Annotated in this window: 55 protein-coding genes (2 of these 55 running past the window's edge); 32 read left to right on the top strand and 23 right to left on the bottom strand. The window is 61.3% G+C overall.

From position 1 onward, the window contains the following. The 4 genes from AACZ26_RS01920 to AACZ26_RS01935 form a co-directional block, all read right to left on the bottom strand. Positions 1 to 561, bottom strand: the 5' portion of a protein-coding gene (locus AACZ26_RS01920; RefSeq protein WP_339618684.1) for an ABC transporter permease. The gene continues 252 nt to the left of window position 1, outside the view; 561 of the gene's 813 nt are visible here — the first part of the coding sequence; it begins with the start codon at positions 559 to 561; its stop codon lies beyond the left edge, outside the window. Between the two features lie 7 nt (positions 562 to 568). Beyond that, entirely contained in the window at positions 569 to 1,396 is an 828-nt protein-coding gene (locus AACZ26_RS01925; RefSeq protein ID WP_339618686.1) for an ABC transporter permease, read from the bottom strand. 100 nt (positions 1,397 to 1,496) lie between these two features. Continuing rightward, positions 1,497 to 2,675 (bottom strand): extracellular solute-binding protein, encoded by a 1,179-nt coding sequence (locus AACZ26_RS01930; RefSeq protein ID WP_339618688.1) that lies wholly within the window; start codon positions 2,673 to 2,675, stop codon positions 1,497 to 1,499. Between the two features lie 86 nt (positions 2,676 to 2,761). Then, positions 2,762 to 3,820 carry an ABC transporter ATP-binding protein gene (locus AACZ26_RS01935; RefSeq protein WP_339618690.1) on the bottom strand — a complete coding sequence of 353 codons (1,059 nt, stop codon included), beginning with the start codon at positions 3,818 to 3,820 and terminating at the stop codon, positions 2,762 to 2,764. Between the two features lie 131 nt (positions 3,821 to 3,951). Here AACZ26_RS01935 and AACZ26_RS01940 point away from each other — a divergent pair, with 131 nt between their 5' ends. Both AACZ26_RS01940 and AACZ26_RS01945 read left to right on the top strand, forming a co-directional pair. Next, positions 3,952 to 4,755 (top strand): GntR family transcriptional regulator, encoded by an 804-nt coding sequence (locus AACZ26_RS01940; RefSeq protein ID WP_339618691.1) that lies wholly within the window; start codon positions 3,952 to 3,954, stop codon positions 4,753 to 4,755. A 98-nt stretch (positions 4,756 to 4,853) separates the two neighbouring features. Then, positions 4,854 to 5,558 carry a cache domain-containing protein gene (locus AACZ26_RS01945; RefSeq protein WP_339618692.1) on the top strand — a complete coding sequence of 235 codons (705 nt, stop codon included), beginning with the start codon at positions 4,854 to 4,856 and terminating at the stop codon, positions 5,556 to 5,558. Between the two features lie 180 nt (positions 5,559 to 5,738). Here AACZ26_RS01945 and AACZ26_RS01950 read toward each other — a convergent pair whose 3' ends face one another. Beyond that, complete coding sequence (locus tag AACZ26_RS01950) at positions 5,739 to 6,320, bottom strand: NADPH-dependent FMN reductase (RefSeq protein ID WP_339618693.1); 582 nt, start codon at positions 6,318 to 6,320, stop codon at positions 5,739 to 5,741. A gap of 105 nt (positions 6,321 to 6,425) precedes the next feature. Between AACZ26_RS01950 and AACZ26_RS01955 the strand changes: the two genes are divergently transcribed. Beyond that, positions 6,426 to 6,917 (top strand): MarR family winged helix-turn-helix transcriptional regulator, encoded by a 492-nt coding sequence (locus tag AACZ26_RS01955; protein WP_339618694.1) that lies wholly within the window; start codon positions 6,426 to 6,428, stop codon positions 6,915 to 6,917. A gap of 27 nt (positions 6,918 to 6,944) precedes the next feature. On the opposite strand, the gene AACZ26_RS01960 is transcribed toward AACZ26_RS01955, so the two are convergent. Continuing rightward, positions 6,945 to 7,472, bottom strand: coding sequence for a GNAT family N-acetyltransferase (locus AACZ26_RS01960; protein WP_339618695.1), 528 nt, complete (start codon positions 7,470 to 7,472; stop codon positions 6,945 to 6,947). 43 nt (positions 7,473 to 7,515) lie between these two features. Then, positions 7,516 to 7,788 (bottom strand): hypothetical protein, encoded by a 273-nt coding sequence (locus AACZ26_RS01965; RefSeq protein ID WP_339618696.1) that lies wholly within the window; start codon positions 7,786 to 7,788, stop codon positions 7,516 to 7,518. Between the two features lie 156 nt (positions 7,789 to 7,944). Here AACZ26_RS01965 and AACZ26_RS01970 point away from each other — a divergent pair, with 156 nt between their 5' ends. From AACZ26_RS01970 to AACZ26_RS01995, 6 genes are all read left to right on the top strand, one after another. Then, the gene (locus AACZ26_RS01970; RefSeq protein ID WP_339618697.1) at positions 7,945 to 8,550 is read left to right on the top strand and encodes a dihydrofolate reductase family protein; all 606 of its coding nucleotides are present in this window, start codon (positions 7,945 to 7,947) and stop codon (positions 8,548 to 8,550) included. A 90-nt stretch (positions 8,551 to 8,640) separates the two neighbouring features. Beyond that, positions 8,641 to 8,970 carry a PadR family transcriptional regulator gene (locus AACZ26_RS01975; RefSeq protein WP_339618699.1) on the top strand — a complete coding sequence of 110 codons (330 nt, stop codon included), beginning with the start codon at positions 8,641 to 8,643 and terminating at the stop codon, positions 8,968 to 8,970. After that, on the top strand, positions 8,967 to 10,109 hold the full coding sequence (locus tag AACZ26_RS01980) for a hypothetical protein (protein WP_339618701.1): 1,143 nt from the start codon (positions 8,967 to 8,969) through the stop codon (positions 10,107 to 10,109). The genes AACZ26_RS01975 and AACZ26_RS01980 overlap by 4 nt, the downstream gene beginning before the upstream one ends. Positions 10,110 to 10,116: 7 nt before the next feature. Beyond that, on the top strand, positions 10,117 to 10,929 hold the full coding sequence (locus AACZ26_RS01985; RefSeq protein WP_339618704.1) for a shikimate 5-dehydrogenase: 813 nt from the start codon (positions 10,117 to 10,119) through the stop codon (positions 10,927 to 10,929). Positions 10,930 to 11,000: 71 nt separating this feature from the next. Beyond that, positions 11,001 to 11,264, top strand: a complete 264-nt coding sequence (locus tag AACZ26_RS01990) for a ribbon-helix-helix protein, CopG family (RefSeq protein ID WP_339618706.1) — start codon at positions 11,001 to 11,003, stop codon at positions 11,262 to 11,264. Then, positions 11,261 to 11,500 carry a toxin gene (locus tag AACZ26_RS01995; RefSeq protein WP_339618708.1) on the top strand — a complete coding sequence of 80 codons (240 nt, stop codon included), beginning with the start codon at positions 11,261 to 11,263 and terminating at the stop codon, positions 11,498 to 11,500. The genes AACZ26_RS01990 and AACZ26_RS01995 overlap by 4 nt, the downstream gene beginning before the upstream one ends. Before the next feature lie 18 nt (positions 11,501 to 11,518). On the opposite strand, the gene AACZ26_RS02000 is transcribed toward AACZ26_RS01995, so the two are convergent. The 3 genes from AACZ26_RS02000 to gabT all read right to left on the bottom strand — a co-directional run bounded on the left by AACZ26_RS02000 (position 11,519) and on the right by gabT (position 15,822). Next, positions 11,519 to 12,655 carry a methyltransferase gene (locus tag AACZ26_RS02000; protein WP_339618709.1) on the bottom strand — a complete coding sequence of 379 codons (1,137 nt, stop codon included), beginning with the start codon at positions 12,653 to 12,655 and terminating at the stop codon, positions 11,519 to 11,521. Positions 12,656 to 12,874: 219 nt separating this feature from the next. Beyond that, positions 12,875 to 14,341 carry an NAD-dependent succinate-semialdehyde dehydrogenase gene (locus AACZ26_RS02005; RefSeq protein ID WP_339618711.1) on the bottom strand — a complete coding sequence of 489 codons (1,467 nt, stop codon included), beginning with the start codon at positions 14,339 to 14,341 and terminating at the stop codon, positions 12,875 to 12,877. 119 nt (positions 14,342 to 14,460) lie between these two features. Continuing rightward, positions 14,461 to 15,822, bottom strand: a complete 1,362-nt coding sequence (gene gabT, locus AACZ26_RS02010) for a 4-aminobutyrate--2-oxoglutarate transaminase (RefSeq protein ID WP_339618713.1) — start codon at positions 15,820 to 15,822, stop codon at positions 14,461 to 14,463. A gap of 164 nt (positions 15,823 to 15,986) precedes the next feature. Between gabT and AACZ26_RS02015 the strand changes: the two genes are divergently transcribed. Beyond that, positions 15,987 to 17,519 (top strand): PucR family transcriptional regulator, encoded by a 1,533-nt coding sequence (locus AACZ26_RS02015; protein ID WP_339618715.1) that lies wholly within the window; start codon positions 15,987 to 15,989, stop codon positions 17,517 to 17,519. Positions 17,520 to 17,604: 85 nt separating this feature from the next. Further along, the gene (locus tag AACZ26_RS02020) at positions 17,605 to 18,969 is read left to right on the top strand and encodes an NAD-dependent succinate-semialdehyde dehydrogenase (RefSeq protein ID WP_339618716.1); all 1,365 of its coding nucleotides are present in this window, start codon (positions 17,605 to 17,607) and stop codon (positions 18,967 to 18,969) included. 25 nt (positions 18,970 to 18,994) lie between these two features. Here the strand turns inward: AACZ26_RS02020 and AACZ26_RS02025 are convergent, their stop codons facing one another. Next, entirely contained in the window at positions 18,995 to 20,662 is a 1,668-nt protein-coding gene (locus AACZ26_RS02025; protein ID WP_339618717.1) for a hypothetical protein, read from the bottom strand. 190 nt (positions 20,663 to 20,852) lie between these two features. Between AACZ26_RS02025 and AACZ26_RS02030 the strand changes: the two genes are divergently transcribed. Beyond that, on the top strand, positions 20,853 to 23,018 hold the full coding sequence (locus AACZ26_RS02030) for an AAA family ATPase (RefSeq protein WP_339618721.1): 2,166 nt from the start codon (positions 20,853 to 20,855) through the stop codon (positions 23,016 to 23,018). 3 nt (positions 23,019 to 23,021) lie between these two features. On the opposite strand, the gene AACZ26_RS02035 is transcribed toward AACZ26_RS02030, so the two are convergent. Further along, positions 23,022 to 23,858 (bottom strand): exodeoxyribonuclease III, encoded by an 837-nt coding sequence (locus AACZ26_RS02035; protein ID WP_339618722.1) that lies wholly within the window; start codon positions 23,856 to 23,858, stop codon positions 23,022 to 23,024. 71 nt (positions 23,859 to 23,929) lie between these two features. On the opposite strand from AACZ26_RS02035, the gene AACZ26_RS02040 reads away from it, so the two are divergent. The 3 genes from AACZ26_RS02040 to AACZ26_RS02050 are packed head-to-tail and all read left to right on the top strand — an operon-like array spanning position 23,930 to position 25,785. Continuing rightward, positions 23,930 to 24,094: a hypothetical protein gene (locus tag AACZ26_RS02040; protein ID WP_339618723.1), complete on the top strand. Its 165-nt coding sequence runs from the start codon at positions 23,930 to 23,932 to the stop codon at positions 24,092 to 24,094. A 30-nt stretch (positions 24,095 to 24,124) separates the two neighbouring features. Beyond that, entirely contained in the window at positions 24,125 to 24,676 is a 552-nt protein-coding gene (gene pyrE / locus AACZ26_RS02045) for an orotate phosphoribosyltransferase (protein ID WP_339618724.1), read from the top strand. Continuing rightward, entirely contained in the window at positions 24,673 to 25,785 is a 1,113-nt protein-coding gene (locus AACZ26_RS02050) for a septum formation family protein (protein WP_339618725.1), read from the top strand. Before pyrE ends, AACZ26_RS02050 begins: the two co-directional genes overlap by 4 nt. Here the strand turns inward: AACZ26_RS02050 and AACZ26_RS02055 are convergent. Then, the gene (locus AACZ26_RS02055; protein ID WP_339618726.1) at positions 25,782 to 26,555 is read right to left on the bottom strand and encodes an HAD-IIA family hydrolase; all 774 of its coding nucleotides are present in this window, start codon (positions 26,553 to 26,555) and stop codon (positions 25,782 to 25,784) included. The genes AACZ26_RS02050 and AACZ26_RS02055 overlap by 4 nt on opposite strands. Beyond that, entirely contained in the window at positions 26,552 to 27,412 is an 861-nt protein-coding gene (locus AACZ26_RS02060) for a site-specific DNA-methyltransferase (protein ID WP_339618728.1), read from the bottom strand. The genes AACZ26_RS02055 and AACZ26_RS02060 overlap by 4 nt, the downstream gene beginning before the upstream one ends. Before the next feature lie 84 nt (positions 27,413 to 27,496). Here AACZ26_RS02060 and AACZ26_RS02065 point away from each other — a divergent pair, with 84 nt between their 5' ends. From AACZ26_RS02065 to AACZ26_RS02075, 3 genes are all read left to right on the top strand, one after another. Further along, entirely contained in the window at positions 27,497 to 28,135 is a 639-nt protein-coding gene (locus AACZ26_RS02065) for a TrmH family RNA methyltransferase (RefSeq protein WP_339618729.1), read from the top strand. A 6-nt stretch (positions 28,136 to 28,141) separates the two neighbouring features. After that, entirely contained in the window at positions 28,142 to 29,389 is a 1,248-nt protein-coding gene (locus tag AACZ26_RS02070) for an FAD-dependent oxidoreductase (RefSeq protein ID WP_339618730.1), read from the top strand. Between the two features lie 93 nt (positions 29,390 to 29,482). Further along, the gene (locus tag AACZ26_RS02075) at positions 29,483 to 30,886 is read left to right on the top strand and encodes an SIR2 family protein (protein WP_339618731.1); all 1,404 of its coding nucleotides are present in this window, start codon (positions 29,483 to 29,485) and stop codon (positions 30,884 to 30,886) included. 301 nt (positions 30,887 to 31,187) lie between these two features. Here the strand turns inward: AACZ26_RS02075 and AACZ26_RS02080 are convergent, their stop codons facing one another. From AACZ26_RS02080 to AACZ26_RS02090, 3 genes are all read right to left on the bottom strand, one after another. Beyond that, the gene (locus AACZ26_RS02080; protein ID WP_339618732.1) at positions 31,188 to 33,482 is read right to left on the bottom strand and encodes a S8 family peptidase; all 2,295 of its coding nucleotides are present in this window, start codon (positions 33,480 to 33,482) and stop codon (positions 31,188 to 31,190) included. A gap of 205 nt (positions 33,483 to 33,687) precedes the next feature. After that, a complete protein-coding gene (locus AACZ26_RS02085) occupies positions 33,688 to 34,890 on the bottom strand; it encodes an ATP-binding protein (RefSeq protein ID WP_339618733.1) in 1,203 nt (400 codons plus the stop codon). A gap of 142 nt (positions 34,891 to 35,032) precedes the next feature. Continuing rightward, a complete protein-coding gene (locus AACZ26_RS02090; protein ID WP_339618734.1) occupies positions 35,033 to 35,395 on the bottom strand; it encodes a protealysin inhibitor emfourin in 363 nt (120 codons plus the stop codon). Positions 35,396 to 35,453: 58 nt separating this feature from the next. Between AACZ26_RS02090 and AACZ26_RS02095 the strand changes: the two genes are divergently transcribed. Next, entirely contained in the window at positions 35,454 to 36,221 is a 768-nt protein-coding gene (locus AACZ26_RS02095; protein ID WP_339618735.1) for an SDR family oxidoreductase, read from the top strand. Positions 36,222 to 36,257: 36 nt separating this feature from the next. On the opposite strand, the gene AACZ26_RS02100 is transcribed toward AACZ26_RS02095, so the two are convergent. Beyond that, on the bottom strand, positions 36,258 to 37,370 hold the full coding sequence (locus AACZ26_RS02100; RefSeq protein WP_339618737.1) for a M4 family metallopeptidase: 1,113 nt from the start codon (positions 37,368 to 37,370) through the stop codon (positions 36,258 to 36,260). Between the two features lie 152 nt (positions 37,371 to 37,522). On the opposite strand from AACZ26_RS02100, the gene AACZ26_RS02105 reads away from it, so the two are divergent. The 4 genes from AACZ26_RS02105 (at position 37,523) to AACZ26_RS02120 (ending at position 41,589) form a co-directional block, all read left to right on the top strand. Next, positions 37,523 to 38,809: an adenylosuccinate synthase gene (locus AACZ26_RS02105; protein WP_339618739.1), complete on the top strand. Its 1,287-nt coding sequence runs from the start codon at positions 37,523 to 37,525 to the stop codon at positions 38,807 to 38,809. 171 nt (positions 38,810 to 38,980) lie between these two features. Then, complete coding sequence (locus tag AACZ26_RS02110; RefSeq protein WP_339618741.1) at positions 38,981 to 39,643, top strand: GNAT family protein; 663 nt, start codon at positions 38,981 to 38,983, stop codon at positions 39,641 to 39,643. Further along, positions 39,640 to 40,602, top strand: a complete 963-nt coding sequence (locus tag AACZ26_RS02115; protein WP_339618742.1) for a DMT family transporter — start codon at positions 39,640 to 39,642, stop codon at positions 40,600 to 40,602. The genes AACZ26_RS02110 and AACZ26_RS02115 overlap by 4 nt, the downstream gene beginning before the upstream one ends. Before the next feature lie 114 nt (positions 40,603 to 40,716). Next, a complete protein-coding gene (locus AACZ26_RS02120; protein WP_339618744.1) occupies positions 40,717 to 41,589 on the top strand; it encodes an amidase domain-containing protein in 873 nt (290 codons plus the stop codon). A 25-nt stretch (positions 41,590 to 41,614) separates the two neighbouring features. On the opposite strand, the gene pgm is transcribed toward AACZ26_RS02120, so the two are convergent. After that, positions 41,615 to 43,249, bottom strand: a complete 1,635-nt coding sequence (gene pgm, locus AACZ26_RS02125; protein WP_339618745.1) for a phosphoglucomutase (alpha-D-glucose-1,6-bisphosphate-dependent) — start codon at positions 43,247 to 43,249, stop codon at positions 41,615 to 41,617. An 80-nt stretch (positions 43,250 to 43,329) separates the two neighbouring features. Between pgm and AACZ26_RS02130 the strand changes: the two genes are divergently transcribed. Continuing rightward, positions 43,330 to 43,674: a chorismate mutase gene (locus AACZ26_RS02130; RefSeq protein ID WP_339618746.1), complete on the top strand. Its 345-nt coding sequence runs from the start codon at positions 43,330 to 43,332 to the stop codon at positions 43,672 to 43,674. Between the two features lie 38 nt (positions 43,675 to 43,712). Here the strand turns inward: AACZ26_RS02130 and nagB are convergent, their stop codons facing one another. The 3 genes from nagB to AACZ26_RS02145 form a co-directional block, all read right to left on the bottom strand. Further along, on the bottom strand, positions 43,713 to 44,498 hold the full coding sequence (nagB, locus tag AACZ26_RS02135; protein ID WP_339618749.1) for a glucosamine-6-phosphate deaminase: 786 nt from the start codon (positions 44,496 to 44,498) through the stop codon (positions 43,713 to 43,715). Positions 44,499 to 44,582: 84 nt separating this feature from the next. Continuing rightward, on the bottom strand, positions 44,583 to 45,353 hold the full coding sequence (locus AACZ26_RS02140; protein ID WP_339618750.1) for an SDR family oxidoreductase: 771 nt from the start codon (positions 45,351 to 45,353) through the stop codon (positions 44,583 to 44,585). After that, positions 45,350 to 46,537 carry an ROK family transcriptional regulator gene (locus tag AACZ26_RS02145; RefSeq protein WP_339618751.1) on the bottom strand — a complete coding sequence of 396 codons (1,188 nt, stop codon included), beginning with the start codon at positions 46,535 to 46,537 and terminating at the stop codon, positions 45,350 to 45,352. The genes AACZ26_RS02140 and AACZ26_RS02145 overlap by 4 nt, the downstream gene beginning before the upstream one ends. Positions 46,538 to 46,713: 176 nt before the next feature. Between AACZ26_RS02145 and AACZ26_RS02150 the strand changes: the two genes are divergently transcribed. The 8 genes from AACZ26_RS02150 (at position 46,714) to AACZ26_RS02185 (ending at position 53,738) form a co-directional block, all read left to right on the top strand. Then, positions 46,714 to 47,487: an amino acid ABC transporter ATP-binding protein gene (locus AACZ26_RS02150; protein WP_339618753.1), complete on the top strand. Its 774-nt coding sequence runs from the start codon at positions 46,714 to 46,716 to the stop codon at positions 47,485 to 47,487. Between the two features lie 66 nt (positions 47,488 to 47,553). Beyond that, entirely contained in the window at positions 47,554 to 48,507 is a 954-nt protein-coding gene (locus AACZ26_RS02155) for a glutamate ABC transporter substrate-binding protein (protein ID WP_339618754.1), read from the top strand. Positions 48,508 to 48,537: 30 nt separating this feature from the next. Continuing rightward, positions 48,538 to 49,182 carry an amino acid ABC transporter permease gene (locus AACZ26_RS02160; RefSeq protein WP_339618755.1) on the top strand — a complete coding sequence of 215 codons (645 nt, stop codon included), beginning with the start codon at positions 48,538 to 48,540 and terminating at the stop codon, positions 49,180 to 49,182. Next, positions 49,179 to 50,075 (top strand): amino acid ABC transporter permease, encoded by an 897-nt coding sequence (locus AACZ26_RS02165; RefSeq protein WP_339618756.1) that lies wholly within the window; start codon positions 49,179 to 49,181, stop codon positions 50,073 to 50,075. The genes AACZ26_RS02160 and AACZ26_RS02165 overlap by 4 nt, the downstream gene beginning before the upstream one ends. Continuing rightward, positions 50,068 to 51,060: an asparaginase gene (locus AACZ26_RS02170; RefSeq protein WP_339618757.1), complete on the top strand. Its 993-nt coding sequence runs from the start codon at positions 50,068 to 50,070 to the stop codon at positions 51,058 to 51,060. Before AACZ26_RS02165 ends, AACZ26_RS02170 begins: the two co-directional genes overlap by 8 nt. Before the next feature lie 2 nt (positions 51,061 to 51,062). After that, complete coding sequence (locus tag AACZ26_RS02175; protein ID WP_339618758.1) at positions 51,063 to 51,806, top strand: copper homeostasis protein CutC; 744 nt, start codon at positions 51,063 to 51,065, stop codon at positions 51,804 to 51,806. Further along, a complete protein-coding gene (locus AACZ26_RS02180; RefSeq protein WP_339618759.1) occupies positions 51,803 to 52,768 on the top strand; it encodes an ROK family protein in 966 nt (321 codons plus the stop codon). Before AACZ26_RS02175 ends, AACZ26_RS02180 begins: the two co-directional genes overlap by 4 nt. 13 nt (positions 52,769 to 52,781) lie before the next feature. Then, the gene (locus tag AACZ26_RS02185; RefSeq protein ID WP_339618761.1) at positions 52,782 to 53,738 is read left to right on the top strand and encodes a Gfo/Idh/MocA family oxidoreductase; all 957 of its coding nucleotides are present in this window, start codon (positions 52,782 to 52,784) and stop codon (positions 53,736 to 53,738) included. A 27-nt stretch (positions 53,739 to 53,765) separates the two neighbouring features. Here AACZ26_RS02185 and purL read toward each other — a convergent pair whose 3' ends face one another. Then, a protein-coding gene (purL, locus tag AACZ26_RS02190) for a phosphoribosylformylglycinamidine synthase subunit PurL (RefSeq protein WP_339620615.1) crosses the window boundary here: on the bottom strand, positions 53,766 to 55,956 show its 3' portion. The gene runs 62 nt beyond the window's last position; 2,191 of the gene's 2,253 nt are visible here — the last part of the coding sequence; the start codon falls outside the window, past its right edge; its stop codon occupies positions 53,766 to 53,768.

Consider the following 55,956-nt stretch of genomic DNA (forward strand, 5'->3'; position numbering starts at 1 on the left):
GGTCACGAGGCGGAAGGTCTGCAGCGGAGTTGCGCCGAGGTCTCGGGAGGCTTCTTCGATGCTCGGGTTGATGCGGCGCAAGCGGGCGAGCACGTTGTTGAACACCATGACGATGCAGAAGGTGCCGTGGGCAATGATCATGCCGAAGTATCCGACCTCGATGCCGATCGGCTCGAGCACCTGGTTGTAGGTGTTGTTGAGGGCGACACCGGTCACGATGCCGGGCAGAGCAATCGGGAGCACGACGAGCAGGTTCACGGTCTGCTTGCCGAAGAACGTGTAGCGCTGCAGGGCAAAGGCCACGAGCGTGCCGAGGATGAGCGCAATAGCCGTGGCGCCGAGGCCCACGATGACCGAGTTGAGCAGGGCAGCCCGGATGGGTTCGCTCACGAACGCCTTCTCCCACCAGATGGTGGAGAACTCCGCGATCGGCCAGCTCGACAGGCGTGCGGCACTGAACGAGTTGATGACCACCAAAAACAGTGGGATGTACATGAACGCGACGGCAATCGCGACGATAGTGCCGAGGGTGAACTTGGCGCCGAGGGAGAGTCTCAACATGGCGGCATCACATCCGTTCCAGTGCGCCGGTGCGCTGCACGCTGACGAGGTAGATGACAACAAAGGCGATCGGCACGAGCGAGAACGCGGCGGCGATCGGAGGGTTCAGGTTGATGTTCGAGGCGATGATGCTGCCGATCATCTGGGTCGAGCCACCCACGAACTTGGCGGCGATGTAGTCGCCGAGGCTGAGGGAGAACGTGAAGATGGAGCCGGCAATGATCGCCGGTTTAATGAGGGGGAGAACAACCGTGCGGATGGTGAACCCGGCGCCAGCACCCAAGTCAGACGACGCGTCGAACAGGTTCGGTGGCAACTGGCGGATCGCGGTGTAGACCGGCACCGCCATGTAGGGCAACCACAGATAGGTGAGCGTCAGCACCACGGTGACGATGCTGAAGCCCGGGCCGCTGATGCCGAGCGGGCCGAGCATCGAGTTGAAGAAACCCTCTTCGGTGAAGGTGATGCGCATGGCCAGAATCTTCACGAGGTAGCCGGCCCAGAGCGGCAGGGTGATCGCCACGGCCAGAATTGCCCGCAGTTTCGGCGAGGCAACTTTCGCCATGAAGATGCCGAGTGGGACCGAGATCAGGATGCTCAACACAGTGACTGCGAGGGCGATGCCGAGAGTGCGCAGCGAAGTTGACGCATACGCGGGGTTCGCGATGATCTGCTCAAAGTTGCGGAGGGTGAAGCCCGGTTTCACCTTTGAAGTAAAGGGGTCGGTCACCCAGAACGCCGTCACGAGAAGCATGATGAGCGAGAAAATGTAGATGCCGATGAGCCACAGCATGGGCAGCGCCAGCAGTGCCGAGAGTTGCGCGCGGCGATTCATGGGAGTCCGATCGATTGGTGCGTGTGGGGAGTGCAGCTCGTGAGTTGCGGGTCGAGCGAGGGATGAGGGGTGGGTTGGTGAGGCCCACCCCTCGGGCTAGCTAGCTCTTGACGGAGAGCCAGGCATCCGTCCACTGCTGGAAGTTCGTGCAGGTGACGTCAGTGCGACCATCGATGCACTGCTCGATGGGGGTGGTCCAGAACCAGACGTTGCTGAAGTACTCTTCGTCGGTGGCGTTGAAGTACTCGCAGTGTGCTGCGGCTTCGTCGCTCGTCTCGCAGAAGGCAGCGTTGGCGGGAGCCATACCGAAGTTGGTGGCGATAGCACCGTTCACGTCAGCAGCGCTCGTGTAGTCGACCCAGGCGTACGCGCAGTTGGGCGACTGCGACTCGGCAGCGATCATCCAAGCGTCCGACCAACCGGTCGAACCCTCTTCGGGAAGCACGCTCTTGAACTTGTCGTCGTCAGTGAGCTTGCGCAGGATCTCCCACGAGGTACCGAGCGAGGTGGTTCCGCCGGCGAACGAGGTGATCTGAGCGGCAGGGTCAGCCCAGTACTCGGAGACGATCTTGTTCTGCTGCTTGAGCAGGTCGATCGCAGCGTCGAGCTGGTCCTGATCGAGTGCGTACGGGTTGGTGATACCGAGGTCGGGCTCGTGAGCCATCAGGTACACGGCTGCGTCAGCAATGTAGATCGGTGCGTCGTAGGCGATGATTTCGCCGGCATAGGGGCTGTCTGCTTCCCACGCAACATCCCAGCTGGTGGGTGCTTCGGTGACGACTTCGCTGTTGTACTGGAGGATGTTCGCACCGCGGCCAATGGGCACGCCGTATGACTTGCCGTTGATGGTGTCGTAGATCTGGCCCTTCATGCCCTCAACAATGTCGTCACCGAAGTTCGGCACGAGGTCAAGGTTGATTGGCTGGACGTCGCCACCGGCGATGAGGCGAAGGCTTGCGTCACCCGAAGCAGACACGAGGTCGTAGTCGCCCGTACGCATGAGCTGAACCATTTCGTCACTCGTGCCGGCAACGCGGCGGTTGACGGTGCAACCGGTTTCCGCAGTGAAGTCGTCGGACCAGGCAGGCTCAACGAAGCCGCTCCACGCGACAATATTGACTTCGCTTTCCATCTCGCCGAGCTCTTCGAGCATGGGAATATCAGGAACATCGATGCTGAGGCCGCCGGCAGCGGTGCCGTCGGTGTCAGCGGAACAGCCCGTGAGGGCGAGCGCGGCGACAGCAATGAACGCTGCGCCGGTCATGATCTTGGATCTCATGGTGACTCCTTTATGTGATTGGTGAGTGCTGGTGTGTTGCGGCTGGTCCGGTTGTGCCGGAAGCGCCGGTGCTGCGGGGTGGTCTGTTAGCCGATGCGTGAGGCATGATCGGTGGTCCATTCGACGCGCACCCGGTCGCCGCGCGCAAAAGCGGATTCGGCGGAAGGGTGGTGGTCATTGGCGCGTTCGGCAATCACGCGCACACCCGATTCGGTATCGACGAGAAAACGCGTGGTCGGTCCCGTGTACACCGTTTCGGAAACGGTGCCGACGAGAGACACGGCTCCGGCGCTCGCGGCGGTCTCGGCGGTGAGTAGGCGGACACGTTCGGGGCGAACGCTCGACTGCACGCCATCCGGTGAGAGCTCGGCAGGGATCAAATTCGAAAGGCCGAGGAACTTGGCCACGAACTCGGTCGCCGGGAATTCGTAGACCTCGCGAGCCGTGCCGACCTGTTCGACATGGCCGTTGTTGAAGACCGCAACGCGGTCGCTGAGGGTGAGGGCCTCTTCTTGGTCGTGGGTGACGAAGATGAAGGTGATGCCGACTTCGCGCTGAATCTGCTTCAGCTCGATCTGCATCTCTTCGCGCAGTTGCTTGTCGAGGGCGCCGAGCGGCTCATCGAGCAGCAACACTTGGGGCCGCAGGATGAGCGCGCGAGCCAGGGCGATGCGCTGGCGTTGGCCACCCGAGAGCTGGTGGGGCAGGCGGTCGGCCACGGCCGAAAGGCGAACCTGCTCAAGGGCGACGCCTACTTGAGCTGCCCGTTCGGCGCGGCTGACGCCGGCAACGCGCAGGCCGTAGCCCACGTTCTCGGCGATCGTGAAGTGCGGGAACAGCGCGTAATCCTGAAAGACGGTGTTGACCTGGCGGGCGTGGGGCGGAACCTGAGTGACGTCAACACCGCTGAGGTGGATGCTGCCGCTCGTGACGTTCTCGAAGCCTGCGATCATCCGCAGCACAGTCGTCTTGCCCGAGCCGGAGGGGCCGAGCATCGAGAGAAACTCGCCGGGCTTCACGTCGAGGTCGAGTGCCTCGACGGCGGTGAAGTCGCCGAATGTCTTGGAAACACCGGCGAGGCTGACGGCGCCGGGCGCGGGAGCGGAGTCCGTTGCGGACGAGGCTTGGTGAGCGGACGCGTGCACGAGTGACTCCTTGGAACGACGGTGATCTCTGAGTGAGAGTAAACCTATAGAACCAGAGTTCATATTTCAAGCGTGTGTCCAAATCGTCACAAAAGGGCAACGGCTCAGGTGATCGGTGCGAGAATTGAGCAATGCACTCGACTGACTCGGCAGATGCGCCGCGAAAAGGTGCGGTGATTGCTGATGACACCGCGCGCTCTCGCGATGCCGCGCGGCCCGGCAGACTGCAGGGTGCGCTCTTTCAGTCCATCGGTGACGCGGGCCGTGCCGAGCTCGTTGAGCGTCGACTCGCCAGCGCAATTACGGGCGGACACTTGCGTGCAGGAGAACGTCTCCCCTCTGAGAATGACCTCGCCCGAAGCTTCGGCGTAGCGCCGACAACCGTGCGCGAGTCTCTGCTTGCGTTGCGCAGTCAGGGTCTCGTGGTCACTCGTCGTGGTCGCAACGGCGGCAGTTTTGTGGCGGACTCAGCCGACCCGGTTGCCCATGCGCGCACCGCTTTGGCGGCGACATCCCGCGTCGCTCTTCGTGATTTGGGCGCCCACTACGCGGCTATCACGGCAGCATGCGTTCGTCTGGCCGCGCGGCGAGCAGTGCCCTCCGAAGTGCAGCAAGTGCGTTCTCGACTTGATCGTCTCGACGAGTCAGATCTTGAGCAGTGGCGCAGCACCCTCGATGATGCGCAGATCGAACTTGTCGCGCTCAGTCAGTCAGCCAGGCTCACTCGCGAGCAGATGCGATTGCAGGCCGAAATGTCGCCAATGCTTCGCCTGATTGACGTGGATGAGACATCCCGTCGGGCTCAACCAGTGCTGCTGGCCAGTGTCGTGGATGCTGTGGAAGCAAGTGATGACCACGAAGCTGTTGCCGCCACCGAACGCATGGTCGATGCCGTGATCAACTCCCTCATTCATCTGCAGTCGTCCTGGCGCTGAAGTAGCGGTGCGGGCCGTCTGGTGCATAGGATGCCACGAACAACACGAGTCAGAGTAGGCGGCACCCCGATGACCACGAGCGATAGCGCGGCGCAGCGATGACGACAGCAACGGGCACGAGCACCGCAGCTCGCGCGGCGGCCATCGTCTCGCAATATTTCCATGCTCCAATTGCCAGTCTTGAAGCCACCGCAGCGCTGCTCGGTACTGAGCTCGCGGTAGCCGGTGACCTCGGCCCCCTCTCGTCACAGCAGCTCGACTCTCTGGTTGAGCCTCATGCTCTCGCGACGGTCGCGCTGCCGGATGTTCACGTCTACGGTGCCGGTTTTATTGCTGCGGTTGGGCTGCTGACGGATGAGCGAAACCATCTGTCGTGGTGGCAGGGCGATGACCCCAAACGCCTACTCTTGGCTGCTCAATCGGTGAACAAAGAGCACATCGATTACAGCGAACTTGAGTGGTTCCGGGTACCGATGGAGACGGGTCGCGGCCATGTCGCTGGGCCCTATGTTGACTACCTCTGCAGCGATGAATACACCATCACGATTGCCGCACCCGTGCACATCGACGACACTTTTGTTGGTGTTGCTGGCCTCGATTTGCTGATCGATTCGGTTGAGCGACAGCTGTTGCCGAAGCTCGCCGAGCTTGGTGACAAAGTGACGCTCGTCAATAGTGTTGGCCGCGTTGTTGTCTCGACGGATCCACGTCACGCCACCGGCGATGCTGTGCGTGGCGGAGCGCTTGCCGACCTCGCGCGCACTGCGTGTGAGGGCGTCGCGCTGGAGATCATCGCGGAGTAGTTTGGCGCAGCGATCGCCGGCGACGGTCGTCGACGGCTATGGCCGGTCGCGATGGTTGGCAGCCGTGAGCGGCCTCGATGCCCGACAGCGATGGCCGACCGCAACCTCCGGCCGCCACCCCGAACGCACAAACGGCCTCCCGGTTATCCCGGAAAGCCGTTTGAGGGGGTGTGCGTGAGCTTAGGCAGCGGCGGTGGCCAGCTGCTCGGTGCGCACGGATGCCATTCCGCGCGACCAGGCAGTGAGCTGGTCGACCATCGGCGCGAGGGTGCCGGCGTTCTGCTCGGTCGGGGCGAAGACGCTGAAGTTTTCGAAGTCGGTGAACAGCGAGAACATGACGGAGCGCTGCACGTGAGCGACCTGAAGTTCGGAGAGCACTCCGCGCAGGTGCTCGACGGCGCGAACGCCACCCATCGAACCGTAGGAGACGAAGCCAGCGGCCTTGTTGTTGAACTCAGCGTTGAGGAACGAGAGGGCATTGACGAGAACGGGACCGGCGGTGTGGTTGTACTCATGGGCTACGAAGATGAAGCCGTCGAACTCGCTGATCTTGGCTGACCACGCCTTGGTGTGGTCGTTTTGGTAGTTCTGGTACGCGGCGGGGTAAGGCTCGTCGAGCATCGGAAGGTCGAAGTCGGCAATGTTCACGAGTTCGAACTCAGCGTCGTCGCGGGTCGAAACCTGGGCGAGAACCCATTCGGCTACGGACTGGTTGACGCTGCCGGGACGGCTGGCGCCCGTGATGATCGCAATCTTGGTCATGCTGTATCCCCTTAGGACGAGTTTTGTTGACGTGTCACTAAAGATGTTGTCATATCAACAATAAAGTGTCAAACTAAATATTGCGAATGATGAAAAGAGGCTGTCGTGACGAATGCGCGAGAAATGGATGACCGCGAAAACGACGTGTGGCGAGCCTTCGTGAGTGCCTCGCAGCAGCTGATCTCGTCTCTCGACAAGCAGCTGGCGCAGGATGCTCAGCTCTCCGGGCCCGAACATGCGGTGCTCGCGGCCCTCACCGAGTACGCCGCTGAATCGGACACTCTCGTTCGCGCCCGCGACCTCGGATTGTCCTTGGGCTGGGATCGCAGCCGACTCTCTCACCTGCTCAAGCGGATGGAAACTCGCGGCCTCCTCAAGCGCATGAGCTGCCCCTCGGATGCGCGCGGCCTAGACGTGCAGATCACCACCGACGGTCTCGAAGCCGTGCAGCAGGCATCATCCGGCTATACCGAATTTGTGCGCACGCACTTCTTTGACGTGCTGACCCCAGACGAGCAGAATGCTCTGGCCTCGGTCAGCCGCAAGATCAAGTCCACCCTTGAGCCGCAGTGCGACTCGGAGGGCCCCACCTCGTAGTTGCTGCGCTAGAGACGCAGAGCGCGGTCAGTCGAGCGTCTTCGTGAGAACTTCAAACTGCAGGTCATCGCGCCGCGGGGTGCCGACGCGCTCATCGCCATACGGGAACGGCTTCGTTATTCCGGTGCGCACGTAGCCGCGGCGTTCGTAAAACGCGATGAGTTCTTCCCGAACATCGATCACGGTCATCTGCATCACAGCGACGCCCCACTCGCGAGCCGCATAATTCTCGGCCTCAGTCAGAACTACGCTCCCGAGACCGCTGCCCTGCTGAGCGGGATCGACCGCGAACATGCCGAAGTAGCCCTTGCCGTCGACATCCGCCACGTGCGCGCACGCAACAAGCTGATCGCCGCGCTCTGCCAGCAGGATGATCGAACGGTCCCGCGACAGGTCCGCTTCTAATGCTGCGGCGTCGATGCGCTCGCCATCGATCAAGTCGGCTTCGCTCGTCCATCCGGTGCGGCTAGCGTGGCCCCGATAGGCCGACGTAACCAGTGCAACCAGGGCAGGGATGTCGTCGGTCGTTGCTGCGCGGAAGGCCAGGGTCGTCATGGCAGCAGCTTAGGCGCGAGTCTGCTGCGGAATTTCATCTTTCTCATTTCTGCTGGTTGCGAGTGGCGAACTCAAGCGTGATGAACGGGAGATTTTCGCGGTCAACTACGGCGGTGACCGATCCGCCGCTCGCGAGTTTTGCTCCAACCGCGTACACAAAAGGGTCGGTGGCGATGTCGACGCCAGACACCATGTCTCGTCGATCGCGCTCTGCCCTGCGAACTCCATCACTGGGATAGGCGTTTGCTCCAGCAACCTGGCGAGATCCACCCGTGGGTCGGGTGCGTTCTCGGGGGAGAACTCCGGTGAAATCCATGTTCTCATGGTGCGCTCGCGCGAGAGAAATGACAAGTGCTCGGGAAAATTGTTCGTCATCAATCCTGTGCGAACGGATGATTGCAGCATGCGGTCGACCCGGAGTAGATTTCCGACCACTGGGCACCAATAGCCACGTCCGCCAAAGGGGTCGTCAATGTCAGAAACCACCTGCCACAGGTCAGTCTCGCTCGACGGGTTCGTTGCCGGCCCCGAGCAGAGCCTTGAGAATCCGCTCGGGAAGCGTGGACTCGAGCTGCACAGCTGGCACCTCGGTGATGCGCGCACGAACGAAGCCGACCGGACTGCGAGCGGCTGGCTCATGCGCCCGCGCGGTGCGTATGTCATGGGCCGCAACATGTTTGGGCCGATCCGCGGGGAGTGGGATCAAGACTGGCGTGGGTGGTGGGGTGCCGAGCCGCCGTACCACGCCCCCGTTTTCGTGCTCACTCATCACGCGCACAAGCCCATCGAGATGGAGGGCGGGACAACGTTCTTCTTCGTCACCGACGGCTTTGATGCCGCCTATGCGCAGGCGCTTGAGATGGCCGCGGGCAAGGGCGTCGACATCGCGGGAGGGGCATCCACAGTGAGGCAAGCGCTCCTCGCCGGTGTCATCGACGAGTTGACGCTCGACATTACTCCTGTGTTGCTTGGCGCTGGCGAGCGACTCTTCGATGGGATCGAAACGTTTGGTTTCGAGCCAGTTGAAGTTCTGCAGTCGCCGCTGGCCACCCACATCCGCTACCGCCGCACCGGGTAGCGGGTGGCCGAGCTCGGTGGTGACCCGTGGCGATCGCTGACCCTCGCACTGGGGCAGGAGAAGCTATCTCTATATAGCTAGTTTTGAGCCATGCAGCCATTGACTCGGGTCACCCCCGCCACCATCGACGTTCTGCACACGTTCGTCGAATCATCCGACGCTCTCTGGGGGCTGCGGGTAATTAAGGAAAGCGGCCGCCCCGCAGGAAGTGTGTACCCGATCCTTGAACGACTGGAATCGTTGGGATGGGTCGCCTCTCGTTGGGAAGAAGATGACTCGCGACCAGGTCCGCGACGTCGCTACTACGAGCTCACCGATGGCGGTGCGGTTGCTGCTCGAGCGGCGATTGCATCATTCGTTGAGGCCCGACGTCCGAAAGCTGCTCCCAGTGTCATTGCTACTTCGGCGGTGACAGCATGAGCGCCTTCTCGACATTAATCGTGCGCGTCGCTGCATCACTTCTGCCGCCGGAATCCCGCGCCAGGTACCGGGAGCAATGGCTTGCAGATTTGCGGGATGCGCCTGAGCTGGGCATTGGGACAGGAGAAATCGCCGCGGGCTCGATGGCATTCGCCATGGCTCATGGCCGAGTGCTCCCGAATCTAGGCTCGGCGCGCGGGTGGACCGTAACCGCTCGGGCAAGGCTTGCCGTCGGGCTGTCCTTGAGCGTCGCGGTGTTGGCGATCGTGCAGGTATCCACTCTCAGCGCAGGTGGATTCGTCGGTAACACGGCCTATGACTTCATCACGTTCACCGCGTCGATGCTCCTGCTCGCTTTCGGGATCGTCGCACCGCTACTGGCTCTGATCTTGGCCTTTGCTACTGCAGGCATCACACGTCGGATACGTCTTGCCGTGGCCCTTCTCGTCATGGCGAGCACCGCTGCCATTTTTTCGGGCGCGCACGGCATCCAATTCTGGTGGATGTCCGTGCTGGGGCCCTTTACGCCGGGAAGCTTGATCTATCCCTTGGCGATCGTTCTCGTTGCTGTTGCTTGCAGGGTGGCGTGGCGAGAACTTCGCCCGGCTGAACAGGCTCCGTCACGGCGCATGCGACGCGAACTCTTGCTTGCCTCGGTCGCGGGCGGGCTCCTTGTCGCGACGGCCGCGATCGTTGGTTTTCTTCACGCGAGTGCGCTCTGGGATGCCCGCACTCCGCTCGTGTTTGAGCTCCCCTTTACTGAATCCAATCGTGCCTTCTTTGAAGATTGGATGACGCTCAAAGTGCAATTTGAAAGTCAGGTGACGACGGTTCTCGGATTGTGGATTGTTATCGGAGTTGTTAGCGCGGTCACGGTTGCTCTGTTCGGGCTCAGCCGGTGGGCGACGATCCGTCGGGTAATGGCACTTTCGTTCGGAGCGCTGAGCCTAGTTCTCCTTTCCTACGGGTCAATTCTTGTTTTTCTGAACCTGGGGTCTTCAGATGTCGCGGCGACCCAGCCTGTTGAATTGTTGATGCTCATCGCGCGTTGGACGCTTGTGGCGTTGATTGTGCTCGTGGTCGGTGGAGAGCGGAACACCATGAAAGCACGGCGCCAACTGCAATCTGCGCGACCATAATGGGTCAATGCCAATCCTCAATAAAGACATGACGCTGTGCATTTCGCTGGCCGCACGCCCCTCAAACCTAGGCACGCGATTTCACAACTATCTGTACGAAGAACTCGGCCTGAACTTCATTTACAAAGCCTTCACGACGAGCAACATTGAGGATGCCATCGCCGGGGTCAGAGGCCTGGGCATCCGCGGTTGTTCCGTTTCGATGCCGTTCAAAGAGGCAGTGCTTGAGCTTGTGGATGTTGTCGAGCACTCCGCCGCAGCGATCGAGTCGGTGAACACGATCGTGAACAATGACGGCGTGCTCACGGCATCCAACACTGACTACGAAGCTGTCGCGGATCTGATCGCACGCCACCAGCTCGACCCGAGCTTGTCGGTGCTGGTTCGCGGATCGGGTGGCATGGCGAAAGCGGTCGTCGCTGCGTTCCACGGTGCCGGTTTCGCCGACCTGACGGTGCTTGCCCGCAATGTCGAGGCCGGCGAAGCGCTGGCCGCGAAGTATGGCTACCGCGCCGTGAGCGTCACCCCGCAGCCGGGCCACGCGGTGATTATCAACGTCACCCCTCTCGGGATGGCGGGCGACGCTGCCGAAGAACTCGCGTTCACGCCCGACCACATCCGCGCCGCGCAGACGGTGTTCGATGTGGTGGCGTTCCCGGCCGAGACCCCGCTCATTCGGGCCGCTCGGGATGCCGGAAAACTCGTCATCACGGGCGCTGAAGTCATCGCGCTCCAAGCTGCGGCGCAATTCGTTCGCTACACCGGCGTCACGCCGACGCCCGACCAGATCGCACGTGCTTCGGCGTTCTCGCGGGAGTAGTGGCTCGTTCTGTGACTGACCCGCTACAGGCTTCCCTTGTCGATGGTCTATTTTCGTATTACATTAAACACATGAGTATAGGCGAATCGGTAAACGGAGTGCCCGTCACGGAAGAGCAGATCGCCGCATGGGCTGCTGAGGCAGAAGCTGGGTATGACGTCGCCAAGTTGAAAGAGCGCGGTCGTGGCCGCCCTGGGCGAGGCGCTGAACCTTCGCAGGTTGTGGCGCTTCGGCTCACTCCAGATGAACTTGCCGCGCTCGATGCCCGCGCGGCACGCGAGCACAAGACGCGGTCGGAGGCGATCCGCGACGCACTCACCTCATACGTCGCGTGAAGGTTCACGATTCGGCTCTCAAACACGGCGTTCGGTCGGAAGACTCAATCCAAGCTGCGACATGGTCGCTCTGGATCGAAGACCTTGATGATGACTCGCCCGCGCGCCAACTTCGCCTGGGGTTCGACACGCAGGGTCGTCTCCTTGAGACGGTTGTTCTCGTTTTCGACAGCGGAAACGAGCTAATCATCCACGCTATGAATGCTCGGCCGCAGATGCTGGATCTGCTGCCCTAGAAATTACTTGGAAAGCACCTACGCCCGCACCGAAACCGTCACCGTGAACTTGCTGTTGCGTCCGGCCTGGCGGGTGGGGCCGACGGTGCGGTTCAAGTAGTCGCGATACCCGAGGTGGGTGTTGAAAACGACCCACAGTTCTCCGCCGGGTTTCAGCGCGCGGCGGGCGTCAGCCAGCATCCGCAGAGCAACGCCCGCATGCACTGTCGCGCCGGTGTGGAAGGGCGGATTGCACACAATCAGATCAGCACTGGCCGCCGGGCGTTCGGTGAGAGCGTCTTCGCGCGCGGCCTCAACTCGCGCCTCGACACCGTTCGCGTCAGCCGTTTCACGGGTCGAGGCTACGGCGGCGATGGACTGGTCAATCGCGACAACGTTGAGGCCGGGGCGGGCGAGAGCGAGCGACGCGGCGAGCACGCCGGTGCCGCTGCCGAGGTCGATCGCGCTGCCGGCATCCGCCTTCATTTCGGGCAAAAACGTCAATAAGAAACGCGTGCCAATGTCGAGGGTGGCCCCGGCGAAGGCGCCACCGTGGGCGCTGACCGTGAGCTCATCGACGGGGAGCTCCGGCTCCCGCAAGACTGAGGTTGTGGGGTAGCGCTGTCCATCATTGTCATGCCGAATCCCGAGCGCGGTCAGAGTGCGCGACTTTTGCCGGGCACGCCCCGCATTCACTTCATTGAAGGAACGCGCCAACACGTCATTCATCGCGAGCGTCATGTGCTTGAGGCGGCCACCCGCAATCACCGTGACATCGGGGGCAGCATGGCGGGCAATGGCCTGCGCCCACTCATCCAGCTCGGCCAGGCTGCGCGGCAACTGCATCAGCACCACACGTGCACCCGATAGCAACGAGCCATTGAGCGTGTGCGATTCGTAGCGGTCAACCAGATCGCCCGCGTTCGACGCCAATGCCAACTCTGACACCAAAGAATCCTGAAAAACCCGGATGCCACGGCACCCCGCCAGCGCGGCAGCCCCGAGGGTGAGCGCCCCGTAGTTGTCACCCATCACGACAAGCTCACCAGGTTGGAGATCGGCCAACTGAGATTCCGCTTCATCAAGGATGAGGCGATCACTCGCATCCACCGCAAAAAGGTTGGGAGCTTCGACATCGGGCCAACGTCGCAGAGTGGCGAAAACGTGGTCAGACATGGGGAGCTCTTTCGGTGGCGCGGCACCGCAGCAAGGCTGAGCGGCTGACGCTAATCGTAGCCGAGCGCCCTGCGGCACTCCTTAACCCAAAGAGCGAGCGGCCCCGGCACTAGTGGGGCCACTCGCTCAACGGAACCTAGTTGTAGCCGCGTGTGATGTTCGGCTCGTCAATGCACAGAGGACATTCCTCTATATGTGTTGACGGGATGCAATCGCACATTAGCTGTTGGGGACGAGCGTGTACTTAGTAGAGAGGTACTCGTGGATGCCCTCCGAGCCGCCTTCGCGACCGATGCCGGACTGCTTGACACCACCGAAGGGGGCGGCCGCGTTGGAGAGTACGCCAACGTTGAGGCCCATCATTCCCGTGTCGAGGGCGTCAATCATCCGGTTTCCTCGAGCAAGGCTTTCGGTGAACACATACGAGACGAGACCATATTCGGTGTCGTTTGCGAGGCGCACGCCTTCAGCTTCGTCGGTGAATTCAACGATCGAGACAACCGGTCCGAAGATCTCTTCGCTCAGGATGTCGCTGTCGGCAGGAACGCCCGAAACGATCGTGGGCTCATAGAAGCTTCCATCGCCCTCGACACGCTTGCCACCGGAGACGAGAGTTGCGCCGCGCTTCACGGCATCCTGAACCAACTCGTCGGCCTTGTCGACGGCCTTGTCGTTGATGAGCGGGCCGATGTTGACACCATCTTCGGTGCCGCGACCGATCTTCATGTCGGCGACACGAGCGGCAACCTTGGCGGCGAATTCGGCCGCAACCGAGCTGTGCACGATGAAACGGTTGGCCGCGGTGCAGGCCTGACCGATGTTGCGGAACTTCGCGGCAATCGCGCCGTCGACCGCCTTGTCGAGGTCGGCGTCATCGAAGACAACGAACGGGGCGTTGCCGCCGAGTTCCATTGAGGTGCGCAGAACGTTTTCAGAGGCCTGCTTGATGAGTGCTTTGCCGACCGGAGTGGAGCCGGTGAACGAGAGCTTGCGCAGGCGAGAGTCGGCAATGATCGGCTCCGACACTTCAGACGAGCTCGACGTCGTCACCACGTTGAGCACGCCAGCGGGAAGGCCCGCCTCTTCGAAGAGCTTCGCCAGGAAGAGAGTCGTGAGCGGAGTGAGCGCTGCAGGCTTGACAACGACCGTGCAGCCGGCGGCCAGCGCGGGCGCAATCTTGCGGGTCGCCATCGCGAGGGGGAAGTTCCAGGGGGTGATCAAGAAGCACGGGCCAACCGGGCGTTGCGACACGATCATGCGACCCGTGCCCTCAGGGGTGTTGCCGAATCGACCCGAGATGCGCACGGCCTCTTCGCTGAACCAGCGCAAGAACTCGCCACCGTAGGTGACTTCACCGTTGGCTTCAGCGAGCGGCTTGCCCATCTCGAGCGTCATCAGCAGGGCGAGGTCATCGCGGTGCTCTTGCACGAGATCGAAAGTGCGACGCAGAATCTCGCCACGCTCACGAGCGGGCGTCGCGGCCCAGGAATCCTGAGCGGCCACTGCGGCGTCGAGGGCGCGCATGCCGTCTTCGGCCGAGGCATCCGAAATGGTGCGGATGACCTTGCCGGTAGCGGGGTCCGTCACGTCGAGTGTCTTGCTGCCCGATGCCGCTATCCACTGGCCGCCGATGAACAACTGGTTCGGTACTGCGTCGAGGAGCTGAGTTTCGGTGGAGTTCGTCATGCGGTGTACACCTTTCGTGGTGGGAAATCTGCGAGTCAGTCAAACAGCGCTAGCTGAGCTTCGGCTTGGCGCCGCGTGGGCGGGCACTGAGCGCGCGCCCAGTGCCCGCTGCCGGTGAACTAAGCCTTGGCGAGAGCATCGCGAACGACGTCGAGGCCGTCGGCGATGAGCTCGTCGGAGATCGAGAGCGGCGGGAGGAAGCGGATGACGTTTCCATAGGTTCCACAGGTCAGTACGACAACACCGGCGGCGTGCGCTGCAGCCGCGATCCGTCCGGTGAGGGCGGCGTCGGGTTCTTTCGTGGTGGGGTCGACGAGTTCCATGGCGATCATTCCGCCGCGGCCGCGAACGTCTCCGATGCGGGGGTCGCCGGCGCGGAGTCCGTTGAGGCGACCACGGAAGATGGTGCCGATTTCGCGGGCACGCTCGATGGCGCCCGACTCTTCGAAGGTGCGGATGGTGGCGAGCGCTGCGGCACAGGCGATCGGGTTTCCGCCGTAGGTTCCGCCGAGTCCGCCGACGTGAGCGGCATCCATGACATCGGCGCGGCCGGTCACTGCCGAGAGTGGAAGGCCGCCGGCGATGCCCTTGGCGGTCACCATGATGTCGGGAACGAGGTTCTCGTGGTTGGAAGCGAAGAGGTCTCCCGTGCGAGCGAAACCGGTCTGCACTTCGTCAGCGATGAAGATCACGTTGTTGGCGGTGGCCCACTCGCTGAGTGCCGGGAGGAATCCGGGGGCTGGTTCGATGAAGCCACCTTCGCCCTGAATGGGCTCGATGATGATCGCGGCGAGGTTGCTGGCGCCGACCTGCTTTTCGATCTGCAGGATGGCGCGGGCTGCGGCATCCTCGCCACTGATTCCGCCATCGCGGAACGGGTACGACATGGGGGCGCGGTAGATCTCCGACGCGAACGGGCCGAAGCCGCTCTTGTAGGGCATCGACTTGGCGGTGAGGCCCATCGTGAGGTTGGTGCGGCCGTGGTACGCGTGGTCGAAGGCAACAACGGCCTGCTTGCCGGTGAAGTAGCGGGCGATTTTGATGGCGTTCTCGACGGCTTCGGCGCCGGAGTTGAAGAGCGCGGTGCGCTTCTCGTGCGTGCCGGGGGTGATCTCGTTGAGCTTCTCGGCGACCTCGATGTAACTCTCGTAGCCGTTGATCATGAAGCACGTGTGGGTGAACTGGGCGACCTGCGCGGTGACGGCTTCGACAACGGCGGGCGCCGAGTTGCCGACACCGGTCACAGCGATGCCGGACCCAAAGTCGATGAGGGTGTTGCCGTCGACGTCGCGAAGCACGCCGCCACCGGCAGCTTCGACGAAGACGGGAAGAGTGATGCCGATTGCGGCGGCAACGGACTGCTTCTTGCGCTCAAGCAGTTCGAGCGAGCGCGGGCCGGGGATAGCGGTGACGAGGTCCCGCTTCTGCGGAAGCGAGGGGCCGCCGACCGGGGCCGTGGGAGCGAGGGAAGAAGTAGACATGGCCACCGGTATCCAATCTGTGTAGACGACCTGCGTGCTGTGAAAACGAGCCGCGTCGTGCAGAAAACGTTTGGTTCAACCTAGTGCGCGGATGCTCAACGCAACAGTCACAAAATGGCAGTCTTTGCGGCCAATGATGACAGAATGGCAGCAGGAGGATTGCCATGCCCACACCCCTCAGCGAGATCATCGCGACCGAGCGACTTGCCCTGCGCCCGCTCACCGACCGGGAGACCTTCGAACGCTCTGTCACCTGGGTGCACAACTCTGACCTCGACGACCCGACCCCCTTCGTGTCGGAGGGGCAGTTGCTGCTGACGACCGGGCGCCAGTTCGTTGACGGAGCCGACTCGGCGGCCACTCCCAACTTCGAAGCCTACGTCGCCCGACTCGTCAGCGCCGGGGTCGCCGCGATCGGATTCGGCACCGAAGTCATCACCCACGGAGTACCCGCCGGCCTCGTGGCGGCCTGCACCACCGCTGCCCTCCCGCTCTTCGAAGTGCCCTACCGCATTCCGTTCATCGCCATCAGTCGGCTCGTCGCCGACAACGAAGCCGAACAAGCCCGCGCCGGATTCGACCGCGCCCTCGCCGCTCAAAACGACATCGCTCGTGCCGCCGTCGGCAAAGGACGACTCGCTGCGGCCGCCACCGTTGCCGCCGAGCACCTCGGCTGCCGAGTGTGGATCTTCGACGCCGACGGCGAGCTCGTGAGCGAACCCGACACCGAGAAAAACGCGAAACGACTCGCGGATGCCGCCCCCGGCATCCGCGAGTCGGTCACCGAACTGCTGGCTCGGGCTCGTCGCGCACGCGTCGCCGACGACGCAGCGGACGAGCATCGCGTCGTGCAGACTCTCGGCTCAACAGGGAGGCTGTGTGGGGCCATCGCGTGGGTTCGCGACACCGAATTTGGGGCGCTGGATCGTTCGGTGATGACGGTATTGGCGGCGCTCGCCGAGGTGTCGCTCGAGCAGACCGAGAATCTGCGGGTGGGGCATCGGGCGATTCTGGAGCAGTTGTTTCAGCTGTTGAAGGATGGCCGGGTCGACAGTGTGCGGCGTGCGGTGCGGGTGGCGGGAATCGAGTTGCCGGCCGAGCGGTTTGCGGTGGCGGCGCTCGACCTGAGCGAGACGAGCGCGAGCGTGCGCGATGTGTTGGAGCGGCGGGCGGCGCGAGCAGACAGTCGCACTTTTGCGGTGGCGGATGGTCGGCATTTGCTTGTGCTGATTGATGCGAAGCAGCTTGCGGTGGAACGTCGGTTCTTTGGGGTGAGCGATCTCACGGTTGGGTTATCGGCTGAGGTTGGCTGGCCGGAGCTCACGGTCGCGATCACTCAGGCGGTTCGTTCGCTCGAGGCGGCGCCGCCTGAGACGGTCACCGAATTTGCGAGCCTCGTCGGAGAGAGTTTTTTCGGTCTGCTAGCCACGAGTTCGGTCGCCGATATTGCGCACGCTCGACTCGCGAGCGTGATCGAATCCACCCAAGGAATCGGGCTGCTGCGGTTCGCGCAAGTGTGGCTTCGGCACAACGGGCAGTGGGATCCTGCGGCGCGTGAGCTGGGCATCCATCGGCACGGTCTAAAGTCGCGGATGCAGCGGCTCTCCGAGCTCACCAATCTGAGCCTCGACACTTTCCAGGGCCGCGCCGAGTTGTGGGCAATGTTGGCCGCGATTGACCTTAGCGAAAAACCCTAACTTCCAATTTTTAGGTTTTCGCATGTAGCCTACGAACAATTCTCGGCGGCGTCGCCGGTCCTTTTCGAGCAGCGAGGAACCTCTCATGAAGACTTTTCAAGTGATCAATCCCTACACCGGCGAAGAGGGTCAAGCGCACCCTGCTGCGAGTGACGAAGTCATTGAGCAAATAGTCGCCGCAGCGCACTCCGAATACAACGGCGGAATGAACCGTGATCAGGTAAAAGAGCGCGCAGCGATCGTGACTCGCATTGCCGATTTGCTCGCTGAACGCGCCAACGAATTCGGCGAGATTATTGTGCGCGAAATGGGAAAGCCTTTGGCACAGGCAGTGGGCGAAGTTGAGTTCTCTGCTGACATTTTCCGCTACTTCGCCGACAACGCAGAAGAGTTCCTTGCCGATGAGCAGATTCCTGCCGGAGCTGGCACCGCTTGGATTCGCAAGAGCCCCATCGGACCCATCCTCGGCATCATGCCGTGGAACTTTCCGATCTACCAGATCGCTCGTTTCGCCGGCCCCAGCATCGTTCTCGGCAACCCCGTTTTGGTGAAGCCTGCGCAGCAGTGCCCCGAGTCGTCGGCGGCGCTCGAAGCGCTCATTCACGAAGCCGGTTTGCCAATCGGCGGCTACCAGAATGTGCTCGCCGACAACGACCAGATCGCTGCAATGATCGATGACCCGCGCATCCAGGGAGTCTCCCTTACGGGTTCCGAACGCGCCGGCGCAATCGTCGGTGCTGCGGCCGGGGCCAACCTCAAGAAGAGCGTTCTCGAATTGGGCGGCTCTGACCCGTTCATCCTCATGTCGACCGATGACATGGATGCCACCGTTGAGGCTGCCGTTGCCGCCCGCATCGACAACAATGGCCAGGCCTGCAACGGCGCCAAGCGTTTCGTCATCATCGACTCGCTCTACGAAGAATTCGCCGAGAAGTTCAGCGCCGCGATGGGGGCCATCACCGTGGGCGACCCCATGGAGGAGGGCACCGAGCTCGGCCCGATGTGTTCGCTCGCCGCCGCCAAGGGTCTCGAAGAGCAAGTCGCCGAGGCTGTTGCTGCTGGCGCTACCCTGCGTGTGGGAACCGGCAAGCGTGACGGCACCAAGTTTGCGCCTGCTGTGCTGGAAAACATCAGCCCCGAGAACCCCGCGTACATCACCGAATTCTTCGGGCCGGTTGCGCAACTGCACCGCGTCAGCAGTGAAGAAGAGGCCATCGTGCTCGCCAACGCGACGCCGTTCGGTCTCGGCTCGTACGTCTTCACGACGGATGCCGAGCAGGCCGATCGCCTCGCTGACGGCATCGACGCTGGCATGGTTTACATCAACGAGGTCGGGGCGGATGCTCCCGAGCTGCCTTTCGGTGGGGTCAAGAACTCTGGCACCGGTCGCGAGCTTGGCGCTCACGGCATTGACGAGTTCATGAACCGCAAGCTGGTCAAGCGCCCGTAACTCGCGCCGCGCTTCAGGGGACGAGCTACGGCTGCGTGTTTTCCGCGAGGGAACGCGTGCCCGTAGCTCGTCTTTTCTTTCCCACGGCGTCATAGCAGTCGGCGAGTTCGCTGGTGGCTCCCGCGAGCATTTCTGCGTCACCGCGCGCGTTTTTCACGACAGTTTTCAGTAGTTTGATGGCCTCTTTGTGGCGACCTTGCTCGGCGAGAACCTGAGCGGCGAAGCGCTCGATCGTGAGAGCACCGCTGGAGTCTTTGGCTGTGCGCAAGGCATTCGCGGCCTTGGTGGCCTGCTCGACGGCATCCTGAGGGTCACCGAGGATATGCAGGGCGCGAGCCTTGGCCGCAAGGGTTGCCGCCCACAGCCACGTTGCCTGATTCTGGTGGGTTTCCGCCGCCACTTCGTCGAAGATTGTGAGCGCAGAGCGGTCTCCGAGATGTGCCTGAGTCGTGCCGAGCGACTGCAAGACGTTCACATAGAGAGCTCCGTCACCCTCCGATTCACGCACGGCCGCGGCCGCTATCGTCAACGCTGCCCGGGCAGCTTCATGTTCGTCTCGCTGAGTGTGGATGGCTGCGGCGCTATGGCTGGCGCGGGCCAGATCGTCGAGAGCGCGAGCCTCGGTGTAGAGATTCGCGGCCATCGTCCAGACTTGAATCGCGGCATCCAGCTGATCGGTCGCTGCGAGGGAGTGCGCCATGAATTCGAGGCTTTCAGCGCGAATTTCAGGGGATGCACCGGTGGATGTTTCGTGGTTGTAGACCTCGGTGAGCATACCGATGGCCTCGGTATGGTTTTCTGTCGCCACGAGAGTGTTCGCGACCGCTTTGCGCGCTTCGCTGTTGTCGATTCCCATCTGATCAGCGATGGTCACCGCGTCTCGAAATCTCCCCAGAGCAATCGGCCGTTCTCGCGCATCGACCGCGATCCGACCGCTGAGGATAGTGGTTGAGTAGAGACGTTCAGTAACGTCGATTGCTTGGTAGAGATCGACCGCGCGGTTGACAGAGCGAAGAGCCTCGGCCGGTTTGTCTAGGCCGCTGAGAGCGAGGGCGTGAAACGTATGCGCTTCGGCCTGTTCCGTCCTGTTTCGCGCCGAGGCACGGAGCCTGTCTCCAAACTCCAGCATGCGCGCTGCGTCACCGGCGTCGTATGCGATTTGAACGAGAAAGCGTAGGGCGCGGAACTGGATCGAACCCGGATCTTCCGCGAGATCCGCTTGGAGGTACGCAAGTCCCGCGGAGGCATGGATGTTCTCGAGATCTCGGAACGATTGGCGCCACATCACCTCGGCGTGGGCGAGTAGGGTAATTGCGTGCAGCCGCGGAGGGAGGGCTGCCGATGCCTTTGACTCACGTTCGAGCGCCGCGAGGTCAAATGGTTCGGAACGGCCGAAAAGCGCCAACCCCATTCGGGCTTGGCTGTCGGCCTCGAGTGGTCGATCGAGCTCGAGCAGGAGGTCATGACGTTGCTGCGCAACTGTCTCGGCGGTTTCCGCTTGGCCCAACTGCACACAACACGCGGCAACGACGCCGAGAGCGGTGACGCGCGCCGATCCACTTGTCGCGAGCACTGCCTGGTTGGCGGCGCTGAGGGCAGGAACAAACTCTTCGGCCGTGAAGAGTTCTTCAGCACGAAGCAGCCACTGTTCGCCTTCGGTGGGAGCGTCGATATCAGAGAGAGCGAAGGCCATTCCCAAATTATCCCAGCCGCCGGGCGAATCGCACTCCCCGTCTTAGTGGGGCAGAACCGCGGTTAGAGTCAAACCTCAAGCAGTTCACCCGAGGGTGGTTCTCTGTGAGCGCACAGCATTTGCCTAGCCACGGGAGGACAAGCCGGTATAAACTTGAGTCGTCTTAACTCAAGTTTACGGAGGGTATGCAATGGCGAACATGCAGGGGGCCCCAAGCACTGACGAGGAGCAAAAAAGTGCCCTCGAGAAGTACGGGGTAAATCTCACAGAGATTGCCCGCAGCGGCAAACTCGACCCTGTGATCGGGCGTGACGCAGAGATTCGTCGAGTGAGCCAAGTGCTCACTCGGCGCACGAAAAACAACCCCGTTCTCATTGGTGAGCCTGGCGTGGGAAAGACCGCCGTTGTAGAGGGTCTCGCTCAGCGCATCATCGCCGGTGACGTTGCTGACTCCCTCAAAGATAAGCAGCTCATCTCCCTAGACCTCGCTGCTCTCGTTGCTGGCGCGAAGTACCGCGGTGAATTCGAAGAGCGCCTCAAAGCTGTACTCAAAGAGATCAAAGACTCCGACGGTGAGATCATCACCTTCATTGACGAACTGCACACCCTCATGGGCGCTGGTGGTGGCGACGGCTCGGTTGCGGCATCCAACATGCTCAAGCCGATGTTGGCGCGCGGTGAGTTGCGACTGATCGGTGCGACAACGCTTGATGAATACCGCCAATACATTGAGAAGGATGCCGCTCTCGAGCGCCGCTTTCAGCAAGTGTTCGTTGGCGAACCCTCGGTTGAAGACACCGTCGCGATTTTGCGCGGACTCAAGGAGCGCTACGAAGCGCACCACAAAGTAACCATTGCCGACTCCGCTCTCGTTGCTGCGGCTACTCTCAGCAACCGTTACATCTCGGGCCGCAAACTGCCAGACAAAGCAATTGACCTCGTTGATGAGGCCGCGAGTCACCTCAAGATGGAGATCGATTCGTCTCCCGTGGAGATTGACAAGCTCAAGCGAGCGGTTGATCGTCTCCGTATTGAAGAGCACGCGCTCAAGAAGGAGAAAGACGAAGCCTCCAAGGCGCGGCTGGCGAAGCTGCGCGAAGATCTTGGAGTGCAGAGCAAGCTGCTGAACGAACTCGAAGCTCGCTGGAAGCTTGAGAAGTCGAGCCTTACCGATGTCGGTGAGTTGAAAACTCGCCTGAACGACGCCCGTATTTCGTCAGAGCGAGCAATGCGCGATGGTGACTACCAAAAGGTGTCAAAGCTCGAGTACGAGACAATTCCCGCGATCATCGCGGCGCTCGAAAAGGCTGAAAGCAACGAGCCATCCGGACCGCGCATGGTCAACGACCAAGTGACCGAAGAAGACATTGCCTCCGTGGTGGCGGCATGGACGGGCATCCCTGTCGACCGGCTCACCGAGGGCGAGACCGAGAAGTTGCTGCACCTCGAAGCGGAACTCGGCAAGCGACTTATCGGCCAGAAAGATGCGGTACAGGCGGTGTCTGAAGCCGTGCGTCGCACGCGCGCCGGCATCTCTGACCCCGATCGACCGACGGGTTCGTTCTTGTTCCTCGGCCCGACTGGTGTGGGAAAAACAGAGCTCGCGAAGGCTCTGGCGCAGTATCTCTTCAATGATGAAAAAGCTCTCGTTCGCATCGACATGAGCGAATACGGCGAGAAGTTCTCCGTCTCACGCCTAGTCGGTGCCCCTCCTGGCTACATCGGTTTTGAGCAAGGCGGGCAGCTGACAGAGGCTGTGCGTCGGCGCCCCTATTCGGTGATCTTGCTCGATGAGGTCGAGAAGGCTCATCCAGAAGTCTTCGACATTCTCTTGCAAGTGCTCGATGACGGTCGACTTACCGATGGTCAAGGCCGCACGGTCGACTTCCGCAACGTGATTCTCGTTCTGACCAGCAACTTGGGCAGCCAGTTCATCACCGATCAAGAATTGCCGTGGGACGCTCGCAAATCCGCCGTTGACGACCTCGTACGCAAGTCATTCAAGCCTGAGTTCATTAACCGTCTCGACGACATTGTGGTCTTCCAGCCGCTCTCAACTGACGACCTCAGTCAGATCGTCGAACTCGACATTGATCGTCTCAGCAAGCGCCTCACTGATCGTCGACTGCAACTAGCGGTAACTCCGGATGCCCGCAGTTGGCTTGCCGAGCGCGGCTACGACCCGATCTATGGTGCGCGACCGCTGCGTCGACTCATGCAGCGCGAAATCGACGACAAACTTGCCAAGGCCCTGCTTGCGGGTCAGATTCGCGATGGAGATACCGTGCTGGTAGGTCTCGATAGTGCTGGTGACGGTCTTGAGGTTACGCAGGGCCCCGGAACCACCACGCCGTAGCGGCTAGAGGAACATCGGCCGATCGTCGTCGTTCTCGGTATCAATCGCCAGTTCGACGACGACCGGAACGTGGTCGCTTGGGCCATCGCCCTTGCGCTCTTCTCGATCAATGGATGCCTCGGTCACGAGTTCGTCGAAAGCGGGCGAACCCATCACGAAGTCGATGCGCATGCCCTCGTTGCGCGGGAACCGCAGGCGCTGGTAATCCCAGTAGGTGTAGCCCTCAATGTTCCGACTACGCAGAGCATCGATCATCCCGGCCTCTTCGAAGGCGCGGAAGGCAGCCCGCTCGGCGTCGCTCACGTGAGTCTTGCCCTCGAACGCCGCGATGTCCCAGACGTCGTGGTCGAAGGGGGCGATATTGAAGTCGCCCATCAGCGCCAGCGGCTGCTCGGGGTTCTCACTCATCCACTGGGCGGCCTGCGTCTTGAGGTTCGTGAGCCATTCGAGCTTGTAGGGGTAGTGGGGGTTGTCGAGCTCACGGCCGTTGGGCACGTACAGGCTCCACAGGCGCGCGCCCTCAACCGTGACGCCAATGGCGCGGGCTTCGATGGGCACGGTGCCGTCGTCGAGAGCCTTGCCGAAACCGGGCTGGGTATCGAAGCCGATCGTGACATCATCCATCGGGAGGCGGCTCGCGAACGCGACGCCGTTCCACTGGTTGAGCCCGTGGAGTTCTACCTCGTAGCCAGCCTCGGTGAAGGCGTCCATTGGGAACTGCTCCGGCTTGCACTTGATTTCTTGCATCGCGAGAACGTCAATATCTTCGCGAAGAAGCCAGTCGACGACGCGACCAACTCGGGTTCTGATGGAGTTCACGTTCCAGGTGGCAATGCGCATGGTTCAACGGTAATAGGTCTACCCCCAGATTGGGCGACGACAGCGTTGCACGCTGAACGTAGTGTCGAAATATGCACACGCGCGCTTTCGTAGACGACGAAGCGGAGCGGTGCACGAAAGAAGCGGAGTTGGCCGACCGCCTTGACCGCCGAAACGCTACCATCGTGGCGTTCTTAGGTTTCGTGGGTGTCGTTCTCACCGGTGCTTTGCTGATCGTGGGCGAGACGATCCTCTAAAGCACTCGCCACAGTGGGTATTCTGTACTCGTGACCGACGCCAAGCAGCAGCTCATTGAGCACATTTCCGCCGATGCCGTGTTCCACGGCGACTTCACTTTGACGAGCGGAAAGAAGGCCAGCTACTACGTCGACATGCGTCGCGTGAGCCTTGACCACCGTGTCGCACCTCTCATCGGTCAGGTCATGATTGACCTCATCGCTGAGATTCCCGACATTGTCGCTGTCGGCGGGATGACGATGGGGGCTGACCCGATTGCCTCGGCAATTCTTCACCAGGGTGCCATTCGCGGTCTCAGCTACGACGCTTTCGTCGTGCGCAAGGAGCCCAAGGACCATGGTCGCGGCCGTCAGGTCGAGGGCCCAGAACTTGAGGGCAAGCGCGTCATCGTTCTTGAAGACACGTCGACCACCGGTGGTTCACCCCTTGCCGCCATCGAAGCTCTCGAAAAGGTCGGCGCGATCATTGCCGGTGTCGCCGTCGTTGTCGATCGCGACACGGGCGCCAAAGAACGTATCGAGGCAGCAGGTTACCCGTACTTCTCGGCCATTGGGTTGGGTGAGTTGGGGCTGACTCCGTGACGTCGGGAGACAAATTTTCGGATGCCGATGACGGCACCAAACCTCCACAGTCCTTCTTCAACTGGGGACTGAAGCCGAGCGAGCCCGAGGAGCCTGCCGCTGCGCAGCCCGCTGCGACACCGCCTGCCGCTGCACCGGTAAACCCTGAGCTGCCGGGTCTGCTCAAGCTTCCGCCTGCGATCGAGTTGCCCGCCGCTGAAACGCCTGCAGTTGAGCCGCCCGCAACAGAAGCGATGAACATTGCCGACCTGCCCACCGGGGCAATGGATGTCGCGGACCTCCCCACCGCGGCCATGGACTTCCCCACGCGACGCCAGAGCTACCTTCCGGCCGCTATCGACCCTGCGCTCGAGGGCGCGACAGAGGTCTTGAGCGCCCAGTCGCTCGCGGGAATCTCCGCGGAAGCAGAGTCTGTTGACCATGACTCGGTTGACGACATCTTTGGCGAAGACAAATTTGTCGAGTACGACGATCAGGGTCTCACCCCGCAATCATCGACCGTCGTCGTACGGCAGCGAGTTACTGCGCCCCCACGGCCCCCGATTCCGCGCGGTCAGATGATCGCCCTGTCGATTGCCGGTGGCCTCGTTGCCGCCCTCGCCTTGGTTGCCCTGTTCCTGCTCGGCACTCGGATCGGCCAGACTGCCGCGCCAGTCGCCGCCGCTTCGGCGACGCCAACGCCCACTGCCACCGCGGAGGTTCCTGTCGTTGGTCCGGTCGCTCCCGGCACTTACCAGTGGAATGAGCTTGCGGGCGGCGAATGCCTTGAGCCCTTCGCGTCCGCATGGGAGCAGGAGTACACCGTTATCGAGTGTGCGAAACCTCATGCAGCCCAGTTGTTGACGATCGGGCAATTTGAGGATGAGGCATCCGAGCCCTATCCGGATGCCGAACAGCTCGCATCCCGCACGGCGAAGGCCTGCTCGACCGATGCCGTCATCGACTTTGCGGCAGCGAGATCAGTCGCTGATCTTGAAGTTGTGACAAACTTCCCCGCGACAGCGGACGAGTGGGATGCCGGAAACCGCGACTACTACTGCTTCGCGACGCGAGCCGGCGATGATGCCCTCACGGCATCAGTCGCCCAGCCGCAAAAGCCCGCGAACTAGTTGAGCAGGTCAGCGACGCTGTCGAGAACTTCGTTCGGACGGAACGGGTAGCGGTCGATTTCCTTCTGATCGCTGATTCCGGTGAGAACCAAGACAGTGTGCAGTCCGGCTTCGATGCCGGCAACAATGTCGGTGTCCATGCGGTCACCGATCATGCCGGTTGTCTCGCTGTGGGCACCAATCTTGTTGAGCGCCGAGCGGAACATCATCGGATTGGGCTTGCCCACGATGTACGGCTCGCGACCGGTGGCCTTGGTGATGAGGGCCGCGACGGCACCCGTAGCGGGCAGGGGTCCGTCAGCACTCGGGCCCGTGGCATCCGGGTTGGTCACAATGAAGCGGCTGCCGTTGCCAATGAGGCGGATGGCCTTGGTGATCGCTTCGAACGAATAGTTGCGGGTTTCGCCAATGACGACGTAGTCGGGGTTGGTTTCGGTCATGATGAAACCGGCCTCGTGGAGGGCGGTTGTGATGCCCGCCTCACCGATGACGAAGGCGCTGCCGCCGGGAATCTGCTCTTTCAAGAAGTCGGCTGTGGCCAGAGCGGAGGTCCAGATGGCCGACTCGGGCACGTCGAGACCTGATGCTTTGAGGCGTGCGCTGAGGTCGCGCGGCGTGAAGATCGAGTTATTGGTGAGCACCAGGTAGGGCTTCTCCTCGTCACGCCACTGCTGCAGGAGTTCGGAAGCACCGGGTACGGGGTGGTTTTCATGAACGAGCACGCCGTCCATGTCGGTGAGCCAGCACTCGATTTCGTCGCGATTTCTCATGGGCTCACTTTAGCGAACGCAGTCTGGGATGACAGCCGACCGGTAATAATTTCGACCGCGGCGGGGTTTTGTTCCACAAGCACGACGCGTCGTTTGAGGGCCTGCGCAACCGCTCCTGTTGTTCCGCTGCCCGCAAAGAAGTCGAGTACCCAGTCTCCGGGCTGACTGGATGCCTGAATAATGCGCCGCAGAATTCCTTCCGGTTTCTGGGTGGCATAGCCGGTCTTTTCTTTGCCGGTGGGGGAGACGATGGTGTGCCACCAGACATCCGTGGGCAGCTTGCCGCGCGCTGCTTTCTCGGGCGTCACCAGACCGGGAGCCATATAGGGCTCGCGATCGACTTCTTCATTGTTGAAGTAGTAGTTCTTGGGGTTCTTGACGTAAACCAGAATCGTGTCGTGCTTCGATGGCCACTTTTTGGTGGCGCGAGCGCCATAGTCGTAGGCCCAGATGATTTCGTTGAGAAAGCTGTCGCGGCCAAATAGGGCATCGAGGGCAACTTTGGCGTAGTGCACCTCTCGGTAGTCGAGGTGGAGGTAGAGGGTGCCTCGGTCGTCGAGTAGCCGCCATGCTTCCTGCAGCCGGGGTTCGAGAAACTCCCAATAGTCGGCGAAAGTGTCGTCGTAGGAGTACAAGATTCCCTTGATGGTGTCGTAGCTATTGCCGCCGAATCCCACCCGAGTGCCTTCGGCCGACCGTTGGGTGGTCAGCGCCTGGCGACGCTGAGTGCGCCCCGTGTTGAACGGCGGGTCGATGTAGATCAGTCGAAAGCTCTCGTCGGGGAGAGCACTGATGATGGGAAGGTTATCCCCATGCACCACAAGGTCGGGGCCATCGGGAGTCCAGTGCTGGTGCATTCCTTGAGATTAACAGTCCACGCTCTGCTGTGTTGCGCCTAGCCCGAAAGGTACATCAGCGTGGTGCGTGGCGACTATCGTGGAATGGTGACTGAACCGAACCCCAGCGTCGAGCTGTCGACCAACGGGGTGGGGCCGTGGCAGGGCGAATGGCCCACCGAACCCCACTACGACCCCGTGCTGCTCGAACGCGGCGATACCCGCAACGTTATTGACCGGTATCGCTACTGGAACATGGAAGCGATCGTCGCCGATCTCGACGTGACGCGGCATCCATTCCACGTGGCCATCGAGAACTGGCAGCACGACATGAACATCGGTTCCATCGTGCGCAGCGCCAACGCGTTCGGTGCCGACACCGTACACATCATTGGGCGGCGGCGCTGGAACAAACGCGGCGCCATGGTCACTGACCGTTACCAGCACGTGCTGCATCATCCGGATGTCGCGGCCTTCGTCGAGTGGACTGAAGCCAACGAGTTGCCGATCATTGCGATCGATAACGTGCCCGGCAGCGTCATTATCGAAACTTTTGACATACCGAAGCGCTGCGTGCTGCTTTTCGGTCAAGAAGGCCCCGGGCTGTCGCCCGAAGCGATCGACGCCGCGACGGATGTGGTGGAGATCAGCCAGTTCGGTTCGACCCGGTCTATTAATGCTTCCGCCGCGGCCGCTGTAGCGATGCACAATTGGATAACCCAGCACGTTAGCTTCACGAAGTAGGGAACAATGACACAGCCCGCGAAAGTGACCATCATCGGCGCCGGAATCGTGGGGCTGTGCACGGCCTGGTTTTTGCAGGAGCGTGGCGTAGAAGTCACGGTTCTCGACCGCACGGGTGTCGCTGCTGGTGCTTCGCTCGGTAACGCCGGCTGGGTTGCTCCCGCACTGACGCTTCCGCTGCCGGAGCCGTCGATCTTCAAGGTCGGCATCAAGGCAGTTATCGACCCCACCTCGCCCGTGTACGTACCGGTCGCGGCCAACTCGACCCTGTTGCGCTTTCTCGCCGGTTTCGCCCGCCACTCGACGCCCAAAATGTGGCGGCGCAACATGGTCACCTTCGCCGAGATCAATAAGTGGAGTCTTGAATCCTTCGACCGCATGGAAGACGGTGGAGTCTCCGCAGCTCTCAAACATGCCGAGCCATTCCTCGCGGCCTTTGTGAGCGAGCATGATCGCGAGACGATCACTCACGAGTTCGACGAAGTTGCCGCCGGTGGCGGCCACGTGAGCTTCGCGAAGATCACTGGTGACGAACTGCGAGAGTTCGAGCCGAGCGTGTCGAAGCTCGTGACGCATGGGCTGCGCGTGGATGGTCAGCGCTTCATCAACCCGCCCTCGTTCATGCAGGTGCTTGCGGCATCCGTGCGCGCCCGCGGCGGAACGATCGTTGAGGGGGCGAAGGCGACGGGCATCCGAGATCTGGGTGCCGCCGGCATCGCTGTCGATGTTGAGGGTCAGAACGCCGTGCTCAGCAACGAGGTCGTTATCGCCACGGGAACCTGGCTCGGCGACCTCGCTCGCCAATTCGGTGTGCGCCAAGTGGTGCAGTCGGGTCGCGGCTACAGCTTCAGTGTGAAGCCGCCCGTGATTCCCACGCACCCGATCTACTTGCCCGCCCAACGAGTTGCCTGCACTCCTCTCGGGGATCGGCTGCGCGTGGGAGGCATGATGGAGTTCCGCTCGGCCGAAGCTCCTGCCGACTCTCGCCGCATCCAAACCATCGTCAACGCGGCGAGCCCCATGTTCGACGGAGTCGACTGGGAAGCCCGCGACGAAGAATGGGTCGGCTCGCGCCCCTGCACGCCCGACGGGCTTCCGCTCGTGGGCGCCACGCGCTCGCCGCGAGTGCACGTTGCTGGCGGTCACGGAATGTGGGGAGTCACGCTCGGTCCCTTGACGGGGCGGATGCTCGCCGACTCCATAACGGGTGGCGACAAGCATCCGCTGCTCACCGCCTTCGACCCGCTGCGTTAATCGCTGGAGGCGTCGCGTGACGCTCCCACGAATGTTGAGTCCAAACTGCGTGTCTTCGAAGGCTCCTGTTCGACGTCATGCCACCATGGGCCAGTGAGCGCCCCTGACATAACTGCGGAAATGATGGATAGATTCCGGAATTCCGGGGCAGACGTCCACACAACAATCTTGCTTGGGGCTGGTGCTTCTACGACCTCAGGGTTGCCTGATTGGGACACCTTCGCGACTCGTCTTCTTCTTCAAAGCCGATCGGTACTCGAAGAGGAAACAGCGAAGCTTCTCCTTTCGCGTCAGGACCCACTAATCGTTGTCGAAGCTGCGCGTGTGGCCTTTGGTAAAAAGTGGGAGCCCAAGCTTCGTAACGCGCTGTATGACGGCGTGTCATCTTTGGACCCATCGCCGCTGCATCTGGCGGCAGTTGGACATTTTCTTGCGGGCAAAGGTGAGGACTCAAGCTTGGTCACTCTTAACTTTGACACCTTGCTAGAGGAGGCGATCCAGGGAGAAATGGGCTGCGAAGCAATTGCTGTAGTTGACGCTGAGCCTCACGACAGTGCGCACGCCGTTCACCACCTTCACGGCGTGATCACGCCGACCCGGACTGAGAGCGTGATTTTGACGTTATCTGACTTCACCTCCCTGATCGCGGCCAGTGATTCTTGGCAATCCGAGTACTTTCGGTCTGCACTCTCTCGCGGAGCGCTGGTTATCGCGGGCACGTCATATCGTGACCCAGACGTCCGGCAATGGCTTCATGCTGCGGTGCACGAACATCGCGCAGAAAACTCAGCCTTTGTGTTGCTAGCGCGCGAAGGTTTTGCTGTGTCGAAGGAGGACTTCAAGCGCATTGAAATCGCCTTGAGCGACCAATGGAAAGCGGTCGGTCTGACGCCGGTACTGCTTCAGGATCACTCAGACGCAGCGCAGATAATCAGAGAGCTTCGTCACTTTCATGGCGATGACTATCAGTCGCCTCAAGAGCGGGCGGTCGAAGTTTGGCATCGACATTCTAGAGATTTCGATGAGTTGCAACTCAAATATGTCGAGCGTCTTGAAGTCGGTGCGGCCACGATGAAGGAGGCGCTCGACGTCATGAAGCTAAATTTGACACTTTGGCTTTCAGACGGTGAAGGCAGGCTCGCACGATGGGCAGCCCAAGATCGACTCTATCGAGATTTCGACGCACTTCGAACGGTGGAAACCGGGCATGATAGCCCGTGGATTGCGGGTCGTGCTCTTGGCGCCGATGCGCTCCTGTTCCAGGACCTCGACCATGACGGGACGAAACAATGGAAGTCTGTGCTTGCGATTCCTGTCCCAGTCCGACACCCGAATTTCCCGACGCTTTCGAGTGCAGTCCTTACGATTGGATTGCCGGACTCTGCCAGCCGGTTCGAGAGTTCAAACCTTACTTGGGGTCCGCCGTTGGCCGAACTGGCCGATGAGCTTGGGAGTCTTCTCTCCTCTGTTGCATTTGGAGAGAGCAACATAGAATAAACACGCGATCACGAAAGGGGAAGTTGTGGCTAAGAAGAATTCAACAAGTTCCTATCAGAGCCTAGGCGACGGCGTTTACCGAGTTGCGGGTACGGTGCAGCGGAGTGCTGTCACAGGGCGTTACGTAACAGGCGGATCGTCAAAGGTCCGGCCAGATGCGGTCAAAGTGGAGGCTCGAAAACTGCCGAGTGCGCCCCCTGCCCATAAGCGGTAACGTCTTAGGCCTCTCTTTGCTGCTGGTTTAGAGCGGTCATCGTCCTCCTGTGCTCTAGCGGGGCAATTCTGGTGGGGTTGATCAGTATCAGGCCCTCGCTCTGGCCCGGAGGCTTGTACGTATATCGTCAGTTCGAATTCCAAGCTGGCTAAGCTGCTGGCGCATTTGTCTGAAGACCGGCGCACTTCCAGCCGGGTCGGAAATGGTGAGAACCGCAGCAAACTCAACGCCTTGAGCGGGCATTGCCTCGTCTGCTCGTGTGAGATAGTTCACGGCGAACTTCCAAGTGGAGCTAGGCCCCCTGCCGGTCAGGCGAGCTTCATACGATTTGGTCGTTTGCCACTTCAGGGATTCGTTGATTAGATCCCGTTCGGCGCGCGGCTGTCCTGTCGGGGCCTTAGGCGTGTTTACGGCATGAACACGATTCTCGAATCCGCCCGTCTTGGTTTGCTGCATAAGTTTCGCGCCGATGTTAACTCGCACTCGTTCATCACCGTGTTCGTAGGCGAGTTGAGGTCGTGCCACAAGGGTCAGCTTCGCGTACCCTCTGCACTTTCCGTGCGTGACGAGAGACGCCGGCCATGCGAACGTCAGGGTAGCTTGTTCACCGGGTTGGAGGACACTGTCGAATACAAGTGTAATTTCGGAGTCGTCGCTTTGAAGCATCTCTTCTGCTTCTCGTGGGACACCGTAGCCGACCAAATGGCGAGCCAGAGGCAAAACCTGCCGTTGGGCGTAAAGCTCGGGGACACGTGCGTGGTGGCTCAACATCGCAAGTAGAACCTCGCGCGAGACATCACCTTCGATCAATGAATCTAGATCGGCGAGCTGGCGCGCTACTAGCGGAGCCGCATAGCTTGTTCCTGCGTCAGTCACGGCGTTTCCGTTTACATCGATTGAGAAGAGCCCACTGCCATCGACGCCGGATGGGGTTCCTGATCCTCCGATGTGAGCGAAGTCTGGTTTAAGAGCCCCTCTTAGACCGGGGCCTCGGCGGCTGTACCGAGCAAGTGCAAATGGAACTTGATCAATCAAGCCCGGTGGGTTCAGTGCTGACACGGAGGCGTTGAAAAGACTCTCACCTGGTTCCGCTACGGTGCCATTGGTGTCCGCAACTAGGGCGGCGATCGCCGCGCTGGTATCCGAGGACCACTCGGGGCGCTCAAGTAGGGGCGGTAGGTTGCCGGCGGAAATGACCAAAATCACGTCGTGGCGTGCAGCGATCTGATCCAGCCGCATGGCTGTATAACCGTATTTCGCACGGTCCCCAGGGGTTTGAAAGTTTAGGCTGAAGTTAAAGACACGAACCCTGTGTCGGCTTCGCAAATCCGAGACTGCGGCTTCAACTTCGTCTAGAAACTCGGGGATCCCTCCGGGATAGTAGGCGTCGAATGGAATTCCAGTTTCGCCAGGATCTGCAGGCAAAACATCGACGTCATAGACCCGGCAACCGTGGGGTTGTTTCGAAAGATGCGGGTTCAGGGAGCCTGCCGCAACCAGCAACCCGGAGATGAATGTCCCGTGCGTTAAGTCGCGGTCTGTGGGCGCGAGTTGCCCCCAGCGGCCTTCTAACCAGCCACCGATTGCATCACCGACTCCTCCGTCGATAACACCGACTATCGATGGCGTATCGTCGGACGTCCGCTCGAAAATCTGATCCGGAACGCGAGAGCCTAAAGGAATGGGAACTCCTGCGGCTTGCTGCACGATTGGCGGCAGCAGGACGCGACGCACGAGAGGATGTTTGCATAGACTTTCCAACACGCGCTGGTGAAAGACGTCGTCCCGAAGCGCGACGTCAGGTGACTGCCGTAGTTCGTTTTTTCGGGGGGCCGGTTCAGCTTGTGAGCTGATTGCAACTCTGCTTCGGCTCCCAGGAGGCAACGGCTTCAGTGAGAGGGTCGGAGTCCCCTCGCTGGCCAGCCTCTCGACTTCGACACTGAAGGTGCTCAGTTCCCGCTCAAGGGATCGGAGCGCGGTTGTTTCGACGGATGCAAGTTCAGGATTTGAGGAAGCTGTAGCGATGGGGAACAGCTCGAAAAAGTAGCGGTGTCCAGTTCCTGCCCTAGCCAGCCATTCGGCTCCTTCAGCTGCGCTGAAGGAGCGCTTATTCTCGTCGATCCAAAGATGAAGCGAATCGATAGCGGACACCTCACATCGATATCTGGAGGGGTTAGGTGCTATTTCCCCGGTCCTGGTGTCTAGCTTGCCGATGACATCGATCTCTGCCTTTAGGACGGAGGAGAGGACCTTGCGCAGGCTGGCCGGGGTCGCGGCGTAGATCGGCTCGCCGATTCCTGCGGTTGCAACGTGAGGCGTGAGGGATGGGCGAAACAATCGTTGCTGAGGGCGATGGCTTTTTGCGATCGCATTGGGTGCCATGGCGACTCTTATATAGCCGAGCGCTCCACTATCGGGATTCTTCTCAATCGCGGACAAGATCGACTTCAGGGCTGCGGCGACTTCTGTTTGGTGTTTCGCAAAGGCCTGTGGTCGTGACGCAAAGAAATCAGTGCCGTTTCCATTCGGTGTGACTCTATCTCGTGGCGCACGTAGCGCCCCTGGGTTCAGGACGACTTGTACTGGTTCATTCGGCATTCGCGCCGCCATCCTCGCTGGCTAGATCTAACCTGCGCGCAATCGTCTTCGTGCTGCATTCAAAAAGCATTGCCAACTCCACCTTGCTGAATTTTTGTTCTGCACTAGCAAGTTGCCGCGTCAGAGTGGCTTCATCGGACTCGATCTCTGTTCGTTTTTCCGCACTAATATGCACCGAAGTTGACCGCGCCAGCTGTGTAACTGTTTGGATAGCGGTGTATCCCGAAGATGCTTGCAACAGCCGCCGTTTCCGGTATTTAGTTGCCATTGTCTGAAGCTCTGCTCCCGAAACTCCGTCGCACACCCAAGAAAGAAGCTTCGCTTCGGGAAGTGTCCTTTCCTGGTGATCGTCCAAGAATCGTCTTGCAATCTCTATCCTCTGCTCGAACTCAGGTAGCGGTACCGAAAGCTGAACTTCAAATCGTCGCCAGATAGCGGGGTCGAGAAGTGCCTCGTGGTTGGTGAGCCCGATAGTAATTCCGTGGCCGTCGCGCGAGTCCATATTCTGGAGAAGCGCATTGACTACACGCTTTATTTCCCCGACTTCGTTGGGATCGTCGCGCACTTTTGCGATTGCGTCGAATTCATCCAGCACTAGAACGCACTCGTAGCGGTTCGCAAAAGCAAACAACGCTCCAAGGTTGCGCGCGGTTGTCCCGAGATATGAGCTTATTAGCCCGTCTAGCCTTGCGAGTACGACTGGCATGCCCAAGCTTTTTGCGAGCCAGAGAGCAAGTGTTGTCTTTCCCGTTCCGGGTGCTCCGTAAACCAAGACCGACTGAGTTGCACGCATGCCGGCCTCGCCAAGGAGGGTGGCGTTCGCCCATTCCTGTATGAGTGCTTCGATGTTCTCTTGGACGGAGTTGGGGAATAGGGGCAAACTGACATGGATGTCCTCAGGCATCGTCACTGTTGCGAGGTTTGCCGAAGACTCTTTATCGACGGGCACGGGCACTGAACTCGTCAGGCGCTCTCCAGCTTCCAGAGTTGTATTGCTCTTCGCGATCCGACTTGGGGTAAGTCCGTGTTCGCGTGCGGATGTAGAAAGCGTCCTTCTGAGTGCAGCTGCCTCCTTCGTCTCGCCGGCCGCAGACATTGCTTCCGCAAGGCGCTCAATTTGGTGACGTAGCGGCGGAGTGTCATGCGCCATGGCGACACGTACTAATGACTTTAGGATAGCGAAGTGTTCCATGGGGACAGTGTACTTCAGTGTTCAGACAATATGCACTCAATACGGGACAAAATCGAGTGTGAGTGGGAGTTCACGCAGGTCGGTAGAACGAAGGCCGCTCCTAGCCGGCGCATGCCGCTGTGAGTGAGGGCGACGTGCGGAACTAACGTTCGTCGTCTTGGCGGTCAGGACCCCGCTCGGTCTTCGCAGCGAGTGGAACTTCAGCTTCGCATTCTGATTCGGGGAGCGACTCGCGCTCGTTGCTGCTTTGAGCGTCGCGCACGCGATCAACGAGTTCACGCCACGGGCCAACGAGCTGCTGCTCGGGGATGACCGCTTCGTGGGGCTCGCATCGGATTTCGTAGGTATAGCGGTCGGGCATGGTGCTGGTGGCCGGATGCTCGTGCCACGGCAGTTCCGCGATCAGCACGTACCACTGCTCGGGGTCGGGCTGCTCGTCGACAATGACATCCCACTCGACGCGGCGACCGAGGAGGCCACCGCTGCGCCACACCTGAACCTTCACACGTGCATGCTATCTCGTCACCATGAGGGCGAGGGGGAGGCGTGTGTAGCCTTGCAGTATGACTTCTGATTCACATCTCGCTCGCCTGTTTGGGCTTGACGGCCGGGTCGCGGTGGTCACGGGAGGTAGCTCTGGCATTGGCCGCGCAATCGCCCTTGCCCTTGGTGCTTCGGGGGCGCATGTTCTCGTTGCGGCGAGAACCGAGACGGCGATCGACGAAACTGTTGCCGCGATTCACGAGCTGGGCGGCACGGCAGGTGGGATCGTTGCTGACCTTTCTACCCGAGCTGGGGTCCATGCGCTGGCAGATGCGGCCGGAAATGTCGACATCATTGTGAACTCTGCGGGGATCAATCTCCGACCACCTTTGCCTGAACTCGAGGAGGCAGTGTGGGATGCCACGATGGCGGTGAACCTTGAAGCCCCCTTCATCCTCGGGCAGCGGCTGGCGCCCGGGATGGCGGAGCGGGGCTACGGTCGACTCATCCACATCAGCTCTCAGCAGGCTCAGAGACCATTTGCGAATAGCGGAGCCTATGGCGTTTCGAAGGCTGGTCTGGAAGCGTTGGCCAGATCTCAAGCGGAAGCGTGGTCGCCGTCTGGGGTGACCGCGAATGTTCTGGTGCCAGGGTTTGTGCAAACACCGCTAAACCGTCGACTCAGTTCGAATCCCGAGGTCGTCGAGGCGCTGGCCGCACGCACGCTTATTGGCCGGAATGGTTTGCCAGAGGACTTCGCGGGAGCCGTCGTGTTCTTGGCAGGCCCATCCTCCGCCTATGTAACGGGGCAACTGATCGCTGTCGACGGGGGCTTCTCGGTGCACTGACGCTGTTCCGAACGAGCATCGGCGAATGCGCCGCGGTCACGCCGCAGCAGGCACGACTCCGACGAGCGCCCAGCCCGAAATGACAGCACGGTGTTCGGCAGAGTCTTCTCCGAAGAGGGCGAGAGCCGTTTCGATTGTGGCAGCCGAGAACTCCGCGAAAGTGCTGTGGGGAGTGAGGGAACCGCCCGTGAGAGTGTCGTACCAAATCTGCCCCGCTTGCTGCCATGCAAAACCGCCGAGCGTGTCTGCGACGCTCCAGAATGCGCGATTGGGGATGCCCGAATTGAGGTGAACGCCACCGTTGTCGTCCTGAGTGACGATGTAGTCATCCATGTGGCCGGGCTGAGGATCTTTGCCGAGCACGTCGTCGTCATAGGCGGTGCCGGGTGCTTTGAGAGAGCGCAAGGCGGTGCCCTCGACCTCATCGGTGAAGATACCTTCGCCCACCAACCACGATGCATCAGCGGCGGTCGTGCCACGAGCGTATTGCTCGACAAGAGCGCCAAACACATCAGACACGTGCTCGTTGAGGGCACCGCTTTGATCCCGATAAACGAGCCCGGCCGTGTACTCGGTCACGCCGTGGGCGAGCTCATGCCCAATGACGCTGAGTGAGCGAGTGAAGCTGTCAAAGATCTCACCGTCACCGTCTCCGAACACCATGCGTGTGCCATCCCAAAACGCGTTGTCGTAGAGGTTGCCGAAATGCACTGTCGCTTCGAGCGTGGCCGAACGGTCGTCAATGGAATCCCGCTGAAAGACCTCCCAGAACAGAGCGAAGGTGTGACCGAGCCCGTCGTAGGCCTCGGTTGCCGCGACATCGTTGGTTGCCGGGGCGCCTTCTTCTCGCACCAGAATGCCGGGCAATGTTTCTGTGCCGCGGGCATCGGAGATGGCGCGCGTGATTTCACCGCGAACGCTTGGCTCATCAGGGAGCAGGGTGCGCGGAGGGAGGGTGTTCTTGCTGCGCCCGTGGTCGAGGTTCTCGTGCGCCACGTCGGTCAGCGAACGACGGGCTGCAGTGGCTGCGCGCTCGAAACGAGGATCGTCGAGGGTGGCAATCCGGGCCAGAAGAAACGGGGGAACAATTGCGCAGACAGTGTGATGGGCTGCGGGGGAAGAGAAAGCTCGCTGCGGCATCTGAGACATGCTTCATGCTGACACGGACCACCGACGGCGGCTCATGATTCCCACGGAGTGCTCAGCAACGCTGGTAACGCAATAAACCGTCAGAAATCGGCGAAAGTCCGCTCTCGGGTAGACTGAGGTGTAATCCCCCCACTTCTTCGAAGGGATCCACCATGCCAGCAATCGTCATCATCGGCGCCCAATGGGGCGACGAGGGCAAGGGAAAAGCAACCGACCTCCTCGGTAGCCGCATCGACTACGTCGTGAAATTCAACGGTGGCAACAACGCCGGACACACGGTCGTTATCGGCGACGAAAAGTACGCGCTTCACCTTCTGCCATCTGGCATCCTCACCGAAGGCGTCACCCCGATCATCGCTAACGGCGTCGTCATCGACGTCGAGGTTCTTTTTGAAGAACTGGATGCCCTGATCGCCCGTGGCGTCGACGTCTCCAAACTGCTGATTAGCGCCAACGCGCACATCATCACGAACTACCACCGCACCCTCGACAAGGTGACGGAACGCTTTCTCGGCAAGCGTCAGATCGGCACCACCGGCCGCGGAATTGGTCCGTCGTATGCCGACAAGATCAACCGCGTCGGCATCCGAGTTCAAGACCTGTTTGACGAAAAGATCCTTCGCCAAAAGGTTGAAGGTGCTCTCGACCAGAAGAACCACCTCCTCGTGAAGGTCTACAACCGTCGGGCGATCGAGGTTGACGAGATCGTCACCGAGCTGCTCAGCTACGCCGACCGTCTGCGCCCCATGGTCGCCGACACCGGTCTGCTGCTGAACCAGGCGCTCGATAAGGGCGACGTTGTGCTCTTTGAGGGTGGTCAAGCCACGATGTTGGATGTCGACCACGGCACCTACCCTTTCGTCACGTCATCCAACTCCACGTCGGGTGGCGCGGCTACCGGTTCGGGTGTTGCACCCAACCGTCTCGAGCGCATCATCGGAATCGTGAAGGCCTACACAACGCGTGTCGGTTCTGGTCCGTTCCCCACCGAACTGTTTGACGAGTCGGGCGAGTTCTTGCGCGCCAACGGTTTCGAGTTTGGAACCACCACCGGGCGTCCACGTCGCTGTGGGTGGTACGACGCCCCCATCGCTCGCTACACGGCGCGCGTCAACGGTGTCACCGACTTCGTGCTCACCAAGCTCGATGTGCTCACCGGCCTCACGACCATTCCGGTCTGCGTTGCCTACGACGTTGACGGTGTGCGCTTCGACGAAATGCCCGTATCACAATCAGACTTTCACCACGCGGTGCCGATCTACGAAGAGTTCCCCGGCTGGGAAGAAGACATCACCGGTGCTCGCACCTTCGATGACCTGCCCAAGAACGCGCAAGACTACGTGCTCGCCATCGAAAAGATGAGTGGAGCCCGCATGTCCGCGATCGGTATTGGCCCCGGCCGCGACGAAATCATCGTTCGTCACGACCTCGTCGACTAAACTTCGACACCCCAGCTCGCACTCAAGCGGCACGCACCGGAAAGATTCGGGGCGTGCCGCTTCTGCGTGCGGGTAGCCAATCCCGGGAGTGTTGGACACAAAGTCCGCAATCCGCGGGTGAAAGTCCGAAATCCGCAGGTTGGTGTCGTTGCGAAGTGGGAAGATTTCTAAGTGACCGTAACCCGCCCGCAGCACCGCATCCTTCACGGAAATTTCGTCTCCGTTGAGCCCCTGACCGAAGACCATCTCGCTGCGCTCGCGACAGTACTCGCGGTGCCGTCGGTTTTCGCTGGTGGTTATGGCGGAGGGCCGGTTGGGTTGCCCGCCGACGAAGCATCCTTCATCGAATGGATGCGCGCCGGCTACCTCGGTTACGCCGACCGGATGCCCTTCGCTGTGCGCCTCAACGCTGGTCCCGATGCCGGTCGCCTCGTTGGGGTGAGCACCCTCGGCGAGCTCGACGAAACCAACGCCAACGTACACTTCGGCTGGACCGCGTATGCGCCAGGCGTGTGGGGCACCGCGGTCAACCCCGAAACAAAGTTGCTCCTGTTGGGCTTCGCCTTCGACAGCGGCTACAACCGTGTGCGGATTCAAGCGGATGCCATCAACGAGCGTTCACGCGCAGCGATCCTCCGTCTCGGTGCTACCTTCGAGGGCATTCAGCGCAAGCACCAGCTCCGGGCCGATGGTTCGTGGCGCGACACCGCCGTGTACTCCGTCATTGATAGCGACTGGCCCGCGGTGAAAGCCGGGCTGCTTGAGCGGCTCGACGGGGCTGCCGCGCCCAGCGCGACCTCCCGCCACAGCACCGAGCAGGAGTCGCGCGCGTGAGCGCACCCGTTGCCCCCGCTGGCCGGGTCGAAAAGCACGACTCCGCATCCACTCTGGGCACAACGTTGCGCTTCGCCGCAGCCGGTCTCGTGTGGGGCTCCAGTTTTCTCTTCATGAAGGTCGCTCTGGATGGCGTGAGCTTTGGCCAAGTCGCCTGGAGTCGGGCGGTGCTCGGCGCTCTCGCACTCATCGTCGTGTTTGCGGTAAGTCGCCGTAAACTCCCGCGCCAACCCATCGTCTGGGCGCACTTCACAGTGCTTGCTTTTCTGTTTGCCGTGATTCCGTACCTGCTCTTTGCGTGGGCTGAGCAATATGTGAGCTCGGGGCTCGCGAGCATCTACAACGCCACAACGCCGATCATGACTGCGATCTTTGCCACCCTCGTGTTTCGAGTTGAAACGCTGACGCGCTCGCAGATTCTGGGCGTCACCCTCGGCATCTTCGGGGTGCTCGTGATCATTTCACCGTGGCAAGCCGGAGACATCAGCGGCAGTCTGCTCGGGCAACTCGCTTGTCTGGGCGCTGCCGCCTGTTACGGCGCCGCCATGAGCTACCAGCGCAAATTCGTCGCGCCCTACAAAGTTGCCGGCGTCACGTCAGCGACCATGAACATCGGCATCGCCGCTGTTATCTACATACTGCTCACCCCACTCGTTGCGACCGGCCCGGTGAACCTCACCCTTCCCGTCGTCGCGAGCCTGCTCGCTCTCGGAGTGCTTGGCACTGGCATGGCCTACGTCTGGAACTACCGGGTGCTCGCCGAATGGGGGCCGACCCGCACCTCCACTGTCACCTACATCACTCCCGTCATCGGCGTCATCCTGGGTTTCGTCATCTTGAAAGAAACCATGTCGTGGCACGAACCTGTCGGAGCCGTCATCGTGCTGGTGGGAGTGCTGCTGGCTCAGGGGCGGCTCACGTTGCCCACAAAGCGGACGCGTACGACACACAGCGATTAGGGCCGAAGCCCGGCAGCCATAGCTTCAGTGCGCGTTTCGGGCGATTTGCAAGAAATCCGAGATGTAGACGTTGTGTCAGCGCTGTCTGCCTGAAGTTCCTGCGAAACTTGAGCCGTGTCTTCCCCCTATTTGCTTCGCCGCGTTGGCGTCGGTGCAGCCGCGCTCGGCGTCATCGCCGCCATTGTTGCGCTCATCGTCGCGGTTTTCTCCAGCGCTGACGGCGGTGCTTCCGCAACGCCCGAAGTTCGCACCGTCAGCACCACAGCGGGAACTCTCGTGGGAGGGGAATCGATCACCATCACGGGTGCCGCTCTCGACGCTGTCACCCACGTCACCTTCGGTGGAGTCGCCGCCAGCGACGTAGTCATTGCCGACAACGGAACACTTACCGCCACGGTGCCCCCGGCCGTCGACTTTCAGCCAAACACGGTTGCTATTGAAGTGATGGCGGACACGGAACTGGTGCCCGCATCATCCTTCCTCGACTACACCTACGAAGCATCCACCCCGATCGATAAGCAGATGCACTACCTCCTTAAACACTGGGAGGACTACAACGATGAGGAGTTTGGCGACCTCAACTCCGTGGGCGGAGACTGCGCCAACTTCGTGAGCCAATCACTGCTCATGCGCGGCTGGGAAATGACCGACGAGTGGTACAACTACGACGCTGCCGCTGACTGGAGCAGCGCCTGGGGGTACGTGCCAGCCATGGAGAACTGGCTCAACTCCACTCCCGAACTCGGGGCAACGCAACTGAGCTTCAACGAGCGCGACCAAGTGAAGGTCGGCGATCTCGTGGTCTTCGACTGGAACGACAACGACTACCTCGACCACATCCAAGTGGTGTCTTCTGTAGAAAACATCGACGGCGAAATGGTCATCAAGATGGTCGGCCACAATCTCGACACCGACTACCGAGACCTCGACGAGACCATCACCGTCGACCACCCCGGTGCCACAGGACACTTCTGGAGTATCCCCTAGCAAACGCTGCTGCCGGAGCCGCCCGCTACGAGCTAAGGGCAGCGTCGACAATCGCCTTCGCTTCGGCCTGCACGAGCTTCAAGTGCTCTAAGCCCTTGAACGACTCGGCATAAATCTTGTACACATCTTCGGTGCCACTCGGGCGAGCAGCGAACCACGCAAACTCCGTCGTCACCTTGACCCCGCCGATCGAAGCGCCGTTTCCGGGAGCCTCCGAGAGCTTCGCCGTGATCGGATCACCCGCGAGCTCGGTGGCGGTGATCGCAGCACCACTCAACTTGCCGAGCGTCGCCTTCTGCTGGGCGTTGGCTGCGGCATCCACCCGCTCGTAGGCGGGATCACCAAATTCTTCAACAAGCTCGGCATAGAGAACGGATGGCGTCTTGCCGGTAACCGCGAGAATCTCGGCCGCCAACAACGCCAGCAAAATGCCGTCTTTGTCTGTAGTCCAGACGGAGCCATCTTTGCGCAAGAAACTCGCGCCAGCGCTCTCCTCGCCACCAAACGCCACTGAGCCGTCAACAAGTCCGGGAACAAACCACTTGAACCCCACCGGCACCTCGACGAGGTCGCGCCCCAGTGCGGCAGCGACCCGGTCAATCATGGAACTCGAGACGAGGGTCTTGCCGATTGCGGCATCCGGGTTCCAGCCCTCGCGGTGAGTGTAGAGATAGTGAATCGCGACAGCCAGATAATGGTTGGGGTTCATGAGTCCGCCATCGGGCGTGACGATGCCGTGGCGATCGGCGTCAGCGTCATTGCCGGTGAGGATGTCGAACTCGCTTCGGCGAGCCACGACAGAAGCCATGGCCGACTTCGATGACGGATCCATGCGAATCTTGCCGTCCCAGTCGAGCGTCATGAACGCCCACGTCGGGTCAACATCGGGATTCACGACAGTGAGGTCGAGGTCGTACTTCTCCGCAATCAGCTTCCAATAGTTGACGCTTGCACCACCGAGTGGGTCAGCGCCCAGACGGATGCCCGCCGTGCGGATCGCGTCGATGTCGATGATGTTCTCGAGGTCGTCAACATAGCGCCCGCGGAAGTCGTAGCTGCCCGCTGCCGTGTTGACTGCTCCGGCCGCGCCGACGCGCTTCACGGCCTGATTGCCGTCAGCAATGATTGCGTTCGCGCGATCAGCGATCCAGCCGGTCGCGTCGCTATCGGCCGGGCCACCGTGCGGCGGGTTGTACTTGAAGCCACCATCGCGGGGCGGATTGTGGCTGGGGGTGATGATGATTCCATCGGCCTGATCGCCGTGGTCCGCAGCGTTGTAGGCGATGATCGCGTGGCTCAGAGCAGGAGTCGGAACGAAATCATCGAACTCGTCTTTGAGCGCGAGCACACCGTTCGCGGCGAGCACATCAAGCGCCGTCGACTCGGCCGGCTGCGATAGCCCATGGGTATCGCGCCCAATAAACAACGGGCCCGTGATGCCCTGCCCGGCACGATATTCCACAATCGCCTGCGTGATGGCGGCGATGTGCGCTTCATTGAAAGCGGTATCGAGCGATGAGCCACGGTGGCCGCTCGTGCCGAACACCACCCGCTGCTCAGGGATCGAGACATCCGGAACCTGCGCGTAGTACGCCGCCACTAGCTCGGTCACATCAATGAGGTCGGATGCCTGGGCAATCGTGCCTGCGCGATCATTCATGCGCACCAGTCTTCCACCTTCGACCGCGTGGCCGTGTCATCTGGCACCCACGTAGCCCGTGCACGCTCTAAAGTCGTTGTATGGCAGCAGCAGATCAGGCCCACAATGACAGCGTCGACCCCGAAGTGCGGGAACAACTTTTGGGCGCCCGCCGCAGCATCGACAACATCGATGCGGCGCTCATCCATTTGCTTGCCGAGCGTTTCAAGTACACGCAGCAAGTCGGTCGGCTCAAGGCGACCAAGGGACTGCCCGCGTCGGATCCCAACCGTGAGCGTGACCAGATTGCTCGCCTCAAATCACTCGCCGAAGAGTCACACCTCGACCCTGCTTTTGCCGAGAAATGGTTCAACTTTGTGGTCGCCGAGGTCATTCACCACCACGAGCAGATCGCGTCGGGCGGCGAGCCCGAAACGAGCAAGTAGCCAGTCAGCCAGCCAGCCGCGCTGCGTCTTCGCGACCGCTAGATAGTTTGCCAGTCGGGGCGATTGGCCCAGGTGTAGCGGTAGTAGTCGGCATTCTGGAGTTTCGAGGCAGCCGCTTCGTCGACGAGCACGGTGACGTGTGGGTGCAATTGGATAGCGCTGCCGGGTTGGCTCGCGGTCAGTGGCCCTTCAACGGCGGCCGCGATCGCGTCTGCTTTGCCCTCGCCGAAAGCGAGCAGCACCAGGTGGCGGGCGCGCAGGATCGTGCCGAGTCCTTGAGTGAGGCAGTGCCGGGGCACATCGTCAATGCTGTCGAAGAAGCGCGCATTGTCCTGCCGGGTTTGCTCCGTGAGCGTCTTGATGCGGGTGAGCGAGGCGAACGAAGAGCCGGGCTCATTGAAACCGATGTGGCCGGTGCTGCCGATGCCGAGGATCTGCAGATCGATGCCTCCGGCATCCGTAATGTCTCGTTCGTAGTTGGCGCCGGCAGTCTCAATCGCCGGGCTGTTGTAGCCGGGAAGGTGAACGAGGCTCGGCGTGAGCCCCAGCGGTTCGACGACTTCGCGAGTGATGACGGCACGGTAGCTTTCTGGATGCCCCTCCGGCAGCCCCACGTACTCATCGAGGGCGAAGCCGCGGACGGCGGAAACGTCGAGAGGGTTTGCTTCGAGCGAGCGTGCGAGTGCTTGGTACACCGGCAAGGGCGTTGAACCTGTTGCGAGTCCGAGAACGGCATCTGGTTGCTGTTCGATGAGCGAACGGATGGCGTGGGCGGCGAGTTCGCCTGCCTGCTCACGGTGATCAACGATGACGACTTCGGCCATGGGAAAGCTCCTCAGAAAGTTGGGGGTGGTGGGGCAGTGGAGGTAGTGCGGTGCGAAAAGTCTCGGCAGCTGGGCCAACGCGGGCTAGAACAGCGTGTAACCGCCATCAACAGTTACTATCGATCCGGTCATAAAGCTTGAGGCTGAGCTCGCCAGCAGCACCGTCACCGGGCCAAGTTCGGCGGGCAGGCCATACCGTTTGAGGGCGGCCGGCTCCACGCAACTCGCCTGATATTCAGGCTGATCAACGGGAGAGGCTTCGGTGAGGATGTAGCCCGGCGCGATGGCGTTGACTCGAATGCCATGCGGTGCCCACTCCGCAGCGAGCGCCTTCGTCAACTGGTGCACTCCGGCTTTCGAGGCGAGGTAGGAGGCCTGCCAGCGCGGCTGGTTCACGATCTCGGCCGACATCGACCCCACGTTCACGATCGTGCCGCCGCCGTGCGCTGCCATGTAGCGGCCGACAGAGCGGCTGCAATTCCAGACCCCATCAAGGTTCGTCGCCATGACATCGCGCCACACGGTATCCGGCGTATCGAAAGCAGAACCGCCGATACTGATGCCCGCGTTATTGACGAGGATGTCGAGGCCGCCCAACTCAGCGGTGACTCGAGTCACCGCGGCATCGATGGAAGCGACATCCGTGACATCGAGAACGACGCCGAGGGCGCGGATGCCGCGCTGCTCCAACTGTTCGGCAGCAGCATCCGCGTCACTGAGCCTGCGCGCGCAGACGGCGACCGTCGCTCCTGCCTCGCCGAGTGCCTGGGCGAGAGCGAAACCGATGCCCCGATTGGCTCCGGTGACTAGAGCCACGCGGCCCTTGAGCGAGAAGCTGTCGAGAACGGTGCTCATGCCGACACGATCTGGTTCACGGTATCGGCATCAAGAATGCGATCGAGCACTACCCGTGCGGCACCCATGATGCCGCCGCGCTGTTTAGCCTGAGTGACCTCAACTTCGAGCCCATCCGTGGCCAAAGGAAGGCACTCGGTATAGATCGCCGAACGCACACCAGCGACGAACGCGCCCGCTTCGGCAAGCGTGCCACCGAGAACAATCCGCTCCGGATTAGAGAAATTGACGACGGTAGCTAAGACGGTACCGGTGCGCATCCCGGCCTCGCGCAGCATCTGAGTGGCCAGCGGATGTCCATTGCGCGCAAGCTCAAGCACGCCCAGAGTGTCGTCGACCGCAACAGAAGCTGACTGCAGGCTCGTGACGATTGCAGCTCCGCCGGCTACGGCATCCAAACAGCCGTTTCGACCGCACGAGCACGGCGTTGCCGGAGCGCCGTGCACGGTGACATGACTGATGTCGCCGGCCATTCCATGGTGGCCATGATGAAGCTCGCCGCCGACAATGATGCCACCGCCGATGCTCGAACCGGCCTTAATGAAGACAAAGTCATTGACGTCTTCGTTGCGGCTGATGTGTTCGCCGAGGGCCATGAGGTTGGCGTCGTTGTCAACGACAGCGGGCACTCCTGACAGGCGGTGAAGTTCTGCGGCAACATCGAGGCCATCCCAGCCGGGCATGCGCGAGGGGGAGATCAGGATGCCCTCTGGCTGGCTAATGGGGCCAGGAAGGCCGAGTCCGATTCCGATCACGCGACTGCCCGGCTGCGCGTGTTCCGCGACCAACCGCTTCGTCATCTCCACTACCCACGGGAGGATAACGTGCGGCCCGTCTGCGATGTCGATGTCGGTGTGCTGCTCGGCCAATAGTTCTGCCCGCATGTCGAATAGCCCGAGTGAGGCGTGGCGGGCACCGAGGTCTACGCCGACGATGAGGCCGCCGCTGGGGTCGACCTCAAGCTGCCGAGGGCGCCTACCGCCGTGGGAATCCCCACTGCCCGCTTCGCGAAGGTAGCCAGCTTCGATCAGCAGTTCCACCCTCACAGCGACGGTAGTCGGTGACAGTCCAGTTGCTCGGGCAACTTCGGCTCGAGACGTTGCGCGCCCATTGCGTACGAGGGTGAGGATGCCGCCGGGGGAGCCCGCTGTGTTGGACAGCGGTGGCGTCACGGGTTTCGGCATCGGTAACCAATCGGGTCGGTGTGAGTACGAGTGTAGTGAGTCACGTTAGTGCATTATTGGAGTAAGTTCTAGTCAAATTGCACACAACGTAATTACTTAGTACGCTCAACACCACCCGATGGCGGGTCCAGCAATACCCCGAGATAGCCGCGCTGGTGCGTGCGAGGAGTGAACTGATGAGCGAGAGCGACAAGCCCACTAACACTGAGGCGGCGCCCGCTATGGTGAGCCTGCGCGCCGTCGACAAGCACTACGGCGAACTCCACGTGCTGCAAAACATCACGCTTGAGGTTGCCGAACGCGAAGTCGTCGTGGTCGTCGGGCCTTCTGGATCAGGAAAGTCCACCCTCTGCCGCACCATCAACCGACTCGAAACCATCGACTCCGGTGAGATTCACCTCGATGGGCAGCCATTGCCCGTCGAAGGTGCCGAACTCGCCCGGCTACGTTCTGAAGTCGGGATGGTGTTCCAGTCGTTTAACCTCTTCGCGCACCTCACTATCCTCGAGAACGTCACGCTGGCGCCGATCAACGTGCTCAAGATGAAGAAGGCAGACGCTCAACGCGAAGGTCTTGAACTCCTCGCACGAGTAGGTATTGCCGACAAGGCCGATCAATTCCCCGCGCAACTCTCTGGCGGCCAACAGCAACGCGCCGCTATCGCTCGCGCCCTCGCCATGCACCCCAAAGTGATGCTCTTCGACGAGCCCACCTCGGCGCTTGACCCCGAAATGGTCGGCGAAGTCTTAGAAGTAATGACATCGCTCGCTGCCGAGGGCATGACGATGGTTGTCGTCACCCACGAGATGGGCTTCGCGCGAAAAGCAGCAGACCGAGTCGTCTTTATGGATGCCGGGCAAATCGTCGAAGAGAACACTCCCATCGAGTTCTTCGACAACCCGCGATCGGAGCGCGCACGTTCGTTCCTCGCATCGATCCTCGCTCACTAGAGCCTTCACCCACACAGCTTTACCCGCACACAACTGCACCACCAACCACGAGAGAAAAGGAATCACATGTTCGCATCACGATCCTCACGCAGACGAGGCGCCGTACTTGGCGCTGTAGTCGCCGTGACGGCGCTGGCCCTCAGCGCTTGCTCCACCGACTCGTCTAGCAATGTTCCCGGAGGCAACGACGCCGCTGAGGTGAGCGACGTTCAGGCAATGCTTGCCGGAGCACCCGTCGCCGACGACGCCCTCTTCACCCCCGGATCGACCATGGAAAAGATCCGCGACCGCGGAACCCTCCTCGTGGGCGAAGCGCTCGACGCACCGCTGCTTTCGCAGCAGGACCCCACCAACCCGGATGACGTTTCCGGCTTCGATGCCTACCTCGCGCAACTGCTTTCGGTCTACATCTTCGGTGAGCCTCGCGTGGAGATCGTGCCCCCGGCATCCGAGACTCGTGAAGCACTGCTGCAAAACGGCACCGTTGACGTTGTCTTCAACACCTACACGATTACCGAAGAGCGTGCCGAGCAGATCAGCTTCGCTGGCCCGTACTTCAGCTCAGGACTCGCTGTTGCTGTGAAGGCTGACAACGATGACATCACGGGAATCGACGACCTCGGTGGCAAGACTGTCATCGTTGGCGCCAACACTCCCGCCGTCCTTGCGGTTCCCGAAGAGCAGCCCACAGCAGAGCTCGTTGACTTCGCAACCGACCCGCAGGCAGTTCAGGCACTCCTCCAGGGCCGTGGCGACGCTTACGTTCAGGACTACACTCTGCTCGCCAGCAATGCTGCAGCGAACTCCGACCTCAAGGTTGTTGGCCAGCCCTTCACGGCTGAGCCCTACGGTATCGGCCTCGGACTCGGCGACACCGAGTTCAAGGACTTCATCAACAACTGGCTGCTCGAGATCCAGGATGGCGGACAGTGGGGCCAGGCGTGGACCTACAGCCTCGGAACCGTCGTAGAGTCAGAAATCCCGACGCCGCCGACCATCGGATCGGTGCCCGGCTCCTAACGAGCGCGAAGCAACGCCAGGAGACTACAGATGGATATATTCACGGAGAATGCAGGGCTGCTCCTCGACGCGATCGGCACAACGCTGCTGATGGTTCTCGTCGCGGGTGTCGGATCCCTTCTTCTCGGAGTCTTGGTGACGGTGGCGCGGGTAAGCCCCATCCCCATCCTCCGACGAGCCGCATTCCTTTATGTGCAGTTCTTCATCAACGTGCCTCTCCTGGCGTTGCTTCTTCTCGCCGTCTTCGCTCTACCGGATGCCGGCCTCATTCTTCCGCTTCTGCCGACCGCGATCATCGTGCTCACGGTCTACGAAGCAGCCTACGTTGCTGAGGCCGTGCGCAGCGGAATCAACACCGTTTCGGTTGGCCAGATTGAAGCGAGCCGTGCACTCGGCCTCACCCTCTGGCAAAGCCTGCGCCTCATCGTGATTCCGCAGTCTCTTCGCGCCGTCGTGCAACCGCTCGGAAACGTCATGATTGCGCTCGCGATGAACACAGCGCTCGCCGCTGTCATCGGCGTTGTCGAGCTGACTTCTCGCGTGAACAAGATCAACCTGGTTTACGCGCAGCCGATTGAAATCTTCACCGCGGCCGGACTCGTCTACATGCTGATCGCGCTCCTGATCGGCCTTGCTGCCGGCCGAATTGAACGTAAGGTGGCGATCCTCCGATGAGCACTTCCAACACCAACGTTGCTTCCTATCTTTATGAGGTTCCCGGGCCTCGCGGCCGCCGCCGAATCATCATCGGCTCGATTATCAGCGCGCTCATCCTCGCTGGCATCATCTTTGCTGGGCTCTGGCAGTTCGGCAGCAGAGGGCAGCTCGACGCCGACAAGTGGCTACCGTTCCTCGACCTCGCCATTTGGCAATACCTTGGCGTCGGTCTGCTCGGCACTCTGCAAGCAGCGGCGATTGTTGCCGTTCTCGGTGCTGCCTTCGGAACACTTCTTGCCCTCGGGCGAGTCAGCAAGGTTCGCTGGCTGAGCTGGCTCTGTGCCGGATACATCGAGGTCGCCCGCACCGTGCCGGTGCTGCTGCTGATCTACCTGATGCTCTTCGGATTGCCGCAACTGGGCATCAACTTTCCGGTGCTCTGGAAACTCGCTATTCCTCTGACGCTCGCGAATGCTGCCGTGTTTGCTGAAATCGTTCGCGCGGGCATCCTGAGCTTGCCGCGTGGTCAAGCCGAAGCCGCCTTCAGCCTGGGGCTGCGCAGCAATCAAGTCATGCGGCTCGTTGTTCTGCCTCAAGCGGTGCGCAACGTGACCCCGTCTCTCATCACTCAACTGGTGAGCCTGATGAAAGACACCTCGCTCGGCTTCATCGTGGCCTTTACCGAGTTGCTCTACCGTGGTCAGGTGCTTTCGAGCTTCAACCACTTGCTCATTCAGACCTACCTCGTCGTGACCATCATTTACTTGGTCGTCAATGGAAGCCTCTCGGGGTTGGCGTCGCGACTGCAAAAGAAACCCGGTCGTCGACGCACGACTGTTGCCAGTGCCACGATGGCGCTTCCGCTTCCCACTCCTGGTGGGTCATCATCACAGAAAGCACCCCATGTCTGATCTCACCGCTGGCACCCTCTCCGAACTCGCGATCATTCGACGTTCGGGCATGATCGAGAGCCGTCACTTTGGTTCGCTGCTCGCGTTCGCTGCCGATGGAACTGTGGCGCTTGAACTCGGGGCTCCCGATGTCGAGGTGCTGCCGCGCTCAACCGTGAAGCCTCTGCAGGCGATGGCCTGCCTCGAAGCGGGCGCTGACCTGTCTGGTCCAGAGCTCGCGATCGCCGCCGGCAGCCACACCGGCGAAGACGCTCACGTCGCCGTGGTCTCGGCGATTCTTGAGCGCGCTGGACTCGATGAGCATGCTCTTGGATGCCCGGTCGATCGCCCCGAAGATGAAGCGACCTTCGAGCGCATGATCCGGGACGGCGAAGGCCGAAATCGTCTGCGGATGAACTGCTCCGGCAAGCACGCGGCAATGCTGCTGGCGTGTGCCGTGAATGGATGGTCGACCACTGACTACCTCGACCCTTCGCATCCGCTGCAGCAGCAAGTGCAGAAGACGATGGCGGAGATGACCGGAGTGCCTGCGTCACACACGGCCATTGACGGATGCGGTGCCCCGCTCTTCGGAACCACCGTGCGTGGAGTAGCCGCATCGTTCCGCTCGCTGGTCGTGGCTGATCCCGTGAGTGCTGCTGGGCGCGTTGCCGCCGCAATGCGCGAGTACCCGTTCTACGTGGGCGGAAGCGGCCACGCCAACAGCGAGCTCATGAAGAACCTCCCGGGTGCGCTGTCCAAGGGCGGGGCCGAGGGCGTCATCGGTGTTGCGACGAAGGATGGGGCATCCGTATCGATGAAAATCATTGACGGTAGCCCGCGTGCGACGACGATTATCGCGCTCGCCGTTCTCGGATCGTTGGGTTACGACACTGCAGCGGCGGCAGCCTTTGCCGAGGTTCCTATTCTGGGCGGCGGAATTCCTGTCGGCCAGATCGAGGTTGGTGCAGACCTGCGCGACGCGATGTCGGCCGGACGCGCCTGACGATGACAATTCTTGAAGTCTGTCTTGATGATCTGGCAGGCGCGCTGACCGCTGAACGATCGGGAGCGCACCGTATCGAGCTCTGTGCAGCACTGGATGAGGGCGGAATCACGCCGAGCGTGGGCACAGTCACGACGGTTCTCGCCTCCCTCACCTCCATGACAGTCATGGTGCTCATTCGCCAGCGCGGGGGCGACTTTGTCTACTCGCCGGCGGAGGTTGACGCCATGGTCGCCGACATCACGGCAATCCGCAGTCTGCCGCGTGCTGATGGAGTGATCGTCGGATTCGTCATCGGCGCCTTGACTGCCGACGGCACGATCGATGAAGCGGCAACGACCGCTCTGCTCGCTGCCTGCGAAGAGCATCCGGTTACTTTCCACAAAGCCTTTGATTTGACGGTCGATCAGCCGAAAGCGCTAGAAACGTTGATTGATCTTGGCGTTGCGCGGGTGCTGACATCGGGCGGCGCCGCCACCGTGCTTGACGGGCAAGCCGAGCTTGCGGCGCTGGTGACTCAAGCCGGCGAGCGAATGACAATCCTGGCCGGGGGCGGCGTTCGCTCCCACAATGCCCGCGAAATCCTCGCGACAACGGGCGTCACCGAACTCCACTTTCGGGCACCCGCGACCGTGCCGAGCCATGGCTTTCAGGGTGGAGCATCCGCTCTTTATGACAGCGGCACCCGCACGGTGACTTCTGCTGCTCTCGTAAGGGAGATGCGTGCTGTCGTGGATGCCTCATGACTGTCGTAAACACGCTGGCGGATGTCGTCGTTGCGGTCGATCTCGGTGGTACCGCCATCAAGGGCTCCCTCGTCTCGGAGACCGGCGAAACAGTGGCCACCTCGACGCGCAGCACCCCAGCAACCGACATCATCGACACGCTCATGGAGCTGATCGCGGAGCTGATCGCTGCCGCGACGGCCCACGGGAGAACCGTGATCGCTGCCGCTGTCGTTACTCCCGGGATGGTCGACGAGAGCTCTGGCGTGGTGGTGTATGCCTCCAACTTGAACTGGAAGAACGTTCCGCTGCTCGCAGAGTTGCAAAGCCGACTCTCCATCCCTGTCACCGTGGGGCACGATGTGCGTGCCGCTGGACTCGCGGAGAGTCGACTTGGTGCGGCTCAGGACGTTGACGATTTCACGCTCATTCCGATCGGAACGGGGATGGCAGCGGCGATCGTGTCGGCATCCGGAGCGGTGCGCGGTGCCCTGGGGGCTGCCGGAGAAATCGGTCACATTCCGATCGTTCAGGGTGGAGAACTGTGCACGTGCGGGCAACGAGGTTGCCTAGAGGTCTACGTTTCTGGTGCCGGGGTGGCTCGGCGCTATGCGGCTCGTGCGGGAGGAAATCTCTCGTCGAGGGAGATCGTGGCGCGGCTCGGTTCGGATGCCGACGCGGATTCTGTGTGGGATGAAGCTGCGCGCGCGCTCGCCCAAGGACTAGCAACAGTCACTCTGCTTCTTGACCCGGCGGTCATCGTTCTCGGGGGTGGCTTCTCTCAAGCGGGTGCGGCGCTTCTGCACCCCGTCACGCGGTATCTTGACGAACTTCTGGTCTGGCGCGATGCCCCCGATGTGGTGCTCTCTCGCCTCGGTGGTGACGCGGGACGGGTGGGGGCAGCACTGCTCGCCTTTGCGTGCGTCGATCGCCTTGAGGTCGCCGATACCTGGGTTCTCGATGCCGAGCGAGTGCCGCTCTAGTACGGTCGGCACAATGACAGATCTCGGGATAGCGATTGTCGGCCGTGGCGTGATGGGCACCGCCCATGCGCAGGCGCTCGCAGCGCTGGGTCGAGCCGAGCAGATTCGCTACGTTGTGGCGCGCACGCTCGGGGCAACTCTTGAGGCGGCTCCGCGCGCGACAGTAGTGGATGACCTTGAGATCGTGCTTTCTGATCCCGACGTTCACGTCGTCTCAATTTGCACTCCCTCGGGCAGTCATCGCGAGCTGGCAGTGCGCGCTTTGGCCGCGGGCAAACATGTGTTGCTCGAGAAACCAATTGCATTGACGCTCGAAGACAGTCGCGCGATCTGCGATGCCGCGGAGAGCAGCGGAACGATCTTCATGGTGGCGCATGTGGTGCGATTCTTTGAGGGCTATCGCCTTCTCGCTCGCGACATCGCAGCCGGGAAGATCGGCGCACCACTCTCGGCGCAGGCAGTTCGTGCCGGCAGCAGACCGGAGTGGTCGGACTGGCTTCGCAACTATTCGCAGGCGGGCGGCATTCTGGTCGACTTCGGCATCCATGACATCGACCAGCTGAATCTTCTACTGGGTGACCCGGTCGAGGTCACGGCGACAGGACCGGTGCCGTTTGGGCCCATCGAGACGACGATTAGATACCGCAGCGGTGCGGTTGGTGTCGTGCGGAGTTTTGCCGATCTGCCCACTGATGAGCCGTTCCACAGCTCTATTGAGGTGCGCGGAACTGCGGGAGTTGCCCGGTATGACTTTGCCGCCGGGAGTGCGGAGGCTTTGGAGAACGCCGAAGCTGCCGAGGATCCATATGCCCGGCAGTGGCAGTACTTCCTTGACTGCGTCGCACAGGGGGTTGCTCCCGAGTGGTGTCCTCCAGCGGCGGCGGTTGCTGCTCTTGAGGTGGCTTTGGCGGCAACGAAATCGCTCGAGTTGGGCATCCCGGTACGCGTAAAGCCGGCAGCGTCGGTCTGACGCTGCCGGCTTCGCGGCGGGTGAGGCTTAGGCGCCGAAGGCCTCCGCGAGGGTTCCGCGGTGTGCGGTGAGCAGCTCTTCGAGGGTCAGGGTGAACTGGTCCTGGATTTCGAGGGCGGGAGCGGCAGCATCCGTGACTCCGATGCGCACGGCGGGGTAGCCGCGGCCTTCGCAGAGCCCGCGGAACTTCACGTCATCTTCGCGAGGGATCGACACGATCATGCGGCCGGTCGATTCGCTGAAGAGGGCGGTGGCGGCGTCGATTCCGTCACGCTCGAGCAGGTCGCCCAACCAGACGCGGGCGCCAACACCGAAGCGCATGACGGACTCGGCAAGAGTTTGAGCGAGCCCACCATCGGCGAGGTCGTGCGCGCTGGCGATGATGTTGAGCTCGTTGCCGGCCTTGATGAGATCGGCAAGCTGGCGCTCGGCGGCAAGGTCAACCTTGGGCGGTAGGCCACCGAGGTGGTTGTGAATGGTGCCGGCCCAGGCCGAGCCGTCGAGCTCAAGCGAGGTGGTGCCGAGCAGGTAGATGTTGTTGCCTTCGTCTTGCCAACCGCTCGGGATGCGCTCAGCAACGTCACGGATCAGGCCGAGCACCGCGACCACGGGGGTCGGGTGAATGGGCACATCGCCGGTCTGGTTGTAGAAGGAGACGTTTCCGCCGGTGACGGGGATTTCCATCTCGAGGCACGCGTCGGCGAGACCTTCGACGGCGCGGCTGAACTGCCACATGACTTCGGGGTTCTCGGGGCTGCCGAAGTTGAGGCAGTCACTGACAGCGACGGGGTTCGCGCCGGTGGCGGCAACGTTGCGGAACGCTTCAGCAAGAGCAAGTTGGGCTCCGGCGTAGGGGTCGAGTTGGCAGAAACGGCCATTGGCGTCGGTCGCGACAGAGAAGCCGAGGCCACTTTCTTCGTCGATGCGGACCATGCCGGCGTCATCCGGGAAGCTCAGTGCGGTGTTGCCGAGCACGTAGCGGTCGTACTGGTCGGTGATCCAGCTCTTGTCGGCCAAGTTGGGGCTTGCGAGCAACTGCACCATTTGGTCGCGCAGTTCGATGCTGTCTTTGGGGCGGGCGAGTCCGGAGGCGGTGTCGGCTTGAAGCTTGTCGATCCACTTGGGGTAGGCGACGGGGCGGTCGTAGACGGGCCCATCGATGGCGACGGTGCGGGGCTCGACATTGACGATTTCTTCGCCGTGCCAGTTGATGACGAGACGGCCGGTATCGGTGACTTCACCGAGCACACTGGTTTCAACGTCCCACTTCTCGACGACCTTGAGGAAGCCTTCGAGCTTCTCAGGCTTGACGATCGCCATCATGCGCTCTTGGCTTTCGGACATCAGAATTTCTTCTGCTGTGAGGGTGGGGTCGCGCAGCAGTACCTTCTCGAGTTCGATGAACATGCCACCGTCACCGTTAGAGGCGAGCTCGCTCGTTGCACAGCTGATGCCGGCAGCGCCGAGGTCTTGGATGCCCTCAACGAGGTCTCCCTGGAACAGTTCGAGGCAGCACTCGATGAGTACTTTTTCGGCGAAGGGGTCGCCGACCTGAACGGCGGGGCGCTTGGTGGGGCCACCTTCTGAGAAGGAATCGGAGGCGAGAATGGATGCTCCGCCGATGCCATCGCCACCGGTGCGGGCACCGAACAGCACAACTTTGTTGCCCACGCCGCGAGCGTTAGCGAGGTGCAGGTCTTCGTGGCGCAGCACTCCAACGGCTAGTGCGTTGACGAGTGGGTTGGCCTGGTAGACGGAGTCGAAGTAGGTTTCGCCGCCGATGTTGGGAAGGCCGAGGCAGTTGCCGTAGAAGCTGATGCCCGAGACGACACCCTTGGCTACGCGAGCAGTGTCTGGGTTGTCGATGGCGCCGAAGCGGAGCGCATCCATGACAGCAACGGGGCGGGCGCCCATGGAGATGATGTCGCGGACGATTCCACCAACACCGGTTGCGGCACCCTGGAAGGGTTCGATGTAGCTGGGGTGGTTGTGGCTTTCGATCTTGAAGGTCACAGCCCAGCCTTCACCGACGTCGATGACGCCAGCGTTTTCGCCCATGCCGACCATGAGGTTCTTCGACATGTTCTCGCTGACCTTTTTGCCGAACTGGCGAAGGTAGTTCTTGGAGGACTTGTAGGAGCAGTGCTCGCTCCACATGACGGAGTACATGGCGAGCTCACCGCTGGTGGGGCGGCGGCCGAGAATTTCGCGAATCTTC

Source organism: uncultured Salinibacterium sp. (assembly GCF_963974405.1).
In the GTDB taxonomy this organism is placed as follows: domain Bacteria; phylum Actinomycetota; class Actinomycetes; order Actinomycetales; family Microbacteriaceae; genus Rhodoglobus.

Coding starts and splice junctions, on each gene's coding strand:
- AACZ26_RS01925 (WP_339618686.1), bottom strand. CDS start 1,396: ATGAATCGCCGCGCGCAACTCTCGGCACTGCTGGCGCTGCCCATGCTG.
- AACZ26_RS01930 (WP_339618688.1), bottom strand. CDS start 2,675: ATGAGATCCAAGATCATGACCGGCGCAGCGTTCATTGCTGTCGCCGCG.
- AACZ26_RS01940 (WP_339618691.1), top strand. CDS start 3,952: ATGCACTCGACTGACTCGGCAGATGCGCCGCGAAAAGGTGCGGTGATT.
- AACZ26_RS01945 (WP_339618692.1), top strand. CDS start 4,854: ATGACGACAGCAACGGGCACGAGCACCGCAGCTCGCGCGGCGGCCATC.
- AACZ26_RS01950 (WP_339618693.1), bottom strand. CDS start 6,320: ATGACCAAGATTGCGATCATCACGGGCGCCAGCCGTCCCGGCAGCGTC.
- AACZ26_RS01960 (WP_339618695.1), bottom strand. CDS start 7,472: ATGACGACCCTGGCCTTCCGCGCAGCAACGACCGACGACATCCCTGCC.
- AACZ26_RS01965 (WP_339618696.1), bottom strand. CDS start 7,788: ATGGATTTCACCGGAGTTCTCCCCCGAGAACGCACCCGACCCACGGGT.
- AACZ26_RS01970 (WP_339618697.1), top strand. CDS start 7,945: ATGTCAGAAACCACCTGCCACAGGTCAGTCTCGCTCGACGGGTTCGTT.
- AACZ26_RS01975 (WP_339618699.1), top strand. CDS start 8,641: ATGCAGCCATTGACTCGGGTCACCCCCGCCACCATCGACGTTCTGCAC.
- AACZ26_RS01980 (WP_339618701.1), top strand. CDS start 8,967: ATGAGCGCCTTCTCGACATTAATCGTGCGCGTCGCTGCATCACTTCTG.
- AACZ26_RS01985 (WP_339618704.1), top strand. CDS start 10,117: ATGCCAATCCTCAATAAAGACATGACGCTGTGCATTTCGCTGGCCGCA.
- AACZ26_RS01990 (WP_339618706.1), top strand. CDS start 11,001: ATGAGTATAGGCGAATCGGTAAACGGAGTGCCCGTCACGGAAGAGCAG.
- AACZ26_RS02000 (WP_339618709.1), bottom strand. CDS start 12,655: ATGTCTGACCACGTTTTCGCCACTCTGCGACGTTGGCCCGATGTCGAA.
- AACZ26_RS02005 (WP_339618711.1), bottom strand. CDS start 14,341: ATGACGAACTCCACCGAAACTCAGCTCCTCGACGCAGTACCGAACCAG.
- gabT (WP_339618713.1), bottom strand. CDS start 15,822: ATGTCTACTTCTTCCCTCGCTCCCACGGCCCCGGTCGGCGGCCCCTCG.
- AACZ26_RS02015 (WP_339618715.1), top strand. CDS start 15,987: ATGCCCACACCCCTCAGCGAGATCATCGCGACCGAGCGACTTGCCCTG.
- AACZ26_RS02020 (WP_339618716.1), top strand. CDS start 17,605: ATGAAGACTTTTCAAGTGATCAATCCCTACACCGGCGAAGAGGGTCAA.
- AACZ26_RS02025 (WP_339618717.1), bottom strand. CDS start 20,662: ATGGCCTTCGCTCTCTCTGATATCGACGCTCCCACCGAAGGCGAACAG.
- AACZ26_RS02030 (WP_339618721.1), top strand. CDS start 20,853: ATGGCGAACATGCAGGGGGCCCCAAGCACTGACGAGGAGCAAAAAAGT.
- AACZ26_RS02035 (WP_339618722.1), bottom strand. CDS start 23,858: ATGCGCATTGCCACCTGGAACGTGAACTCCATCAGAACCCGAGTTGGT.
- AACZ26_RS02040 (WP_339618723.1), top strand. CDS start 23,930: ATGCACACGCGCGCTTTCGTAGACGACGAAGCGGAGCGGTGCACGAAA.
- AACZ26_RS02055 (WP_339618726.1), bottom strand. CDS start 26,555: ATGAGAAATCGCGACGAAATCGAGTGCTGGCTCACCGACATGGACGGC.
- AACZ26_RS02060 (WP_339618728.1), bottom strand. CDS start 27,412: ATGCACCAGCACTGGACTCCCGATGGCCCCGACCTTGTGGTGCATGGG.
- AACZ26_RS02065 (WP_339618729.1), top strand. CDS start 27,497: ATGGTGACTGAACCGAACCCCAGCGTCGAGCTGTCGACCAACGGGGTG.
- AACZ26_RS02070 (WP_339618730.1), top strand. CDS start 28,142: ATGACACAGCCCGCGAAAGTGACCATCATCGGCGCCGGAATCGTGGGG.
- AACZ26_RS02080 (WP_339618732.1), bottom strand. CDS start 33,482: ATGGCACCCAATGCGATCGCAAAAAGCCATCGCCCTCAGCAACGATTG.
- AACZ26_RS02085 (WP_339618733.1), bottom strand. CDS start 34,890: ATGGAACACTTCGCTATCCTAAAGTCATTAGTACGTGTCGCCATGGCG.
- AACZ26_RS02095 (WP_339618735.1), top strand. CDS start 35,454: ATGACTTCTGATTCACATCTCGCTCGCCTGTTTGGGCTTGACGGCCGG.
- AACZ26_RS02100 (WP_339618737.1), bottom strand. CDS start 37,370: ATGTCTCAGATGCCGCAGCGAGCTTTCTCTTCCCCCGCAGCCCATCAC.
- AACZ26_RS02105 (WP_339618739.1), top strand. CDS start 37,523: ATGCCAGCAATCGTCATCATCGGCGCCCAATGGGGCGACGAGGGCAAG.
- pgm (WP_339618745.1), bottom strand. CDS start 43,249: ATGAATGATCGCGCAGGCACGATTGCCCAGGCATCCGACCTCATTGAT.
- AACZ26_RS02130 (WP_339618746.1), top strand. CDS start 43,330: ATGGCAGCAGCAGATCAGGCCCACAATGACAGCGTCGACCCCGAAGTG.
- nagB (WP_339618749.1), bottom strand. CDS start 44,498: ATGGCCGAAGTCGTCATCGTTGATCACCGTGAGCAGGCAGGCGAACTC.
- AACZ26_RS02140 (WP_339618750.1), bottom strand. CDS start 45,353: ATGAGCACCGTTCTCGACAGCTTCTCGCTCAAGGGCCGCGTGGCTCTA.
- AACZ26_RS02145 (WP_339618751.1), bottom strand. CDS start 46,537: ATGCCGAAACCCGTGACGCCACCGCTGTCCAACACAGCGGGCTCCCCC.
- AACZ26_RS02150 (WP_339618753.1), top strand. CDS start 46,714: ATGAGCGAGAGCGACAAGCCCACTAACACTGAGGCGGCGCCCGCTATG.
- AACZ26_RS02155 (WP_339618754.1), top strand. CDS start 47,554: ATGTTCGCATCACGATCCTCACGCAGACGAGGCGCCGTACTTGGCGCT.
- AACZ26_RS02160 (WP_339618755.1), top strand. CDS start 48,538: ATGGATATATTCACGGAGAATGCAGGGCTGCTCCTCGACGCGATCGGC.
- AACZ26_RS02165 (WP_339618756.1), top strand. CDS start 49,179: ATGAGCACTTCCAACACCAACGTTGCTTCCTATCTTTATGAGGTTCCC.
- AACZ26_RS02170 (WP_339618757.1), top strand. CDS start 50,068: ATGTCTGATCTCACCGCTGGCACCCTCTCCGAACTCGCGATCATTCGA.
- AACZ26_RS02175 (WP_339618758.1), top strand. CDS start 51,063: ATGACAATTCTTGAAGTCTGTCTTGATGATCTGGCAGGCGCGCTGACC.
- AACZ26_RS02180 (WP_339618759.1), top strand. CDS start 51,803: ATGACTGTCGTAAACACGCTGGCGGATGTCGTCGTTGCGGTCGATCTC.
- AACZ26_RS02185 (WP_339618761.1), top strand. CDS start 52,782: ATGACAGATCTCGGGATAGCGATTGTCGGCCGTGGCGTGATGGGCACC.